Annotated in this window: 51 protein-coding genes (2 of these 51 running past the window's edge); 31 read left to right on the top strand and 20 right to left on the bottom strand. The window is 70.2% G+C overall.

Annotation, left to right across the window (positions count from 1 at the left end; translation table 11 throughout):
- Positions 1–1,339 carry the 5' portion of an HtaA domain-containing protein gene (locus IEZ21_RS07505; RefSeq protein ID WP_189321087.1) on the bottom strand. 92 nt of this gene lie to the left of the window's left edge, so 1,339 of the gene's 1,431 nt are visible here — the first part of the coding sequence; its start codon is at positions 1,337–1,339; the stop codon falls past the left edge of the window.
- A gap of 90 nt (positions 1,340–1,429) precedes the next feature.
- Here IEZ21_RS07505 and IEZ21_RS07500 point away from each other — a divergent pair, with 90 nt between their 5' ends.
- The 7 genes from IEZ21_RS07500 to IEZ21_RS07470 all read left to right on the top strand — a co-directional run bounded on the left by IEZ21_RS07500 (position 1,430) and on the right by IEZ21_RS07470 (position 9,060).
- Complete coding sequence (locus tag IEZ21_RS07500; protein WP_189321086.1) at positions 1,430–2,458, top strand: heme/hemin ABC transporter substrate-binding protein; 1,029 nt, start codon at positions 1,430–1,432, stop codon at positions 2,456–2,458.
- Positions 2,455–3,570 (top strand): FecCD family ABC transporter permease, encoded by a 1,116-nt coding sequence (locus IEZ21_RS07495; protein ID WP_246567380.1) that lies wholly within the window; start codon positions 2,455–2,457, stop codon positions 3,568–3,570. Before IEZ21_RS07500 ends, IEZ21_RS07495 begins: the two co-directional genes overlap by 4 nt.
- Complete coding sequence (locus IEZ21_RS07490; RefSeq protein ID WP_189321085.1) at positions 3,567–4,409, top strand: heme ABC transporter ATP-binding protein; 843 nt, start codon at positions 3,567–3,569, stop codon at positions 4,407–4,409. The genes IEZ21_RS07495 and IEZ21_RS07490 overlap by 4 nt, the downstream gene beginning before the upstream one ends.
- 190 nt (positions 4,410–4,599) lie before the next feature.
- Positions 4,600–5,757 carry an iron uptake system protein EfeO gene (gene efeO / locus IEZ21_RS07485; RefSeq protein ID WP_189321084.1) on the top strand — a complete coding sequence of 386 codons (1,158 nt, stop codon included), beginning with the start codon at positions 4,600–4,602 and terminating at the stop codon, positions 5,755–5,757.
- Positions 5,758–5,772: 15 nt separating this feature from the next.
- Positions 5,773–7,101 (top strand): iron uptake transporter deferrochelatase/peroxidase subunit, encoded by a 1,329-nt coding sequence (gene efeB, locus IEZ21_RS07480; protein WP_189321083.1) that lies wholly within the window; start codon positions 5,773–5,775, stop codon positions 7,099–7,101.
- Between the two features lie 3 nt (positions 7,102–7,104).
- Positions 7,105–7,962 carry an iron uptake transporter permease EfeU gene (gene efeU, locus IEZ21_RS07475; RefSeq protein WP_189321082.1) on the top strand — a complete coding sequence of 286 codons (858 nt, stop codon included), beginning with the start codon at positions 7,105–7,107 and terminating at the stop codon, positions 7,960–7,962.
- Between the two features lie 102 nt (positions 7,963–8,064).
- Positions 8,065–9,060, top strand: a complete 996-nt coding sequence (locus IEZ21_RS07470) for an SCO2278 family lipoprotein (RefSeq protein ID WP_189321081.1) — start codon at positions 8,065–8,067, stop codon at positions 9,058–9,060.
- Positions 9,061–9,177: 117 nt separating this feature from the next.
- Here IEZ21_RS07470 and IEZ21_RS07465 read toward each other — a convergent pair whose 3' ends face one another.
- Positions 9,178–9,912 carry a bifunctional DNA primase/polymerase gene (locus tag IEZ21_RS07465; RefSeq protein ID WP_189321080.1) on the bottom strand — a complete coding sequence of 245 codons (735 nt, stop codon included), beginning with the start codon at positions 9,910–9,912 and terminating at the stop codon, positions 9,178–9,180.
- A gap of 260 nt (positions 9,913–10,172) precedes the next feature.
- Positions 10,173–10,823 (bottom strand): TetR/AcrR family transcriptional regulator, encoded by a 651-nt coding sequence (locus IEZ21_RS07460; RefSeq protein ID WP_189321079.1) that lies wholly within the window; start codon positions 10,821–10,823, stop codon positions 10,173–10,175.
- A 118-nt stretch (positions 10,824–10,941) separates the two neighbouring features.
- On the opposite strand from IEZ21_RS07460, the gene IEZ21_RS07455 reads away from it, so the two are divergent.
- A complete protein-coding gene (locus IEZ21_RS07455) occupies positions 10,942–11,136 on the top strand; it encodes a DUF6243 family protein (protein ID WP_189321414.1) in 195 nt (64 codons plus the stop codon).
- An 88-nt stretch (positions 11,137–11,224) separates the two neighbouring features.
- Here IEZ21_RS07455 and IEZ21_RS07450 read toward each other — a convergent pair whose 3' ends face one another.
- Together IEZ21_RS07450 and IEZ21_RS07445 are read right to left on the bottom strand one after the other, a co-directional pair.
- Complete coding sequence (locus tag IEZ21_RS07450) at positions 11,225–11,716, bottom strand: GNAT family N-acetyltransferase (protein WP_189321078.1); 492 nt, start codon at positions 11,714–11,716, stop codon at positions 11,225–11,227.
- 49 nt (positions 11,717–11,765) lie between these two features.
- Entirely contained in the window at positions 11,766–12,764 is a 999-nt protein-coding gene (locus IEZ21_RS07445; protein ID WP_189321077.1) for a small ribosomal subunit Rsm22 family protein, read from the bottom strand.
- A gap of 61 nt (positions 12,765–12,825) precedes the next feature.
- Between IEZ21_RS07445 and IEZ21_RS07440 the strand changes: the two genes are divergently transcribed.
- Positions 12,826–13,125 carry a zinc-ribbon domain-containing protein gene (locus tag IEZ21_RS07440; protein ID WP_189321076.1) on the top strand — a complete coding sequence of 100 codons (300 nt, stop codon included), beginning with the start codon at positions 12,826–12,828 and terminating at the stop codon, positions 13,123–13,125.
- 45 nt (positions 13,126–13,170) lie between these two features.
- Here the strand turns inward: IEZ21_RS07440 and IEZ21_RS07435 are convergent, their stop codons facing one another.
- The 3 genes from IEZ21_RS07435 to IEZ21_RS07425 all read right to left on the bottom strand — a co-directional run bounded on the left by IEZ21_RS07435 (position 13,171) and on the right by IEZ21_RS07425 (position 16,845).
- Complete coding sequence (locus tag IEZ21_RS07435) at positions 13,171–14,001, bottom strand: hypothetical protein (protein ID WP_063742051.1); 831 nt, start codon at positions 13,999–14,001, stop codon at positions 13,171–13,173.
- A gap of 271 nt (positions 14,002–14,272) precedes the next feature.
- A complete protein-coding gene (locus IEZ21_RS07430; RefSeq protein ID WP_246567456.1) occupies positions 14,273–15,409 on the bottom strand; it encodes a serine hydrolase domain-containing protein in 1,137 nt (378 codons plus the stop codon).
- Positions 15,406–16,845 (bottom strand): Bcr/CflA family multidrug efflux MFS transporter, encoded by a 1,440-nt coding sequence (locus IEZ21_RS07425; protein ID WP_246567377.1) that lies wholly within the window; start codon positions 16,843–16,845, stop codon positions 15,406–15,408. Before IEZ21_RS07425 ends, IEZ21_RS07430 begins: the two co-directional genes overlap by 4 nt.
- Before the next feature lie 89 nt (positions 16,846–16,934).
- On the opposite strand from IEZ21_RS07425, the gene IEZ21_RS07420 reads away from it, so the two are divergent.
- Positions 16,935–17,939 carry a Gfo/Idh/MocA family protein gene (locus IEZ21_RS07420; RefSeq protein WP_189321074.1) on the top strand — a complete coding sequence of 335 codons (1,005 nt, stop codon included), beginning with the start codon at positions 16,935–16,937 and terminating at the stop codon, positions 17,937–17,939.
- A 98-nt stretch (positions 17,940–18,037) separates the two neighbouring features.
- Here the strand turns inward: IEZ21_RS07420 and IEZ21_RS07415 are convergent, their stop codons facing one another.
- A complete protein-coding gene (locus IEZ21_RS07415) occupies positions 18,038–19,699 on the bottom strand; it encodes an alkaline phosphatase D family protein (RefSeq protein WP_189321073.1) in 1,662 nt (553 codons plus the stop codon).
- Positions 19,700–19,832: 133 nt separating this feature from the next.
- Between IEZ21_RS07415 and IEZ21_RS07410 the strand changes: the two genes are divergently transcribed.
- On the top strand, positions 19,833–20,603 hold the full coding sequence (locus IEZ21_RS07410; RefSeq protein WP_189321072.1) for an SDR family oxidoreductase: 771 nt from the start codon (positions 19,833–19,835) through the stop codon (positions 20,601–20,603).
- Positions 20,604–20,688: 85 nt separating this feature from the next.
- On the opposite strand, the gene IEZ21_RS07405 is transcribed toward IEZ21_RS07410, so the two are convergent.
- Both IEZ21_RS07405 and IEZ21_RS07400 read right to left on the bottom strand, forming a co-directional pair.
- Positions 20,689–21,336 carry a response regulator transcription factor gene (locus tag IEZ21_RS07405; RefSeq protein ID WP_189321071.1) on the bottom strand — a complete coding sequence of 216 codons (648 nt, stop codon included), beginning with the start codon at positions 21,334–21,336 and terminating at the stop codon, positions 20,689–20,691.
- Positions 21,327–23,324, bottom strand: a complete 1,998-nt coding sequence (locus tag IEZ21_RS07400; protein WP_189321070.1) for a histidine kinase — start codon at positions 23,322–23,324, stop codon at positions 21,327–21,329. The genes IEZ21_RS07405 and IEZ21_RS07400 overlap by 10 nt, the downstream gene beginning before the upstream one ends.
- 136 nt (positions 23,325–23,460) lie before the next feature.
- Between IEZ21_RS07400 and IEZ21_RS07395 the strand changes: the two genes are divergently transcribed.
- Positions 23,461–24,171 carry a hypothetical protein gene (locus tag IEZ21_RS07395; protein ID WP_189321069.1) on the top strand — a complete coding sequence of 237 codons (711 nt, stop codon included), beginning with the start codon at positions 23,461–23,463 and terminating at the stop codon, positions 24,169–24,171.
- A 484-nt stretch (positions 24,172–24,655) separates the two neighbouring features.
- Here the strand turns inward: IEZ21_RS07395 and IEZ21_RS07390 are convergent, their stop codons facing one another.
- Together IEZ21_RS07390 and IEZ21_RS07385 are read right to left on the bottom strand one after the other, a co-directional pair.
- Complete coding sequence (locus IEZ21_RS07390) at positions 24,656–25,423, bottom strand: maleylpyruvate isomerase family mycothiol-dependent enzyme (protein ID WP_189321068.1); 768 nt, start codon at positions 25,421–25,423, stop codon at positions 24,656–24,658.
- 33 nt (positions 25,424–25,456) lie between these two features.
- Positions 25,457–26,071, bottom strand: a complete 615-nt coding sequence (locus IEZ21_RS07385) for a TetR/AcrR family transcriptional regulator (protein ID WP_189321067.1) — start codon at positions 26,069–26,071, stop codon at positions 25,457–25,459.
- Positions 26,072–26,143: 72 nt separating this feature from the next.
- Between IEZ21_RS07385 and IEZ21_RS07380 the strand changes: the two genes are divergently transcribed.
- Both IEZ21_RS07380 and IEZ21_RS07375 read left to right on the top strand, forming a co-directional pair.
- Entirely contained in the window at positions 26,144–26,932 is a 789-nt protein-coding gene (locus tag IEZ21_RS07380) for an SDR family NAD(P)-dependent oxidoreductase (RefSeq protein ID WP_189321066.1), read from the top strand.
- A 165-nt stretch (positions 26,933–27,097) separates the two neighbouring features.
- The gene (locus tag IEZ21_RS07375) at positions 27,098–27,463 is read left to right on the top strand and encodes a MazG-like family protein (RefSeq protein WP_189321065.1); all 366 of its coding nucleotides are present in this window, start codon (positions 27,098–27,100) and stop codon (positions 27,461–27,463) included.
- 9 nt (positions 27,464–27,472) lie between these two features.
- On the opposite strand, the gene lpdA is transcribed toward IEZ21_RS07375, so the two are convergent.
- From lpdA to IEZ21_RS07355, 4 genes are all read right to left on the bottom strand, one after another.
- Positions 27,473–28,885, bottom strand: a complete 1,413-nt coding sequence (gene lpdA / locus IEZ21_RS07370; RefSeq protein WP_189321064.1) for a dihydrolipoyl dehydrogenase — start codon at positions 28,883–28,885, stop codon at positions 27,473–27,475.
- Positions 28,886–29,034: 149 nt separating this feature from the next.
- Positions 29,035–29,307 carry a hypothetical protein gene (locus tag IEZ21_RS07365; protein ID WP_189321063.1) on the bottom strand — a complete coding sequence of 91 codons (273 nt, stop codon included), beginning with the start codon at positions 29,305–29,307 and terminating at the stop codon, positions 29,035–29,037.
- Complete coding sequence (locus IEZ21_RS07360; protein WP_189321062.1) at positions 29,304–30,005, bottom strand: SigE family RNA polymerase sigma factor; 702 nt, start codon at positions 30,003–30,005, stop codon at positions 29,304–29,306. The genes IEZ21_RS07365 and IEZ21_RS07360 overlap by 4 nt, the downstream gene beginning before the upstream one ends.
- A complete protein-coding gene (locus tag IEZ21_RS07355) occupies positions 30,002–31,564 on the bottom strand; it encodes a sodium:solute symporter family protein (protein WP_189321061.1) in 1,563 nt (520 codons plus the stop codon). Before IEZ21_RS07355 ends, IEZ21_RS07360 begins: the two co-directional genes overlap by 4 nt.
- Before the next feature lie 195 nt (positions 31,565–31,759).
- On the opposite strand from IEZ21_RS07355, the gene IEZ21_RS07350 reads away from it, so the two are divergent.
- The 15 genes from IEZ21_RS07350 to IEZ21_RS07280 all read left to right on the top strand — a co-directional run bounded on the left by IEZ21_RS07350 (position 31,760) and on the right by IEZ21_RS07280 (position 49,056).
- Positions 31,760–31,999, top strand: coding sequence for a DUF3311 domain-containing protein (locus tag IEZ21_RS07350; RefSeq protein WP_189321060.1), 240 nt, complete (start codon positions 31,760–31,762; stop codon positions 31,997–31,999).
- A 119-nt stretch (positions 32,000–32,118) separates the two neighbouring features.
- Positions 32,119–34,296: a carbon starvation CstA family protein gene (locus tag IEZ21_RS07345; RefSeq protein WP_281399394.1), complete on the top strand. Its 2,178-nt coding sequence runs from the start codon at positions 32,119–32,121 to the stop codon at positions 34,294–34,296.
- Positions 34,297–34,307: 11 nt separating this feature from the next.
- Complete coding sequence (locus IEZ21_RS07340) at positions 34,308–34,505, top strand: YbdD/YjiX family protein (protein WP_033327786.1); 198 nt, start codon at positions 34,308–34,310, stop codon at positions 34,503–34,505.
- A 197-nt stretch (positions 34,506–34,702) separates the two neighbouring features.
- The gene (locus tag IEZ21_RS07335) at positions 34,703–35,656 is read left to right on the top strand and encodes a tetratricopeptide repeat protein (protein WP_189321058.1); all 954 of its coding nucleotides are present in this window, start codon (positions 34,703–34,705) and stop codon (positions 35,654–35,656) included.
- A 105-nt stretch (positions 35,657–35,761) separates the two neighbouring features.
- Positions 35,762–37,135 carry an amidohydrolase gene (locus tag IEZ21_RS07330; RefSeq protein WP_189321057.1) on the top strand — a complete coding sequence of 458 codons (1,374 nt, stop codon included), beginning with the start codon at positions 35,762–35,764 and terminating at the stop codon, positions 37,133–37,135.
- Positions 37,125–38,192, top strand: a complete 1,068-nt coding sequence (locus tag IEZ21_RS07325) for a LacI family DNA-binding transcriptional regulator (protein WP_051745354.1) — start codon at positions 37,125–37,127, stop codon at positions 38,190–38,192. The genes IEZ21_RS07330 and IEZ21_RS07325 overlap by 11 nt, the downstream gene beginning before the upstream one ends.
- Before the next feature lie 88 nt (positions 38,193–38,280).
- On the top strand, positions 38,281–39,030 hold the full coding sequence (locus tag IEZ21_RS07320; RefSeq protein ID WP_189321056.1) for a glutamine amidotransferase: 750 nt from the start codon (positions 38,281–38,283) through the stop codon (positions 39,028–39,030).
- A 107-nt stretch (positions 39,031–39,137) separates the two neighbouring features.
- A complete protein-coding gene (deoD, locus tag IEZ21_RS07315; protein WP_246567374.1) occupies positions 39,138–39,962 on the top strand; it encodes a purine-nucleoside phosphorylase in 825 nt (274 codons plus the stop codon).
- Positions 39,963–40,074: 112 nt separating this feature from the next.
- Entirely contained in the window at positions 40,075–41,166 is a 1,092-nt protein-coding gene (locus tag IEZ21_RS07310; RefSeq protein ID WP_246567371.1) for a BMP family lipoprotein, read from the top strand.
- Positions 41,167–41,182: 16 nt separating this feature from the next.
- Entirely contained in the window at positions 41,183–42,784 is a 1,602-nt protein-coding gene (locus tag IEZ21_RS07305; RefSeq protein ID WP_189321054.1) for an ABC transporter ATP-binding protein, read from the top strand.
- Positions 42,781–43,902 carry an ABC transporter permease gene (locus tag IEZ21_RS07300; RefSeq protein ID WP_189321053.1) on the top strand — a complete coding sequence of 374 codons (1,122 nt, stop codon included), beginning with the start codon at positions 42,781–42,783 and terminating at the stop codon, positions 43,900–43,902. Before IEZ21_RS07305 ends, IEZ21_RS07300 begins: the two co-directional genes overlap by 4 nt.
- Positions 43,899–44,834: an ABC transporter permease gene (locus IEZ21_RS07295; RefSeq protein WP_189321052.1), complete on the top strand. Its 936-nt coding sequence runs from the start codon at positions 43,899–43,901 to the stop codon at positions 44,832–44,834. Before IEZ21_RS07300 ends, IEZ21_RS07295 begins: the two co-directional genes overlap by 4 nt.
- A 135-nt stretch (positions 44,835–44,969) precedes the next feature.
- Positions 44,970–46,331: an esterase-like activity of phytase family protein gene (locus tag IEZ21_RS07290; RefSeq protein WP_189321051.1), complete on the top strand. Its 1,362-nt coding sequence runs from the start codon at positions 44,970–44,972 to the stop codon at positions 46,329–46,331.
- Positions 46,332–46,358: 27 nt separating this feature from the next.
- Positions 46,359–48,062: an acyltransferase gene (locus IEZ21_RS07285; RefSeq protein ID WP_189321050.1), complete on the top strand. Its 1,704-nt coding sequence runs from the start codon at positions 46,359–46,361 to the stop codon at positions 48,060–48,062.
- Positions 48,063–48,162: 100 nt separating this feature from the next.
- Positions 48,163–49,056 carry an LLM class F420-dependent oxidoreductase gene (locus IEZ21_RS07280; protein ID WP_189321049.1) on the top strand — a complete coding sequence of 298 codons (894 nt, stop codon included), beginning with the start codon at positions 48,163–48,165 and terminating at the stop codon, positions 49,054–49,056.
- A 115-nt stretch (positions 49,057–49,171) separates the two neighbouring features.
- Here IEZ21_RS07280 and IEZ21_RS07275 read toward each other — a convergent pair whose 3' ends face one another.
- On the bottom strand, positions 49,172–50,584 hold the full coding sequence (locus tag IEZ21_RS07275; RefSeq protein ID WP_246567453.1) for a family 43 glycosylhydrolase: 1,413 nt from the start codon (positions 50,582–50,584) through the stop codon (positions 49,172–49,174).
- A 98-nt stretch (positions 50,585–50,682) separates the two neighbouring features.
- The gene (locus IEZ21_RS07270) at positions 50,683–52,149 is read right to left on the bottom strand and encodes a family 43 glycosylhydrolase (protein WP_246567450.1); all 1,467 of its coding nucleotides are present in this window, start codon (positions 52,147–52,149) and stop codon (positions 50,683–50,685) included.
- Between the two features lie 351 nt (positions 52,150–52,500).
- On the opposite strand from IEZ21_RS07270, the gene IEZ21_RS07265 reads away from it, so the two are divergent.
- Together IEZ21_RS07265 and IEZ21_RS07260 are read left to right on the top strand one after the other, a co-directional pair.
- Positions 52,501–53,955, top strand: coding sequence for an alginate lyase family protein (locus tag IEZ21_RS07265; protein WP_189321387.1), 1,455 nt, complete (start codon positions 52,501–52,503; stop codon positions 53,953–53,955).
- Positions 53,956–54,152: 197 nt separating this feature from the next.
- On the top strand, positions 54,153–55,598 hold the full coding sequence (locus IEZ21_RS07260; RefSeq protein ID WP_189321047.1) for an ATP-binding protein: 1,446 nt from the start codon (positions 54,153–54,155) through the stop codon (positions 55,596–55,598).
- Between the two features lie 44 nt (positions 55,599–55,642).
- On the opposite strand, the gene IEZ21_RS07255 is transcribed toward IEZ21_RS07260, so the two are convergent.
- Positions 55,643–55,884: the 3' portion of a hypothetical protein gene (locus tag IEZ21_RS07255; RefSeq protein WP_246567368.1), read on the bottom strand. Its footprint extends 19 nt past the window's final position; the window shows 242 of its 261 coding nt (coding positions 20–261); its start codon lies off the right edge, out of view; the stop codon is at positions 55,643–55,645.

Here is a 55,884-nt window from a genome sequence, read left to right as displayed (position 1 = left end):
CCACCGAGAGGCCGATCGGCAGCACGGGCACGTCCGAACTGCTCGACGTGGCCTCGGTCTTGGGCTCCGCGGACTCCTGGGCCGCGTCGGCCTTCGGCGAGGCCTCGGGGGTGGCCGACTGCGCGCTGCCCAGGTCGGGCAGTGCGGGGAGTTGGGCGCTGTCGGTGAGGGCGACGGCGAGGGAGACGGGGTCCATTGCCGTGCCCGCCTTGTACATCCCGCCGAAGGCCTTCGCGCCCTCGGCGGTCAGCTTCGCGGGCGCCTCCGTCAGCGCGACCAGGCCGTCCTCGGGCTTGAAGTCCTTGGCCTCGAAGGTGACCAGCGGGACCTTCTTCTCTTCCAGCTCGGGGCCCGTCACATCGGCGTAGAGCGTGCCCTTGCCGTCCGCGACGGCCACCTTGACCGCGCTGAGCCGCAGGTCAAGGCCGTGTTCCCCGGTGAAGCGCACCGCTCCGGTGAACGAGGCGTCGAGGGTCTGCTTCTTCTCGTCGTACGTCCCCGAACCCTCGGGGAAGCGGTAGAGCGCACCACCGTCCTGAGCGCCGCCACTGAGTTCCCATTCGCCCTTCGCGATGTTCCCGGTGACGTACTCGCGGAAGGTCCGGCGTACGCCCCAGTCGACGGCGCCGTCCTTGATGGCGCCCGAAGTGCCCTGCGTCTGTTCGGACTTGGGCTTCGACTTCGTCGGGGAGGGGGTGGCGGACGGCTTCGCGGCGGAGGCCGCCTTGACGTCGGCGGACAGGCTCACCGGGTCGAGAGCCGTGCCCGCTTCGTAGTAGCCGGCAAAGGACTTGGCGCCCTCGGCGGTCAACGTGGCGGGCAGGTTGTTGAGTTGGACCGCGTTGCCGCCGCCCCTCATGTCGATCCCGCCGAGGGAGAGGGACGCGAAGGGCACCTGTGAGGACGTCGTGACCCTGCCGGTGTCCCTGGCCTTGCTGACGATGTCGACGTGGAGCGTGCCGCTGTTGCCGGAGATACGGACCGTGGGGCGGCTGATCGTGAGGTCGAGCTGGTTGGTTCCGTCGTCCTTCTTGTGCCCGACGAAGTGGACTCCGCCGGAGAAGGAGGAGTTGAAGGCGCCCGAGGAACCGTCGTACGTCCCCGTCGCCGAGTGGAAGCGGAACTGGCTGGCGCCGGCCGTGGCCGCGCCGCCCGTGAGGGAGAAACTCCCGTTCGCGATGGGCCCGGTGACGTAGCTCTGGAAGGACGACTTGATGCCCCAGTCGAGCCGGCCGCCCTGTACTGCGCGGCTCTCCGCGTGGGCGGCCTGGGCCGGGAGCAGGGTTCCGAGAACGGCGGCGCACAGCACGGTCATCAGGGCGCGTAGGCGCGCGGGCATGGAAAGTCCTCCGGGTGCGACTGCCGGTAGCGAACAAAGGTAAGGCTAACCTAAGCTTGCGAGTCAGGTGCCGGAAGTGGACCGAGAGGAATGAAGAGGACCGTGCAACGCTTGCGCACAAGACTGGCGGGCGCACTGCTGTCCGCCCTCGCCCTCGCCCTCACCCTCGCCGGGTGCTCAGGCTCCGCAGAAGACTCGGGCACATCAACTGCCGAGAAATCAGGGCAAGTTGAGAAGGCGGCCAACCGGGTCGAGCCGATCGAGGACACCCCGAAGCCCCAACTGCCCGTCACCGTCCGCTCCGCCGACGGCAAGAGCATCACCGTCCGGAAGGCCGAGCGCGTCGTTCCGCTCTCCGGCAGCCTCAGCGAGATCGTCTTCACCCTCGGCCTCGGCAAGAGCGTCGTCGCCCGCGACATCACCGCCACCTTCGAGCAGGCGGAGAAGCTGCCGGTGGTCACCCGCAACCACGACGTCTCCGCCGAGAGCGTCCTGTCCCTCAAGCCCGACCTCGTGCTCGCCGAGTCGACCACCGGCCCCGACGAGGCCATGGACCAGATCCGCGACGCGGGCATCCCCATCCTGGTCGTCGCCCCGGCCAAGGGCCTGGACGACGTGGGCCCGCGGATCGAGGCGGTGGCCGGTGCCCTCGGCGTACCGGCCGCCGGGGAGGAGCTGGCGCAGCGCTCCGAACAGCGAATCGCCGCCGTACGCAAGGAGGTTCCGGACGGCGACAAGCCGCGCGTCGCGTTCCTCTACCTCCGCGGCTCCGCCTCCGTCTATCTGATCGGCGGCAAGGGATCGGGCGCCACCTCACTGCTCGAAGCGGCGGGAGCGGTGGACGCCGGGGCCGAGTCGGGCCTGGAGAAGGACTTCACGGCGATCACCACGGAGGCCCTCGCACAGGCCGCGCCCGACGCGATCCTCGTGATGTCCAAGGGCCTCGAGTCCGTCGGCGGCATCGACGGGCTCGTGAAGATCCCCGGTATCGCGCAGACCCCGGCCGGCATGGAGCGCCGGGTCGTCTCGATCGAGGACGGCGTACTCCTCAACTACGGGCCGCGTACGGACGAGGTACTGAAGTCGCTGGTCGGTCAGTTGTACGGGGACGCCGAGTGACCGTGACGGACAAGGGGGCGGCACCCGGCGCCAAGGCCCCGGCCCACGAGGCACCGCCCGTCGGCGACCTCCCCGCAAGACCCCGCCGCGGCACGCCCTGGCTGCTCACCGCCGCCATGACCGCCCTCCTCGTCCTGCTCACCCTCACCTCCGCGGGGCTCGGCGCGTACGACATCTCCCCCGGCGACGTCCTCACCTCCATCGCCCACCGCGCGGGCCTCGGCGGCAGCGAACTCTCGCGCGTCCCCGAGTCCGTCCTGTGGAACGTCCGCTTCCCGCGCATCGTCCTCGCGCTGCTCATCGGCGCCTCGCTGGGCTGCGCGGGCGCGCTGATGCAGGGCGTGTTCGGCAACCCCCTCGCAGAACCGGGCGTCATCGGCGTCTCCTCGGGCGCGGCGGTCGGCGCGGTCGCCGCGATCTCGTTCGGCCTGAACTTCCTCGGCAACTGGACCATCCCGGCCTTCGCCTTCGTGACGGGCCTCGGCACGGTCCTGCTCGTGTACGCGATGTCGCGCTCGGGCGGCCGTACGGAAGTGGTGACGCTGATCCTCACGGGGATCGCCGTGAACGCCTTCACCGGCGCGCTGATCGGCCTGTTCATCTTCTTCGCGGACACGGCGGCGGTGAACCAGATCACCTTCTGGCAGCTCGGTTCGCTCTCCGCTGCGACCTGGCCGAAGGTGCTCGCGGTGCTGCCGTGCGCGGCCCTCGGACTGGCCGTCGCGCCGCTGTACGCGCGGAAGTTGGATCTCCTCTCCCTCGGTGAACGCCCGGCCCGGCACCTGGGCGTGGACGTCGAACGGCTGCGGATCGTTCTCGTCCTGGTCATCGCGCTGCTGACGGCCGCCGCGGTGTCGGTCTCCGGGATCATCGGCTTCGTGGGCCTGGTCATCCCGCATCTGCTGCGGATGGCGGCCGGTCCCGGCCACCGTTTCCTCCTGCCGGGCAGTGCGCTCGGCGGTGCGGTGGTGCTGCTCGCGGGCGATCTCGCGGCCCGTACGGTTGCCGAGCCCGCCGAGTTGCCGCTCGGGGTGCTGACCGCGCTGTTCGGCAGCCCGTTCTTCTTCTGGCTGCTGCGCAGGACCCGCCGCAGGCAAGGAGGTTGGGCATGAACGGCATGAAGTGGCTCCGGCTGCCCGGCGCGAGGCCCACGCCTCCCGCCGCCGTGCACCCAGGCGACGTACTCGCCGAGGCCGAGGCCCTGCACGTACGGCTCGGCACCCGCGAGGTGCTGTCCGGCGTGGACGTCATGGCCCGCGCGGGCGAAGTACTGGCGCTGGTCGGCCCCAACGGGGCGGGAAAATCAACCCTGTTGAGCGCGCTGGCCGCTGATCTCCCGACCGCGGCAGGGCTCGTACGGGTCCATGGTCGCCCGGCGGCCGACTGGTCGGCGCATGAACTCGCCCTGCGCCGGGCCGTGTTGCCGCAGTCCGCGACGCTCTCCTTCCCGTTCGCGGTCGAGGAGGTCGTACGGATGGGCCGGGCGCCCTGGGCCGGTACGGCACTGGAGGACGAGGACGACCCGGCGGTGGCCACGGCGATGGCGGCGACCGAGACATTGGACTTCGCGGCCCGCCCCTTCTCGGCACTCAGCGGCGGCGAGCGGGCCAGGGTCGCGCTCGCCCGCGTGCTCGCCCAGCGCGCCTCGCTCCTGCTGCTCGACGAGCCGACGGCCGCCCTGGACCTGCGCCACCAGGAACTGGTGCTGCGGATCTGCCGGGAACGGGCCCTCGCCGGGGACGCGGTGGTCGTCGTGCTGCACGATCTGGGGCTCGCGGCGGCGTACGCGCACCGGGTGGTGATCCTCTCCGCCGGACGCGCCGTGGCCGACGGGCCACCGGCCGAGATCTTCACGGACCGGCTGCTCTCGGACGTCTACCGACAGCCGGTGGAGGTCTTCCCGCATCCGCGCAGCGGGGAGGTCCTCATTACTCCGCGACGGGGTTCTTGACCCGGCTTTGACCGTTTCGTGGGGTGCGGATTGAGCCACCGTGATGCGGCCGTGTCGGTACGTCATACATGAGAGCTGAATCACTGGACGGGCAGGGGGCACTGAGGTAAGCCTCAGATAAGTTAGGGCGGCCTCACCTCGGAGTCTTTGGCTCCTCTGTGCACTTCCCTTGAGTTTCCTTGGAGTCCGTATGCGCGCCGTCCGCCTCTCCGTCGTCACCGCCGCCGCCACCGCGGCGGCGCTGACCGCCGTCACGGGCTGCACCGAGAAGAGCGACGCCGCCGCGGGCGACGAGGGCGTCATCGCGGTGACCGCCACCGACACCAAGTGCGAGGTGTCCACAAAGGAGTTCCCGGCCGGGCACGTCGAGATCGCCGTGGAGAACAAGGGCTCCAAGGTCACCGAGGTCTATCTACTCTTCCCGGACGACCGGATCGTCACCGAGCGCGAGAACATCGGTCCCGGCACCAGCCAGAAGGTCACCGCCGAGGTGAAGGCGGGCGACTACCGGATCGCCTGCAAGCCGGGCATGAAGGGCAAGGGCATACGCCAGGACGTCACCGCCACGGGCGGCGGCAAGGTCGCCAAGCGCGACCCGCGCCTGGACAAGGCCGTCGCCGACTACCGGGCGTACGCGCAGCAGCAGGCCGACGAGACGCTGCCCAAGGCGAAGGTCTTCGCCGAGGCGGTCAAGGCGGGCGACATCGAGGCCGCGAAGAAGGCGTACGCCGACTCGCGCATCGGCTGGGAGCGCACCGAGCCGGTCGCCGAGTCCTTCGGTGACATCGACCCGAAGGTCGACCTGCGCGAGGACGGTCTGGAGGAGGGCCAGGACCTGGAGAAGGACTGGACCGGCTGGCACCGTCTGGAGCGCTCGCTGTGGCAGGACAAGAAGCTCACCGACCGCGACTCCGAGCTCGCCGACCAGCTGATCACCGACCTGACGGACTGGCAGAAGCGCGTCGGCAGGGCCGAGATCACCCCGACCTCGATGGGCAACGGCGCCAAGGAACTCCTCGACGAGGTCGCCACCGGCAAGGTCACCGGCGAGGAGGAGCGCTACTCGCACACGGACCTGGTCGACTTCAAGGCGAACGTCGAGGGCGCCGAGAAGTCGTACGAGCTGCTGAAGCCGGTCGCCTCGGAGAACGACGCGGCGCTGACGAAGGAGCTCGACACACAGTTCGCGGCGCTGAACACGCTGCTGGACAAGTACCGCGCGGACAAGAACTCCTACGAGTTCACCTCGTACGACAAGGTCGGCAAGGCCGACCGCAAGGAGCTCTCGGACTCGGTGAACGCGCTCGCCGAGCCGCTGTCCAAGCTCGCCGCCGCCGTCGTGAAGTAAGAGGGGCCCCTCGCCATGACGGACACCACGAACAGCACAGACACAACGAACACAACGGAAGCCACGGGCCAGACCGACGAGAGCAACGGGGCCGCCGAGACGCGGGACTCCAACTCCCGTACTCCGTCCCGGCGTTCACTGATCGGCTGGGGCGGTGCCGGGCTCGCGCTCGGGGCCGCCGCGGCCGGCGGTGCGGTGGCGATGACCCGTACGGGCGACGACGCCGAGCCGACCGCCGCCGAGTCGGGCGCCGCGGTCGCCTTCCACGGCGTGCACCAGGCGGGCATCGCCACACCGGTGCAGGACCGGCTGCACTTCGCCACCTTCGACGTGAAGACCGAGGACCGTGCCGAGTTCGTCCAGCTGCTGAAGGACTGGACGGCCGCCGCTCGCCGGATGACGGCCGGGCAGGCGGTCGGCGAGGGCGCGTACGGCGGTCTGGCCGAGGCGCCGCCGGACGACACCGGTGAGGCGCTGGGCCTCAAGCCGTCGCGGCTGACGCTGACGATCGGCTTCGGGCCGTCCCTGTTCGGGAAGTTCGGGCTGGAGGGTGAGCGGCCCGAAGCCCTCGTGGACCTGCCGAAGTTCGCGGGCGACAACCTCGACAAGAACCGCAGCGGCGGCGATCTGTGCGTCCAGGCCTGCGCGGACGATCCGCAGGTCGCGGTGCACGCGGTCCGCAACCTCGCCCGGATCGGCTTCGGCAAGGTCGTCGTCCGCTGGTCCCAGCTGGGGTTCGGCAAGACCTCGTCGACGACTCCGGAGGAACAGACCCCCCGCAACCTCATGGGGTTCAAGGACGGCACCCGCAATATCGCGGGGACGGAGACGGACCGGCTGAAGAAGTTCGTGTGGGTGGAATCGGAGGGGCCGTCCTGGATGACCGGCGGCTCGTACCTGGTGGCGCGGCGCATCCGCATGAACATCGAGACCTGGGACCGTACCTCGCTCCAGGAGCAGGAGGACATCTTCGGCCGCGACAAGGGCGAAGGCGCTCCGGTGGGCAAGGCGAAGGAGCGGGACGAGCCGTTCCTGAAGGCGATGAAGCCCGACGCGCACGTCCGGCTCGCGCACCCCGACTCCAACAACGGGGCGACGCTCCTGCGCCGCGGCTACTCCTTCACCGACGGCACGGACGGTCTCGGCCGCCTGGACGCGGGGCTGTTCTTCCTCGCGTACCAGCGTGACGTGCGCCAGGGCTTCATCCCGGTGCAGCGCAGCCTGGCGATCGACCCGCTCAACGAGTACATCCAGCATGTGGGTTCGGCGATCTTCGCGATCCCGCCGGGCGTCCGGGACACGGGCGACTGGTGGGGGCGGGCGCTGTTCTCCGAGGAGGCGTAGACCGTGTTTGCCAACTACCTGATCGGGCTGCGCGAAGGGCTGGAAGCCAGCCTCGTCGTCTGCATCCTGATCGCCTATCTGGTGAAGACGGACCGCCGGGATGCTCTGAAGCCCATCTGGATCGGCATCGGCGTCGCCGTCGGCATCTCCCTCGGCTTCGGCTTCGCGCTCGAATTCGGCTCCCAGGAGCTGACGTTCAAGGCGCAGGAGGCGCTCGGCGGCTCACTGTCCATCGTCGCGGTGGTCCTGGTGACGTGGATGGTCTTCTGGATGCGGCGTACGGCCCGTCATCTGAAGGCAGAGCTGCACGGCAAGTTGGATGCGGCGCTGCAGATGGGCACGGGCGCGCTGGTCGCGACCGCGTTCTTGGCGGTGGGCCGCGAAGGCCTGGAGACTGCGCTGTTCGTGTGGGCGTCGGTGCACGCGGCGAACGACGGGACACCACGCCCGCTGATCGGCGTGGCCCTGGGCCTGACGACGGCGGTCGTCCTCGGCTGGCTGTTCTACCGCGGTGCCCTGCGCATCAACCTCGCCAAGTTCTTCACCTGGACGGGCGGCATGCTGGTGATCGTGGCCGCAGGCGTCCTCGCATATGGCTTCCACGACCTCCAGGAGGCCGAGTTCCTGCCCGGCCTGGCGAACAAGGCCTTCGACATCAGCACCACCATCCCGCCGGACAGCTGGTACGGGACGCTCCTGAAGGGCATCTTCAACTTCCAGCCCGACCCGACTGTCCTCCAAGTCATCGCGTGGTCCCTGTACTTGGTGCCGACGCTCGCCCTCTTCCTGTCACCGATGCGGCTCGGCGGCGGGCCGGCGAAGACGCCCGCTCCGGTGCGCGAGAAGGTCGAGGAGGCCTGAGGTCCGCCCTTGTACGTGATCCCGTTACGTGATCCCGTGTGCGGCGCGTTTCCCGGCCCCGATAAGGTTCGCCTCCGGGAAGGGGTAGGTGAGGACGAACCGATGAAGACGCCGCAGACACTTCGCAGGTGGGGCCGGTTGAGCACGTCGGCGGCAGCGGTCACCGTGCTGTCGGTGACAGCGAGCGGGTGCATGGTGGTGCACGGGGAGCGGGAGATCCTCCCGGGGGCCACGAAGACCGAGGCCGCGCGTGCCCTCAAGGACTTCACGGCCGCCTACAACGACGCCAACGCGGCCAACGACCAGGCCCTGGACTCCGACCGGGTCACCGGCCCGCTCGCCGACATCGACGGCGCCAAGCTCAGGGCGGGCGCGAAGAACCAGCCGGGCGGCAATCCCGACTATGCGCCGCTGAAGCTGACGGACACCGAGTACACCATCCCCAAGAAGGCGGGCTGGCCGCGCTGGTTCGTCGCCGACTCGAAGGCCAACAAGGGCGCCGACAACACCCGTTGGCTGATGGTCTTCACCCGGGGTGGCGCAAACGAGGTGTGGGAGGTGTCGTATCTGACGATCCTCGCCGCCGACGACGTACCGGAGTTCAAGAAGGACAAGGACGGCTGGGCCGATCCCGTCACCGCGAACGCCGGGGATCTGGCCGTACCGCCGCAGGACCTGGCCGAGACGTACGCGACGTACCTGCAGGACGGCGGCGCCGCCTTCGCACCGGGCCCGCACACCTCCGCATGGCGGGACGCCCGCCAGAAGAACGCGGAGAAGCCGGGCCTGGTCCGCCAGTACCTCGACGAGCCACTGACCTCCGGCGACTACGCCCCCCTCGGCCTGCGCACCACGGACGGCAGCGCCCTGGTCTTCTTCACCACCCGCCACTACGAGAAGCAGACGGCGGCCCAGGGCGTCCCCCTGAACGTCTCCGACGCGAACGTGAAGGCCCTGATGACGGGCGAGGCCAAGCAGTCGATCACGCTGGAGTCGGTGTCGAACCAGGCAGTACTGGACCCGGGGCCGGGCGCGGCGGACCAGAAGGTGGAGTTCTTGGCGAGGATTCAGGGGTTGACGGGGGCGAAGGGCGAGTAAGGGGCACCCTTCGGAGCGTGGGGTGCGGGGAGCGCCCCTTCAGGGGCGCGGGGAACTGCGCGACCAGCCACAACGAACCCGCAGACGAATCACGCGCCCCCCGCGGAGCGGCTGGCGTCAGCCCCGAAGGGGCCACGCCGCCAACTGCTCAGGCTCAGCGCCGGCGAACCGCGCACACTCGTCCGTGAGGAACTCAAGCAGCGTCAGCGGGTCCGGCAGCGGATGTTCGGGCCCGCGTACCCAGGCGACCGTCAGGTCACCGGGAAGCTGCGCGGGCGGCACGAGGACGTACGACCCACGGCAGTGCCACCGCAGCCCGGGGTGCTCGTCCATCGTCTCGGGGTGGCAGTCCAGCTCGCAGGGCCACCACTCGTCCTCCTCCTCGGGCGTACCGCGGGTCGCCGTGAAGAAGAGCATCCGGTCGCCGCCGGACTCGGCGACGGGTCCGACGTCGATGCCGGAGGCGAGCAACCGCTCCAGGGCCTTGCGGCCGGCGTCCAGGGGTACGTCGAGTACGTCGTGGACCATGCCCGTCGCGGTGATGAAGTTGGCCTGCGGCTGGTGCCGGGCCCAGCGCTCGATCTGTGCGCGGTCGGTCGTGGACTGGGTCTGCCAGGCGAACGACACGGGATGCCGGGCGGGGGTGGGACAGCCGACGCGGTCGCAGGAGCACCGGTAGCCGGAGGGGTGGGCGGCGGGCGCGAGCGGCAGCCCGGCGCGGGCGGCGGCGAGGAGCAGATCCTCACGGCTGGTGTCGTCGGCGGCGTCGGTCATCGAGGGACGTCGGCGCCCGCGCAGCCACTGGGAGATCCTGCCCTGCCCGCCCGAACGGCGGCCGAACTCTGCGCTCATCTATCCCTCGCCTCGCTGTTGTGCGGACAGCGTGTTGCGGACAGCATGCCTCATGCTCCCACCATCGTGCGGCACGGGGTGCCGAAGCACCCGTCCTGGGGTGGGTGGGGCGATGCGTACGCGACCCAGGGATCGGGTGCTATCGCGCACTTTGAAGGCATTTAAATGCCTCATTTACGTGCCTTCAGTGTCACCCTGGTCACAATCGGAGCTCAACGCGCCGCTCAGCGTGCCGATCAGTGCGGCGCGCAGTGCATCGCTCAGCGCCGGGCGAGGCCGTGGAGGGCGTAGTCGACGAGGGTGTCGACGTACTCGTACGAGATCGGACCCGTGTACTGGAGCCAGCGCTGGGCAAGCGGCGAGACGAAGAGCTCCAGGGCGATGCGCGGGTCGATTTCGGGGCGTACGGCGCCCTGGTCCTGGGCGGAGCGCAGGCGCTTCACGTACAGCTGAAGTTGGGGTTCGAGGAGCTTGCCGACGAATTCCCTGCCGAGCTGCTCGTTGACGACCCCTTCGGCTGCCAGCGCGCGCGAGGGGATCTCGAACTTGGGGTCGAGCAGCTCGTCGACGGTGGCCCGCAGGACCTGCTTGAGGTCGGCCTCCAGATCGCCGGTGTCCGGGATCTCGTACTCGGCCGCTTCCCCGATGACCTCGGGCCGGTGCGCAGCCTCCGCCGCCTGGGCGCTCAGGTCGATGAACGCCTCGAGCAGGACGTCGGCCTTCGATGACCACCATCGGTAGATCGTCTGCTTGCCGACGCCGGCGCGGGCGGCGATGCCCTCGATGGTGGTCTTCGGATAGCCGACCTCACTGACGAGGGCGAGGGCGGCGTCGTAGATGGCACGCCGGGATCGCTCGCTGCGGCGGGTGGAATTGGGGGCGGGCTTCTGCTGCGTGGGCTTCTGGACCATGGGCCGAATTTATCAGGTTGACAAGACGGTTCGTCTCGCCTGACAGTGGGGAAGCTTTAGCGAGACGGTTCGACTCGTCTCGACAAGCCTTCCCGCACCCATGACCAAGGAGCCCAAGATGACCCGATCCGGATCCGGAAACATGCTCGGAGTAGGCGGCACCCGCAGCAAGCTGAGCCGCAAGGCACTGCGAGGCGGCGACCGTGGCGCCCGAACCGGCGGACGACTCGACCCACAGGCCCAGAAACGGGAGCTGCTGCGCAAGCTCCAGGAGAAACGACAGGGAGGGCGCACGAGCGGCGAGTCGTTGTGAACCGGAGCGGGGTCGCCCCGCCGTAGCCTGTCGAGGGCTACGGCGGGGCGGCTTCGCATACGGAGCCCGCACCGGGCGGGGCGTGGACTCAGGCCGTCGCCAGAACCCCCACCGTCTCGTCCTCGCTGACCTCGCCGGTCGGACGGAAGCCGAGGCCGAGGTAGAAGGCCTCGGGGCCGTCGGGGCCCGGGTGCCAGGTGACGTAGAGGTGTTTGCCGCCTCGGCGGCGGATCTCGGCGGCCACGGACTGGACGGCGAAGCGGCCGTAGCCCCGGCCCTGTTCGTCGGCCGCGATGTTGAGGCGCCAGAGGCCGGAGCGGATGTCGGCGCCGGTGCCCGCGCCGGTCCAGTCGATGTCGAAGAAAGCCATGAGGAAGCCGACGGCGCGGTCACCGTCGCGGATGAGGCGGGGCCAGGCGACACCGGGGTGGACGTAGGCCTCGGCGAGGGACTTCACGACCGGGGCGACCAGGCGTTCCTGGTCGGGGCGGACGCGAAGACCGACAGCGGTTTCGAAGTTGGCGGGCGTTACCTCCTCCAGGCGCAGCGATGCTGACGATGACGGCGACGACGTTGACATACCTGAGGACTTATCCGTAGGCCGGGTGGGCGCTGCAAGTGGTTTTAGCTCAGGTCTCGTTGTGCGCGGCAGGCGGCCAGGCGTCTCCCCAGTCGGCGTCGCGCGCCGCCTTGTAGAGCAGACCGTGGCGCTTGGTGACCGTGGTCCGGTGCAGTGACCGTTCGGTCTCGCACAGGTCGAGGAGGACTTGGCCCTTGCGGATCTGGGGCCTGCGGATGACGCGGGAGGGGGCCGGGGTGACCGGGAAGCGGGTGGCGGCGACGTAGCTGAACTTCTCGTCCTCGTATGGCAGGGAGCCGCCCTTGACCTGGCGATGCAGGGAGGAGCGGCTGACCCGGGCGGAGAAGTGGCACCAGTCCTGGCCGGGGGCGATGGGGCAGGTCGCGCTGTGGGGGCAGGGGGCCGCGATGTGGAAGCCGGCGTCGATGAGGCGGTCGCGGGCCTCGATGACGCGGGTGTAGCCGTCGGGGGTGCCGGGCTCGACGATCATGACGGCCTGGCCGGAGGTTGTGGCGGCGTCGACGACGGCGGCGCGGTCGGCCTCGGTCAGCTCGCCGAGGACGTACGAGACGGTCACGAGATCAGTGCTCTCGATCGTGAGCGCCGCTCCAATACGAGAGCGCTGCCACTCGGCGGCCTTCAACTCCGGGTTGGCGGCGGCGATTTCGCGCCCGAGTGCCAGTGCCGGCTCGGCCCAGTCGAGCACGGTGACCGCCCGCTCCCCCGCCCAGGTGGCGTTGACGGCCCAGGTCGCCGCCCCGGTCCCGCCGCCGACGTCCACATGACCTGCGGGCACCCACCCGGGCACCGCCTCCGCGAAGGCCTCCAGCGCCGAGCGCACCGCCTCGAACGTCGCCGGCATCCGGTACGCCGCATACGCGACCACATCGGAACGATCCCGCAACACCGGTGCGTCCGTCGGCGTCCGTCCCCGATAGTTCGTGATCAGCCGCTCGACCGCCTGAGCAGCCCTCTTCGGCGGCAATCCGTCGACCAGCCTGGCCAGGGCGGTGCGCAGGGAGTCATCAGGGGACAGTGGGACGTTCACATGGTGATTCTAAGGTTGAGGGCACTACGACGACCGAGAGCAGTCCGGGAAGGACCGACACATGATCATCTTTGGCACCAAGGGATACCTCTACCAGCTCGCGATACTGACGTTCATGTGCGGCAGCTGCGGCAACCCCACGGCACACACGCTCAAGAAGCGCGTCACGAAGTTCACGCTGTTCTTCGTGCCGCTGTTCCCGTTCTCGACGAAGTACATGACGCAGTGCACCTTCTGCGGCGCGGAGATGAAGATCACCAAGGAGCAGGCGGAGCAACTGCAGGCACAGGGCACGAACGGGCCCGGCGGCCAGGCGTACGGACAGGGGCAGCCCCAACAGCAGCAGCCGTACCAGTCCTGAGGAGCCGAAGAAGCCGAAGGAGCCGAGCGGACTCGGACAGACCGCTCAGCCCTCCTCGCCCTTCAGCAGGTCCGCATAACCCCGCGCCCGCTCTGACGCGTTGCGGTGCCAGTCGGACAGGGTGCGGTGTTCTTCCGCGAGGGAGGGTTCAGCGGTGGCGAGTTGGTCGTAGATGGTGGCTATCTCGTCGTGGACCGCGGCGATGGCGAGACGGTTGGTGCGTACCGCTTTCGCGTGGCCGCGGTGGGCGGCGATCACCAGGGGGTCGCCGGTGGGTGAGGCCGCGGGGCCCTGGGCATGCAGGGTGCCGTACTCGTCGTTGAGCTTCGTGGCCCGCGCGTCCAGGTCCATGCGGCGGGTGTGCAGGGCCAGGCCGCGGGTGCGCAGGCTGGCCTCGTAGGCATGGGAGCCGGGGAAGCGGACCGCGTCCAGGCCCGAGGTGACCGCGTGCGGACGGTCCGGGCGCAGGGCGGCGTAGCGGGCGTCCGCTTCCGCTGCCACTTCGAGTGTCTTCAGGTCCGGCGGGAGGGCGCTGCGGCCTGTGGCCGCCCAGGCGTGGACGTCGCGGTACCACTTCTCGTGGGCGGACTGCCGGGTGATGCCGGCGGCCTCGCCGATCTGGTACCAGGTGGTGCCGCGTTCGCGTTCGGCGACCACCGCCTCGCGTACCACGTCCTCCGTACGGCGCTGGAGCCGCAGCGCGGTGCGCAGCAGGTCGCCGGGCTCCGGGTCCGGCTCGACCGGTACGGCATCCAGGACGGCGTCGGCCAGTTGACGGAGGGTCAGAGCCAAGGCGACTCGGGACTCGTCCCGGGGCGACAGTCTGTGGAGCTCGGGTGCGGCCGGAGCGGAGGACGCGTCTGCGGCATCGTTCATGCCGTCAGGCTAACCCTGACATCTCGCTGTCGAGAGGGAGTTGGGGCGGCCCCGGCCTCTCAGCTCAGGAGCACCGCTCACTGGTCAGAGCATGGTTCGCGCACAAGAGCACCGCTCACTGACCAGAGCGCCGCGCACATACGAGAGCACCGCTCACACACGAGAGCGCCGCTTCCCTCGGAGCTCCTCTCCCCCGGGGCTGTTGCGCGAAATTGTGACACTTGCACGTGCAAGTGTCACAATTTCGCGCAACAGCCCTGCCCCCCACCCCTCACATCCCCCGCACCGCCCCCGCCAGCCGCGTCCCCGCCGCCGCCCGCGGCCCGTTGTCGGGGACAAGGCGCCGCCGCGGATGCACCGCGTTCGTCAACAGCACCAGGAACGTGTCCGTTGCCGGGTCCAGCACCAGCGACGTACCCGTGAAGCCCGTATGCCCCGCCGCCCCCCGCCCCGCCAACTCCCCCATGAACCAAGGCTGGTCGAGCGCGAAGCCCAGGCCCGGTGGGATGAACAGCAGCTCGACGTAGTCGGGGCCGAGGATGCGGGCCGTACCGTACGAGCCGCCCGCGAGCAGTGTGCGGCAGAAGACCGCCAGGTCGCGGGCCGTCGAGAAGAGGCCGGCGTGGCCGGCGACGCCGCCGACGGCCCAGGCGTTCTCGTCGTGGACCACGCCGCGCAGCATGCCGCGGTCCGCCTTGGCCCAGGGTCTTCGCTGGTCCTCGGTGGCCGCCGCGCCCGGGCACGGCCCGAAACCGGTCGCCCTCATCCCGAGTGGCCGGGTGATCCCCTCCCGCACGAGGACGTCGAGCGGGCGCCCGGTGATCCGCTCCAGGACGTGCTGGAGGAGGAGCATGTTGAGGTCGGAGTACACGTACGCCTCGCCGGGCTCCGACACCGGCTCCTCCGCCCGCAGCAGCTCGAGCCGTGCCGCGTCGCTGCGGCAGTCGTACAGCGGGAGTTCTGGGCGTAACCCGGAGGTGTGGGTGAGTAACTGCCGTACGGTGACGCCGTGTTCGGCCGCGGCCGTGAAGTCCGGGAGATACGCCGCCACGCGCGCGTCGATGCCGAGCGTGCCGCGTTCCAGTTGCTGGACGGCGGCGACGCTGGTGAAGAGTTTGGTGAGGGACGCGAGGTCGAAGGGCGTGTGCACACTCGCCGGCACCCATGCGCTGTGCGGCAGTTCGAGGCCGCGGCCGGTGTCCTCGTCGTAGGCGGAGTAGCGCACCGCCCAGCCCGCCGCCTCCTCTACGGCGATCACGGGGCCACGTCCGGCGATCACCACGGCACCGGCGGCCCAGGGCGGATCCCCGCTGGTGAGTTCGCGGACCTCCCGTACGAGTTGAGCCAGTTCATCGGGATCGAGCCCGGCACGTTCCGGTGTGCCGGGGCGCAGTCTCGGTGCGCTCAGCTGTCTGCTCCCTTTTTCTCGGCTGCGCTCGAAAAGGGGGAACCCCCACCCTTCGCGTCCGCGTGTCGCTGCCAGGGACGGCACAGTCCCATGAAGCAGCCCACGGCCACCAGTGCGCAGGCCAGTTGGACGACGGCCATCGGGACGGCCGTGTGTTCCCCGGCGATGCCCACGAGGGGTGTGGCGATCGCGCCGACGAGGAAGGAGGAGGTGCCGAGCAGGGCGGACGCGGAGCCCGCGGCGTGCGGGGTGCGCATCAGGGCGAGCGCGTTGGTGTTGGGCAGGCACAGGCTCATCGCGGACATCAGCACGAACAGGCCTACGGAGATCGGTACGAGGCCCACCTCGCCGAAGACTCCCGCCGCCATCAGCAGCAGCGCGGCCGACGCGGCGGTGATGATCACGAGTCCGGCCATGAGCACCTTGTCGAGGCTGACCCGGCCGACGAGGACCTTGCCGTTGATCTGGCCGACGAGCACGAGGCCGACCGAGTTGACGCCGAAGAGGATGCTGAACGTCTGCGGAGAGGCGCCGTAGATCTCCTGGATCACGAACGGCGAGGCCGAGACGTACGCGAAGAGTGCGGCGAAGGCGAAGCCGCCGGTGAGCATGTAGCCGGTGAAGACGCGGTCCGCGAGCAGTCCGCGCATGGTGCGCAGGGCCTCCGCGACGCCGCCGCTGTGGCGTTGTCCGGGCGCGAGCGTCTCGGGCAGGAAACGCCAGACGACGACGGTCAGTACGACGCCGACGGCCGCCAGGATGTAGAAGACGCCCCGCCAGTCGGTGATCCGCAGTACCTGCCCGCCTATGAGCGGTGCGACGATCGGCGCGACTCCGGAGATCAGCATGAGCGTGGAGAAGAACCGCGCCATGTCCACGCCGTCGTACAGATCGCGTACGACGGCCCGCGCGATCACGATCCCGGCCGCGCCCGCGAGCCCCTGGAGCAGCCGGAAGGCGACGAGGAGTTCGATGGTGGGCGCGAACGCGCAGACGGCGGTGGCGACGATGTAGATCAGCAGCCCCACCATCAACGGCCGCCTGCGCCCCCACCTGTCGCTCATCGGCCCGACGACCAGTTGCCCGAGCGCCATCCCCGCGAGGCACGCCGTGAGCGTCAACTGCACGGTGGCCGCGGGCGCGTGCAGCGAGTCGGTGACCTCCGGGAGCGCCGGGAGGTACATGTCCATGGACAGCGGCGGTACGGCGGTGAGGCCACCGAGGATGAGCGTGACGAGCAGGCCTACGGAGCGACGGGCGCCCGGCGGGCGCACGCCTGGCTTCCCACTCGATGGGGGTACAGGGGGCGCGTCCGCGGCGGTCACTCCCGTGACCGAAGCGATCGCCGCGCCCGGCATGTGACCATTTCCGCCCCCCTGACTGCTCTGCCCGGCCCGTCCTTCTTCGTACCGTCTTGTGCCGCCCTGCTCGGGCATGCGCCCCTCCCTGTCGGTTGAACCTTCCACCTATGCTCTCAGCTCGGACAAGCTGGCGAATCACAGATTCATGGAGCGAGGGTTCGGGGATGGCGGAAGTGGCGGCAGAACGGGTGCGTTGGGGTGTGCTGGCGACCGGAGGGATCGCGGCGGCGTTCACGGCGGATCTGGTGGATCTGCCGGACGCGGAGGTCGTGGCGGTGGCCTCGCGGACCGAGGAGTCGGCGAAGGCGTTCGCGGACCGGTTCGGGATCCCCAGGGCGTACGGCGACTGGGGCGCCCTCGCGGCGGACGAGGACGTGGATGTGGTGTACGTCGCCACGCCGCACTCCGCGCACCGGGCCGCGGCCGGGCTGTGCCTGGAGGCGGGGCGCAACGTGCTGTGCGAGAAGGCGTTCACGCTCAACACGCGTGAGGCCGAGGAGCTGGTCGCCCTCGCGAAGGAGCGCGGCAGCTTCCTGATGGAGGCCATGTGGATGTACTGCAATCCGCTGATCCGGCGCCTCAAGGAACTCGTCGACGACGGTGCCATCGGTGAAGTCCGCACGGTGCAGGCCGACTTCGGGCTTTCCGGCCCCTTCCCGCCCACTCACCGGCTGCGTGACCCGGCGCAGGGTGGTGGCGCGCTGCTCGATCTGGGCGTGTATCCGGTGTCGTTCGCGCAGTTGTTGCTCGGGGAGCCCTCGGAGGTGATGGCGAGAGCGGTGCTCTCCGACGAGAGCGTTGATCTCCAGACGGGAATGCTGCTCTCTTGGGAGAGCGGTGCTCTCGCTTCGTTGCACTGCTCTCTCGTCGGCGGCACGTCCACCTCCGCCTCGGTCACCGGGTCCGAGGGCCGTATCGACATCCCGTACGGCTTCTTCCACGCCGACCGCTTCGTACTGCACCGCGACGGCCGCGACCCGGAGGAGTTCACCGCGGCCGACGCGACCCGGGCCGGCCTCAAACACGAGGCCGTCGAGGTCATGCGCTGCCTGCGCGCGGGCGAGACCGAGTCGCCGCTCGTCCCGTTGGACGGCACCCTCGCGGTGATGCGAACGCTCGACGCGGTACGGAACCGCATCGGCGTGACCTATCCAGGAGAGACCAGCTGAAGGGGCGCCCCATAGGGGCGCGGGGAACTGCGCGACCAGCCACATACGGCCCGCAGCCAACGAACGACCGCAGTTCCCCGCCTCTCCCAGCGGAGCGCCTACGCCGGCTTGAGACCCTGATCCCCCACCTCGGTAACAAAAGACGCGGCGGTCGTGATCGCCGCCCCCGGCGTCGTCACTGCGGACACCGTCTTGAAGTCCACGTTCGCCGCGCCCTGGCCAAGGGCAACGGTCACATACCCCCGCTGCCCGTTGTAGTGCTTCATGTGCGGATTGGCGGCCAAGTAGCCCGCCCAGTTCGGCGGCTGCGCGGCCCCGTTCTGCCCGCTGGAGATCGACGTGGTGACGATCTCCGTACCCATCGTGCGGGAGCCCTGGTTGTCGAAATCGCGCTTGATGTCGAAGCCGTACGACACATGGACGTCGCCGGTGAGCACCATCAGGTTCTCCACACCGGCCGCCTCGGCACCCTTGAGGAGACGCTCGCGGGAGGCCGGGTAACCGTCCCAGGAGTCCATGCTGCGGGTGGTGTTGCCGGGGGTGGCGTGGTTGCGGCGGGCGAAGACGACCTGCTGCGGGAGGACGTTCCACAGCGCGTTCGACTGCTGCCAGCCGTCGGTCAGCCAGCGCTCCTGCTCAAGGCCGGGCAGGGTCTGCGACTCGGCCTCGGACTCGGGTGTCGGCGTCTTCCAGCCGTCGCCGTTGGCCTGGTTGGTGCGGTACTGCCGGGTGTCGAGGATGTCGAACTGCGCGAGCCGGCCCCAGCGCAGCCGCCGGTAGAGCCGCATGTCGGGACCCTGCGGCTGCTGCGGACGGCGCAGCGGCTGGTTCTCCCAGTACGCGCGGTAGGCGGCGGCGCGGCGCAGCAGGAACTCCTCCGGCGGTACGTCGTTCTCGGGGTTGTCGTCCGCGTAGTTGTTCTCGGTCTCGTGGTCGTCCCAGGTGACCACGAAGGGGTGCGCGGCATGCGCGGCCCGCAGGTCCGGGTCGGACTTGTAGAGGGCGTAACGCAGCCGGTAGTCCTCCAGCGTGACCGTCTCGCGGTTGAAGATGTCGGGCAGCGTGCGGTCCGTGTAATTGCGGGCGCCGCCGACGGAGTTGACGGCATACTCGTAGAGGTAGTCGCCGAGGTGGAAAACGATGTCGACGTCGTCCTCGGCCAGGTGCTGGTACGCGGTCCAGTAGCCGTCGTGGTACGCCTGGCAGGAGACGGCGGCCAGCGTCAGTTCGGCGACGCGTGCGCCGGTCGCGGGCGCGGTGCGCGTACGGCCGGTCTCGCTGACCCAACGGCCCGTACGGAAGCGGTAGTAGAAGGTGCGGTCGGGGTCGAGGCCGGTCACCTCGACATGCACGGCGTGGTGGAACTCGGGGTGCGCGGCGGTGGTGCCGCGTCTGGCGATCCGGCGGAACTTGGCGTCGTGGGCCAACTCCCACTGCACGGGGACGCGTTGCCGGGGCAGTCCGGAGTCGGCCTCGAACGGGGTCGGCGCGAGGCGTGTCCACAGCAGTACGGAGCCGGGCTGCGGGTCGCCGGAGCCGACGCCGAGGGTGAAGGGGTCGTCGGTGATCTTCGCCGCGTCGAGTTCGGCGGCGCCGGCCACGCCCGCGGTCGGCAGGTTGGTGGCGAAGGCGAGCGCGGCGGCGGCGCCGGTGACGGTGAGAAAGCGGCGCCGGCCGAGGTGACGGGCTGCGGCGCGAAGCTCGGGGGCGTGCCGTGAAACGCTTTTCTGCGGCGGTAGTTGACGGGCTGCGGGTGTCATCTGGCCCTCCCCTGACGGTTGTTGTACGACGCATTGGAGTGGCCGGGGTCGACGGCAACCCGTCGTGTACACAACAGATGGGTGTCGGGAGGATGAGTTCCGGATGCCGGGCCCTCCCGTACGCTGCGGGCCCATGAACGACAAGGAAACGAAGATCGCGCTGGTCACCGGGGCGGGCTCCGGCATCGGCCGCGCCGTGACCGTGGAACTCCTGCGCACCGGCTGGTCCGTGGCCCTCGCGGGCCGCCGCGCACAGACCCTGGAGGAGACGGCAGCCCTGGCGGATGCCCGGGCAGCGAAGGGCGCCTCCCTCTGTGTACGCGCCGACGTCTCACGGCCCGACGATGTGGCCGGACTCTTCACCGCCGTACGGGAGCGCTTCGGACGGCTCGACCTGCTCTTCAACAACGCGGGTACGTTCGGTCCTGGCGGCGTCCCGTTCGAGGAACTCCCCTACGACGCCTGGCGCCACGTGGTCGGCACGAACCTCGACGGCGCGTTCCTGTGTGCGCAGGCGGCGTACCGGCAGATGAAGGAGCAGGACCCGCAGGGCGGCCGGATCATCAACAACGGTTCGATCTCGGCGCACACGCCGCGCCCGCACTCGGCGGCGTACACGGCGACCAAGCACGCACTGACGGGTCTCACCAAGTCACTGTCCCTGGACGGCCGTCCGTACCGGATCGCCTGCGGTCAGATCGACATCGGCAACGCGGCGACCGACATGACCGAGCGCATGCAGACGGGGGCCCTGCAGGCGAACGGCGAGGTGGTTCCGGAACCCGTGATGGACGTCGCGGACGTGGCCCGGACGGTGCGGCACATGGCGGAGCTGCCGCTGGAGGCGAACGTGCAGTTCGCGACGGTGCTCGCGACGACGATGCCGTTCATCGGTCGTGGTTGAGTGTGACTGAGCACGCCAGTTGGCCACTTTGAGCATCACAGTTGGCCGCGATGGCGGGTGCGTCACCGGCCAAGCGGGAAGGGGCTCACTGCCAGCGCAGGAACCGCAGCACCGCCTGCACCCGCCGGTGCTCGCGCTCGCCCGGCTCCAGGCCGAGCTTGGTGAAGACACTGCGCACGTAGCCCTCGATCGTCTTGGGGCTCAGGACCAGTTCCTCGGACAATGCGGCGTTGGTCAGCCCCTGGGCCATCAGCGACAGCACCTCCCGTTCGCGGTGGGTGAGTTCGGCGAGCGGGTCACGTTCCCGTCGTCGGCCGACCAGCCTGGACACGAGTTCGGCGTCGATCACGACCTCGCCACCGGCGACGCGTCGTACGTCGACCGCGAAAGCACCGAGGTCGGACACTCGGTCCTTGAGCAGGTAGCCGACCGCACCGTCGAACTCTTCCATGAGCCGCAGTACGTGATGCACCTCGACATACTGCGACAACAGCATCAGGCCGACCTGCGGCGCGAACGAGCGGATCTCGGCCGCGGCCTCGATGCCCTCGTCCGCGAAGCCCGGCGGCATCCGCAGGTCGGTGATCACCACGTCCGGTGTGTCGCGGCGGACGAGGCCGACCAGCTCGGCACTGTTCCGCGCCTGGGCCACCACGTCGAAGCCCTCCTCGGCGAGGATGCGAGCCATCCCCTCACGGAAGAGGACCGCGTCGTCGGCGACGATCACTCGCACGGCAGCACCGCCCTGACCCGCGTCCCGCCGCCGGAGGGGCTGTCGACCTGGAGGTCACCGCCAAGGGCGGCGAGGCGATCCGCCAGCCCCTGCAACCCCGTTCCCGGTCCTGGGCGTGCGCCGCCGCGGCCGTCGTCGGTGACCTCGACGCACAGCCCGTCTTCGACCGGGGCCACGTCGACGACGACTACACCTGCGCCCGAATACCGTGCGGCATTGGTGAGCGCCTCGCTCACCACGTAGTACGCCGTCGCCTCGACGTCGCGCGGCAGGCGACCGGCGCCGGCCACGTGCAGTCGCACCGGGATCGCCGACCGGTCCCCGAGGGCCGCGAGCGCGGGCTCGAGACCCGACTGGGCCAGCACCATCGGGTGCAGACCACGGGCCAGCTCACGCAGTTCGGCCGTGGCCTCCAGCAGTTGCGCCCGCGCCTGTTTGACCCGATCCGCCATCGCCGCGCCGTCGGCCTCCGCCTGTTTGGCCAGGGCGCCGAGTTCCAGCCCCAGGGTGACCAGTCGCTGCTGGGCACCGTCGTGGAGGTCACGCTCGATGCGCCGGCGTGCTGCGTCCTCGGCGGTGACGATCCGGCGGGCTGCCGCCTGGATCTCCCGCGCCTGTTGCTGCTGCACGATGACCAGGCCGGTCTGGGCGACCAGGTCCGACAGCAGACGGCCCTCCGTGGCGCTGAGCGACTCGCCCGCCGGCTTGCGGACCGTGACCGCGCCGCGCACGGTGCCGCGGTGGACGACCGGCCTGACCAGCCGGCGGGGCTCGTCCAGCGCGGCGAGCGCTGCCGGGCCCACCTCGACGGTCGCAGTCGGCCACTGGCCCCGCGGCATCAGATGATGCTCGTCGCCCACCCACACGACCACCTCGGTGGCGCCGACCGCGCCTGCGGCCGTGGCCGCGATGGCATCAAGCAGGTCCTGTGGCGGGTCCTCCAGGTGGGCCGACAACCGGGACAGCGCTTCGTACGGCGTCGCACGATGTCCGTACACGAGACGATCCGCCAGGCGCTGGGCCCGCCGTCGCAGCGGTTCGAACGCGACCGCGACGACGGCCGTTGTGACGAGCGCCAGTGTTCGTTCGTCAGCTGGAACCACAGCTCCCGCACCGACCACGATCGCCACGTACGCGGCCGTGATCAGCAGCAGCATGGCCCCGACGACGAGGGTCTTGTTGATGACCGGGTCGATGTCGTAGAGCCGGAACTTGAGAATCGCGAACCCTGCGGCAACCGGGATCAGCGGGAGCGCGAGCAGGCCCGGCACCGGGCTGCCGAACGCCAGCAAGCCGACCACCAGCAACACGATCGCCGTGACCACCGCGAACGCGAGCCAGCGCATCTGGCGCACCTCGTCGCCGCGGGCGCGGCGGATCCGCACCACGATCGCGACAGTCCACAGCACCTGGAAGAGCAGGTAGCTGTACTGGGCGTACTCCCAGACACGGTCCGCCGCCTCCCCGCCCGGCACAGCCAGCGGGTGGGGAGCAGCCAGCCCCATCCGGTCGTACTCCACCGGCCACAGCGCCGACACCACCGCGAGAACGGCTGCGACCGTCATCATCGCGACCACGGCGAACCGCCACCAGGGTGACGGGAGCCGCCCGTCGGGGAACGCCATGAGCGTCCACCCGGCCAGCGCGATCGCCAGCGGCAGCGGCCACACCCCGGCCCAGCCGAGCCAGGAGGCCCCGGCCAAGGCGCCGTCGTACAGGCCGTACTGGCGGCCGAAGAACATCACCGCGTGCAGCACGCCGGTCGCGACGAACAGCCAGCCCTCCGGGTGCCGCGGCCGCACGCGTAGGACGTACAGGCCCACGGTGGTGAAGGAGGCGCCGATCAGGCCGTTGTGCACGTTGTCCAGGTGGAAGCCGAGGTACCAGCCGTAGCCGACGAGGGTCGCGACCAGCAGCGCCACAAGTGCGGCTCCGGCTTCGCGGACCGTCGGCGGGGCCTGGTCGTTCGCCTCCGCGGCTGCTGCCATCCGGCCATGGTGGCACAGCGGCGACGCTCGCGGATGAGGGTTTTCCCTGGTCGAAGTGCAGGGTGCGCACCGTGTCCCAGGACCCCGGGGAGGGACACCGTGGGGCCACCGACTCGTCCCGACCGAAGGAGTCACCATGAGCACGTCGACTCGGGTCCGAACCCAACTGTCCCGTGCCGGACGTCCCGAACGGGTCGCCGGGCCCCTCCTGATGCTGGGCGGCATTGCCTTCTTCGCGGGCGGCGCCGTCCACCCCGGTGACAGTGGTGAGGGATCGAAGGTCTCCCAACTCCACGAGATGCTGGTCGACTCGATGTGGTATCCCTCGCACGCGCTGCTGCTGGCCGCGATGGCGTGCTTCGCGGCCGCGGTCCTCGCCTTCCGGCGCCACGGCGGTCTCGGCTCCGGCATGGCCCGGGTGACCGACGTCGTCTCCGTCATCGCTGTCATCGCCACGATCGGGATGACGGTGCACTTGTTCGCCGCCCTCGGTGCGGACGGTATCGCCGATGGCGAGAAGACGTTCCTCTACCACGTGCAGACGTGGAACGAGACGATCGTCGATTCGCTGTGGGGCCTGGGCATCGCCGCCCTCGCCGCCGCCGGCGGCCTCACGCGCACCTTCGGCAACCGGATCACGCTCGCGCTCGGCCTCGTCGGAGGGCTGGCCTTCGCGTTGGCGTCCGCGACGATCGCATTCACCGACCGCTTCGACGCGCTGTTTCCGCTGGCCTCGCTCATCGGGATCTGGGCCGTCGTGGTCGGCCTCATGATGTCGCTACGGAAGGCCCGGTCCGGGCTCGCCGCATCTACCCCGGATTCCGACCGGGCCGGGACCTCCAACTGACCTGCGAGAGACCACCGTGCTCCGCCTTCACAGCACAACGCTGAGCACCCAAGTGGCCGACCAGAGTCGCTCAATGGCCAACTGAAGCGCTCAGTCACATTGAGCGCGCCGGAATCTGCACAAACGGAAGCTGCACAAACGGAAGTCTTACGTCCGGTGCATTTCTGCCGGTGGAGGGATTATGCTCAACTCACCTCCACCAGAGCTTCACATCTGGAGCACAAGACTTCCTTGGCCACACTCAAGGGGGAGGCGGCAGCCGTTCCGGGATACGGGTGGGGTGGGAGGGGACCCCGCGTGGGATCGCGGGATGACCCGGGCCGCGGAACGGCTGCCGCACAACGAACGCCGATGACCCCGTCACGAGACGGGTCGGACTCAGCGGGCCAGGATTTCGTCGATCTCGGTCAACTGCTCTGTGGTGAACGGACCTTGGGAGAGTGCCCCGGCATTCTCCCTGGGAGGCGGGCTTCCCGCGCCCCGGTCAGATGACGTTGACGGCGTCGAGGAAGCGGGCGGCGAGCTCGGTGTCGCCGGTGACCGTCACGTCGCGGTCGCGCCAGGAAGACCGCCGCGTGCCCCAGTCGGGGAAGGTCAGTGCGGGGGCGGTGACGTGCGCGGCGACCGCGCCGTCGGACGGAGCCAGGCCGCCTGCCTCGTCGAACCACCAGGTCCCGCCGCCGGGGCCGGTGAGAGTCAGTGCGACGCGGGCGTCGAGCCCGGCGACCGGCGCCTTGGCGACCTGATTGCTCAGTACGGCGATCATCCAGGTCAGGACCGCGCGCATCCTGTCCGCATCGGTGGGCGGTGCGGGTCGGCCGAGCGCTGGGGCCATGTCGTGGCGCAGGTGGGTGTGGTGGTCGAAGACGAGTGCGCCGCTGATCATCAGGGCCAGGGGGTGGCGGCCGAGATCGGCCAGCGGTACTCGCAGTCGGGCGGCGGGTGTGCGTCTGACGACGTCGAGGAGCGTGGTGGCTCGCCGGCCGGCGCGCTGGTACTCGGCCATCACCTTGGCACGGCTCCAGTCCCGCCGTCGGTCGACGGGGTCTTCGTTCGCTTGTTCCAGGCTGGCGGCGAAGGTCGTGCGCAGCCCGGCGGGTACGTAGAAGCTCCGCGCCGTCGCACCGATGTGGGCGACGACGTCGGCGATGCGCCATCCGGCCGCGGCACTGGGCGCGGTCCACTCGTCGTCGGTGAGGCTGCTGGTGAAGTCCAGCATCTCGGCGCGTTCGGCGCGCAGCGCGGCGGCCATGTTCGGCAGGTCGGCGGGGGGGCAGGCGCTTGCTCACGTCGTTGTCTTCTCTGGTGGTGAGGCGGGGCGGCGGATGGCCTGCACGGCCGCGTCGTACAGGTCGAACTGGTCGGCCTGTCCGCCCAGGCGCATCCACTCTTCTGTTGCCGCCTGAAGGCAGGTGATCGCCGCGGCCGCGATCGCGCGCGCCTGCAGGGCGCGGCGGTCGGAGTCGGGCAGTCGCGGCTCGATCAGCGGTGCGAACAGGTCCTGCCAGCGGGCCTGCTTCTCGGCGTGGCCGGCGCGCAGGGATTCGTTGCCGAACAGCAGCGTGGTCATCTCGAGCCGGCGCTCGGCCGTGAGGTCGATCTCCTCGAGCACCTGGAACGCCGCACGCAGCGACGTCCACGGGTCCTCGTCGGCCGGGCGCTCGGCGAGCCGCGCGGCGATCAATTCCCCTTGCTCGGACAGGCCGTTGAGCGCGAGGTCCTCCTTGTTGCGGAAGTAGTTGAACAGGGTCCGTTTGGAGACGCCCGCTGCGGCGGCGATCTCCTCGAGTGTCGTGCCGTCGTACCCCTTGGCGGCGAACAGTTCGAGGGCGGTTTTGGTGAGGAGCGCGCGAACCACCGAGCGGGTCTGTTCCCGGAGGGGTGCCGGTTTCTGGGCCATGCACCGATGGTACATCTCTTCGCTGGATGCAATCACTTGCACTCAGTGCAAGAGCGTGCATAGAGTGCAGCCATGAGCAAAATCGACTATCGCCGCCAGACCGTCATCGTCACCGGAGCCAGCTCCGGGCTCGGCGCGGAATTCGCCCGCCAACTGGCCCGTCGCGGCGCGGATCTCGTACTCGTCGCCCGCCGGGCGGACCGGCTCAAGGACCTGGCCGACGAACTCACCCGCGCCCACGGCGTCACGGTGACCGTCGTCGCCCGCGACCTCGGCCAGCCCGACGCCGGCCGCACGCTGCGCGCCGAACTCGAATCCCGAGGCATCCACGCCACCGGACTCGTCAACAACGCCGGCTTCGGCACCCACAACGCCCTCACCGACGAGGACCCGGACCGCCTGCAGAGCATGATCGCGCTGAACGTCAGCGCCCTGGTCGACCTCAGCCACGCCTACATCGACCCGCTGACCTCCGCCGACACCGGAATCCTGATCAACGTCGCGAGTCTGCTGGGCTTCCAGCCGACCCCGTACCTGAGCGTCTACGGCGCCACCAAGGCCTTCGTCCTCAGCTTCACCGAATCACTGTGGGAGGAGACCCACGACACCGGCCTACGCGTCCTCGCCGTGTGCCCCGGCGCCACGAACACCGAGTTCTACGACGCCGCCGGCAGCCAGTCGGCCGACTACGGCACGAAGCGAGCCACCCCCGCCCACGTCGTCAGGATCGCCCTCGACACGCTCGACCGCCGCTCCGCGCCCCCGTCGGTGATCACCAACGGCCGCCCGCTCGCCCTCGCCAGCAAGATCCTGCCGCGCCGCCTGACCGTCCGGCTCATGGGCCGCATGGCCCACCGCTAACCGGCGCCGCCCGCCTCCTCCATGCCCCCTTCAGCAAGCGCACCGACGCTCTGCTCAACTTCTTCCTTCGATGACCGGCGGGTTACTTGTTCCCCGGTGTCCGAGCCAGGACTACGGGGCCGGGCCGACGGGGGTGCGCCCCGGGCCCATGGCACGCTGGCCGCCATGAGCGATCACGACACAGCAGCAGCCTCGGCCACGTACGACGACATGTGGGACACGGTGGGCCGCCTCCAGGAATGGCTCGTACGTGCGCAACCCTCGCGTCCCCCTCAAGAGGCCCTGCTCCTGCGGATGTTGAAGCTCTCCGAGGAGGTCGGCGAGGTCGCCGAGGCGGTCATCGGCGCCACCGGTCAGAATCCGCGGAAGGGTACGAGCCACTCCTGGGACGACGTCCAGGCGGAGCTGTGTGACGTGATCATCACGGCGGCCGTCGCGCTGCGCACGCTGACACCCGACGCTCGTGAGGTCTTCACGAGCCACTTGGAGCAGGTGCGGAAGCGTTCGCTCGGGTCGGGGCAGCTGCCCTGACGTCCGCCCTCAAAAGTTGATCATGTGTCCGGCGAGGCCGTGGACGGCCTCCTTGACCGCCTCGCCGAGCGTCGGGTGGGCGTGGACGTTGCGGGCCACCTCGTGGACGGTCAGGTCCCACTGCTGGGCCAGGGTCAGTTCGGGGAGGAGTTCGGTGACGTCGGGGCCGATGAGGTGGCCGCCGAGGAGCTCGCCGTACTTCGCGTCGCTGATCAGCTTCACGAAGCCGCTCGCGTCGCCCAGTCCGTGGGCCTTGGCGTTCGCGGTGAACGGGAACTTGGCCACCTGGACGTCATAGCCCTTCTCCCTCGCCTGTGCCTCGGTGTAGCCGAAGCTGGCGATCTGCGGCTGGCAGAAGGTGGCGCGCGGGATCATCACGTACTCCAGCTCCATGGTCTCCGCGTCCGCGATGGTCTCGGCGGCGACGATGCCCATCGCCTCGGCGGCGTGCGCGAGCATCAGCTTGGCGGTGACGTCGCCGATGGCGTAGATGTGCGGGACGGAGGTGCGGCAGCGGCCGTCGACGTCGATGGCGCCGCGGTCCGTGACCCGTACGCCCGTCTTGTCCAGGCCGTAGCCCTCGATGTTCGGGGCGAAGCCGATCGCCTGGAGCACCTTGTCGGCCTCCAGCACCTGCTGGGAGCCGTCCTTGGCGGTCACCGTGACGCGGACCTGAGGGCCGGACTCGTCGATCGACTCGACGCGGGTGGAGGTGAGCACGTCGATGCCCAACTTGCGGTACTGCTTGGCGAGTTCGGTGGACACCTCGGTGTCCTCCAGCGGGGCGATCCGGTCCAGGAACTCGACGACGGTGACCTTCACGCCGTAGTTGTGCAGCACGTAGGCGAACTCGACGCCGATCGCGCCGGCGCCCGCGATCACGATGGAGGCCGGCAGGTCCTCGGCGAGGATCTGCTCCTCGTACGTCACCACGCGGGAGGTGCGGCGGGTGCCGGGCAGGAGCTTGGGGGTGGCGCCGGTGGCGATGATGCAGTGGTCGAAGGCGATGGTGCGGGTGTTGCCGTCGTAGTCGGCCACCTGGAGGGTGTGCGCGTCGAGGAAGGTGCCGCGGCCGCTGAGCTCCGTGATCTTGTTCTTCTTCATCAGGTAGTGGACGCCCTTGACGCGGCCGTCCGCCACCTTGCGGCTGCGCCGGTAGGCCTCGCCGTAGTCGAAGGAGACCTCACCCTCGACCTTGATGCCGAAGGTCTTGGCCTCGCGGGTGAAGATGTGCGCGAGTTCGGCGTTGCGCAGCAGGGCCTTGGTGGGGATACAGCCCACGTTCAGGCAGACACCGCCCCAGTACTTCTCCTCGACCACCGCGACGCGCTTGCCCAGTTGGGCGGCGCGGATGGCGGCGACATAGCCGCCGGGGCCCGCTCCGAGTACGACGACGTCGAAGCGCTCACCCTGCTCGTCCATGGGGTGTCCTTTCCGATGAGGGGTGGCGACCGGGCACCTCGCCGCGACCGCCCTCGGCCTCAAACAGCATGCGCCATGGGTGGCGATGGCCCGTCACCCTGGTCACCCGTACGGCGCAAACGCCCGGTAGGGCCCCCGGCCACGGTCACCTACAACCCGCCCCCGGCCGGAGGCGCAGCCACCCCGTAAGAAAAGATCACGCCCGGGTCCGACGGTGCCTGGTTGAGGACCCAGAGGCCGATCAGGGTGGCGAGGGTGAAGACCACCGCTATCAGGACGGCCAGGACCAGGCGGCGGCGGCGTTCGCGGCGGAGCCAGTCGCCGCGGGCCGTGCGGTAGGCGTCGGGGGCGGCCTGGACACCGCCGGCCAGCGTTCCGAGCGCTTCGCGCAGCGCCTGCTCCGTACGATCGACTTCGTTCATCGCCGGGCCTCCATCGCCTGGGTCAGGGCGGCGATACCGCGCGAGGTATGGGTCTTGACCGATCCGGGGGAGATTCCCATCGCGGCGGCTATCTCGCTCTCCTTCAGACCGAGCCAGTGCCGCAGCACCAGCGCTTCCCGCTGCCGGGCGGGCAGTTGCTGCAGGGCGTCGATCAGTACACGCTGGTCGTCGCGGAGCAGCGCCGTGCTCTCGGCGGAGGCGACGACGTCGCTCGGCGGCTGCTGGACGTGCTTGCGGGCGACCTGGAGGTGGCGGATGCGCATACGGGTCAGATTGCACACCGTGGAGCGCAGATACGCCTCCGCCGCCTCGGCGTCCCTGAGGCGCCGCCACTTCCGGTAGATCTGGTAGTACGCCTCGGCCACCACGTTCTCCGGGTCGTCCGCGCCGAGCAGTACGGCCAGGCGCAGCATCGAGGCGTAGTGCAGCTCGAAGAGGCGGGCCAGGGCGGCTTCCCGCTCGAGGTCGGCCGGATCGCTCACGGGTGGGGACAGCACCTCGTCGGCAGTCGGGTCGCCGGTCGGCGGGGATGCCGCCGGCTCGCCGGTGGCGGCGGGCCGCGGGATGTGATCGGTCGCGGCGAGCCGCGGGATACGGGGATCCGGGATACGGGGATCGGTGACCGCGGCCGGAGCGGCCTGCGGCGCCGGCAGTCGCGTGTGCTGTCTGCGTCTCACGGGTTGCTCGCTCCCGTCTCTGGGCGCCGCCTGACGGTCAGGCGGGACGGTAGGTCGGTGAGGTCGGCGCCACGCGGGACGCCGAGGCGTTCGAGGGCCGCGGTGCCGGCCACGGCGACGGTCAGGTTGAGCAGCAGGGCGACGAGCCCGGCGTAGATCTCCAGCGGCTGGTCGCCGCCGCCGAACGGCACGATGGACGAGAAGCCCTCGCGGACCACCAGGAAGGTGCCGGCCGCCATGCCCACGGCCCACCCGGCCAGCAGCGCCCGCGGATGCAGCCGACCCGTGAAGAGCCCTATGGCCACCGCCGGGAAGATCTGCAGGATCCATACACCGCCGAGGAGTTGGAGGTTGATGGCGTCCTGGTCGCGCAGCCCGAACACGAACGCGACCGCCCCCACCTTCGCGGTGACCGAGACCGCCTTGGCGATGCGCACCTGTCGTTTGGGCGTGGCGGTGGGGTGGACGTACTCGACGTACACATTGCGTACGAAGCAGGTGGCGGCGGCGATCGACATCACGGCCGCCGGGACCAGCGCCCCCACGGTGATCGCCCCGAAGACCAGTCCGGCGAGCGGGCCCGGCATCAGCCGGTCGACCAGCATCGGTACGGCGGTCTCGGCGCCGCCCTCGGGTGCCCGTACTCCCGCCGCGAGTGCCGCGATGCCGAGGAGGCCGAAGAGGGCGAGCAGTCCCGTCCAGGCGGGCAGCGCCACGGAGACCTTGCGCAGGGTGCGCGGGCCGTCGGCGGCGAACCCGGCGGTGAGGACGTGCGGATACATCAGCAGGGCCAGCGCCGAACCGAAGGCGAGCGTGGCGTAGGCGGGTTGCTGCTCGGGGGAAAGGAGCAGGGCGGAGTCCGCCACGCCGGTGCCGCCGAGCCGTCGCGCCGCGCCCTCGAAGACCGCGCCGGGTCCGCCGAGCCGGGCGAGGACCAGCCAGCACACGGCGGTGAGCGAGACGAAGACGGCCACCGCCTTGAACGCGGAGATGACGGTCGGCGCCCGCAGCCCGTGCCGGTACGTCGCCACCGCGAGCCCCGCGAAGAGCGCGATCAGCACGAGATCGCCGCCCGCGCCCCGCGGATAGACACCGCCGGCGGTGAGCACGGCGCGGATGCCCAGCAGTTGCAGCGCGAGGTAGGGCATCGTCGCGAGGATCCCGGTCAGCGCCACCACCAGGGCGAGCGGCGGCGAACCGTACCGGCCGCGTACGAAGTCGGCGACGGTGATGTAGCCGTGCCGGCGGGCCACCGTCCACAGCCGGGTCAGCAGGACGAAGGCGAGCGGGCAGACGATCACCGTGTAGGGCACGGCGAAGAAGGCGGGCGCCCCGTTCCCGTACGCCAGTCCCGGTACGGCGGTGAAGGTGTACGCGGTGAAGATCGTGCCGCCGAGCAGCATCCAGGTCCAGACGGGCCCCAGGCTCCGGTCGGCCAGTGCCCAGCCCTCCAGGGACGGCAGCCGGTCGGTGGGACGCAGCCGGCGCGCGGTGACGGCGAGAAGCGACGCTCCGCCGATCACGGCGAGGAACGTCGCGGTCATGGCGCCGTCCGCCATGGGTCACCGTCCTTGGTGTGCCTGAGGCCCCGCATAGCCCGAGCCCTTGCCGGAGAGTTGCGCGGGCAGCCCGTCCGGTTGACACGGGTGACGGAAAACCGCCGGGAAATCTTCTGGAAATTCCTTGTCAACCAGTTCCGGCCGGCGGGCAACTCTTGCACAGACCGACAGCGAGCGGGAGAGGAGCGCCGACCAATGGCACCCACTGGTCATCACCGGCTGCGGCGACTCGCGATCGCCGTACTGCTTCTCGCGCCCGCCGCAGGGCTGTTGTGGGTGCCCTGGTACGCCGGGGCGGACCCGCGGCTGGCGGGGACGCCGTTCTTCTACTGGTACCAGCTCGCCTGGGTGCCGGGGTGCGGTCTGTGCCTGCTCGCGGCGTACGCGCTGACCAGGCACGATCGCGACGACCGGCACGACCGGCCCGATCCCTGAGCCGGTTTTCCGCCACTTCCCCACCGCGTACCGCCCGGCACCACCACCCAGTAGCGCCGCACACGACCACCTCGTAGCACGCCGCACACCATCACCCAGCACCACGGCCAGGAGCCGCCATGCCTACGTCAGCCATGCCCGAATCCGCTCCCCCGGCACCGGAAAGCCCACCCCCCTCCGGGTCCGCCCGGCCCCGTATGACCCCACGCTCCATCCTCCTGTGGAGCACCGTCGCCCTGGTCGGCGCCGTCTGCTGGGGTGTCCTCGCCCTCTCCCGGGGCGAGGAGATCTCCGCCGTCTGGCTGGTGCTGGCCGCCCTCGGCTCGTACGCCATCGCCTACCGCTTCTACGCCCGCTTCGTCGCCCGGCGCGTACTGAAGCCGGACGACCGCCGGGCCACGCCCGCCGAACGCCTCGAGGACGGCGTCGACTTCCAGCCCACCGACCGCCGGGTGCTGCTGGGCCACCACTTCGCGGCGATCGCCGGGGCCGGACCGCTGGTGGGGCCCGTACTCGCGGCGCAGATGGGCTATCTGCCCGGCACGATCTGGATCGTGGCCGGGGTGATCTTCGCCGGGGCGGTGCAGGACATGGTGGTGCTGTTCCTGTCGATGCGGCGGGACGGGAAGTCGCTCGGGCAGATGGCCCGTGACGAGATCGGCCGGGCGGGCGGGGCGGCGGCACTGATCGCGGTCTTCGCCATCATGATCATCCTGCTCGGTGTGCTGGCCCTGGTCGTCGTCAACGCCCTCGCGCACTCCCCCTGGGGCACGTTCTCGGTCGCCATGACCATCCCCATCGCCCTGTTCATGGGCTTCTGGATGCACGTCATCCGTCCTGGCCGGGTCGTCGAGACCAGCCTGATCGGTGTGGCACTGCTGCTGCTCGCGATCATCGGCGGCAGCTGGATCCAGGAGTCCTCGCTGGCCGACACCTTCACCCTGAGCCCGACGACCCTGGTGTTCTGCCTGGTCGGGTACGGCTTCGTCGCCTCCGTACTCCCCGTGTGGATGCTGCTCGCGCCGCGCGACTACCTGTCCACCTTCATGAAGATCGGCACCATCGCGCTGCTCGCGGTCGGAGTCGTCGTGGCCGCACCCGTCATGCGTGCGGAGGCGGTCAGTGACTTCGCGTCCTCGGGCGCGGGCCCGGTCTTCGCGGGCTCCCTCTTCCCCTTCCTCTTCATCACCATCGCCTGCGGCGCGCTGTCCGGCTTCCATGCGCTGGTCGCCTCCGGGACGACGCCGAAGCTGATCCAGAAGGAGTCGCAGGTCCGGATGATCGGCTACGGCGCCATGCTGATGGAGTCGTTCGTCGCGATCATGGCGCTGATCGCCGCCGCCACCCTCGAACCGGGCCTGTACTACGCGATGAACGCGCCCGCCGGACTCCTCGGTACGACGGCCGAGTCCGCCTCGCAGGCGGTGGCGAACCTCGGCTTCACCATCAGCCCCGACCAGTTGACGCAGGCGGCGAAGGACGTCGAGGAGTCGACGCTCATCGCCCGTACCGGCGGTGCGCCGACCCTCGCGGTCGGTATGTCGGAGATCTTCTCCGGGGTGTTCGGCGGGGCCGGGATGAAGGCCTTCTGGTACCACTTCGCGATCATGTTCGAGGCGCTGTTCATCCTGACGACGGTCGACGCGGGGACCCGGGTCGGACGCTTCATGCTCCAGGACATGCTCGGCAACGTCTGGAAGCCGATCGGCCGGGTCAACTGGAAGCCGGGCATCTGGCTGTGCAGCGGACTCGTCGTGGCCGCCTGGGGCTACTTCCTCTACACCGGCGCCACCGACCCGCTCGGCGGAATCAACCAGCTCTTCCCGCTCTTCGGCATCGCCAACCAGCTGCTCGCCGCCATCGCCCTCACCGTCTGCACCACCGTGCTGATCAAGTCCGGGCGGCTGCGCTGGGCCTGGGTCACCGCGATCCCGCTGGCCTGGGTGGTCGCGGTCACCTTCGTCGCCGGCTGGCAGAAGATCTTCTCCGACGACCCGCGGATCGGCTTCTTCGCCCAGCGCGAGCGGTACGCCGACGGCATCGACGCCGGCGAGGTCATCGCCCCCGCCAAGACCCTCGACGACATGCACACCGTGGTCACCAACTCCACGGTCGACGGCGTCCTGATCGCCGTGTTCCTGCTGCTGGTCACCGTGGTGATCGTCAACGCGGCGGTGGTCTGCGTACGAGCCATCCGCTCTCCGGGGTCGTTGGCGACGACGGAGGCGCCGTACGTCGAGTCCCGTATCGACATCCCCGAGCAGGCCGGCGAACCACTGGTGGGAGCCCGTTCATGAACGCCCCGTCCATGAACGCCCGGCCCTGGGCGCGGACCGCGCGTTGGGTCCGCTGGTATCTGCGCGAGCTGACCGGCGAGTCGGAGTACGACCGCTACTGCGAGCGCCACCGCCGCCGGCACCCACACGCTCCGCCGCCCAGCCGACGGGAGTACGAGGTCCTGCGGACGCACCACCGGGAGAACCATCCGCAGAGCCGCTGCTGCTGAATGCGCGGACCGCACCCCGCGTGCGGTCCGCGGACTGCGGGACGACAACCGGACCGCGGAACGGGCAACCGGACCGCGGGACCGGCAGCCGGACCGCGGGGCGGGCGCGCCTCCCAGCCCTGACGCCGCCCGCCCCGCACCGCAACCACTTCCTGCCCCCGACTCCGCCTGCCCACCGAGCCCTCCGCGAGACCGAGATGCTGAGACGCCGCCCCTCCCTGCTGATCCGGCCCGAACTCGACGACCACCCACTGCACGCCATCCTGGCCGAACTGCGCCCCGCCCAGCAGCTCCACGGCCTCGGCGCGGGCCGTATCCGCCCACTCTGGGAGCCGGTCGCCGACCTGCTGCGCGCCACCGGGCGCGACTGGGACCGTCGGGTGCACCGGATCTCCGTACTGGCGGGGAGCCTGCCCGCGGCGGTCTCGCAGCGGTGGGTCACCGACCGGCCCGGTGACGGGGACGCCCTGGTCCTGCGGGCGTTCGCCCTGTCGGAGCGTGCCCCGGACGAAGGGCCGGCCGCCGCCCGGCGGGCCGAGCAGGCCTGCCTTCGGGCCGCGCAGGCCTGTCCCGAGGACCCCACGCCCTGGCTGGCGCTGCTGTCCCTGCTGCAGTCCTTCGCGGCTCCCCCCAAGGACGCCGTGCCCGTGTGGACCGAGGCCGTCAACCGCGCCCCATGGAACAGGACCGCCTATCACCGGTTGCTGCGCTATCTGTCCCCGCGCGGACACGGGACGGTTCCCGACATGATGGACTTCGCCCAGCAGGGCGCCGCCCGCGCACCGTATGGGTCACCCCTGGTCCTGCTGCCCGTGGCGGCCCGCGTGGAACTCGTCGCCCACCGTCAGCGGCAGGATCCCCTCGTCGCGTTCGGGGCGAGCGGCCACTGGAACGACCCACGGGCGGCCGAGGAGGTCGACACGGCCTTGACCGGCTGGTTCCACACCGCCGCCGCACCGCACGCGGAAGCCGTCACCGACCTCAACGTCCTCGCCTTCGCCCTGACCCGCACCCACCGGCCGGCCGAGGCCACCGCCGTCTTCCACCGCATCGGCCGCCATATGACGCACCACCCGTGGGACCTGCTGCCGGACCCGGAGCGCACGTTCCTCTACTGGCGGGATCGAGAGGCCGGCCGCCACCGGACGTGAAGGGCCGTGAACCGGCGGGCCAGGGTGGGACGGGAGACTCCCGCCAGAGCGGCCTGTTGTGCAAAACGTTTTGGATATCTAGCTTGTGCGCCATGAGTGAGCGCCATGAGTGAGAGAGCGCCCGCGTCGGCGGGCGGCCTGCTGGTGTCCGGCTGCGATGTGCTGCGCGTTCCGCCGGAGGGCGAGTGCGAGATCCTGCGGGCGCAGGACATCGTCGTGGCGGACGGCCTCATCGAGGACGTACGGCCGACCGGTACCGCCGGCGCGAAGGGCGGAGCGGGTACGCGGGAGGTGATCGACGGGCGTGGTCTGCTGGCCGTCCCCGGCCTGGTCAACGCGCACACGCACAGCGCCATGGTGCTGATGCGCGGCGCGGCCGAGGACGTGACGGTCGAGGGCTGGTTCAACGACCGCGTCTGGCCGATGGAGAGCAACCTCACCCCCGCCGACGTACGGACCGGCGCCCGGCTGGCCTGCGCCGAGATGATCCGCTCGGGTGTCACCACCTTCGCCGACCACTACTTCTTCCCCGACCAGATCGCCGAGGCGGTCGCCGAGACCGGTCTGCGGGCCGACATCGCGCCCACCTACTTCAGCAGCCGGGGCCGGGAAGCCCTGGAAGCGACCGTGGAATTCGCGGAGCGGTGGCACGGCGGAGCCGAGGGCCGGGTGACCGTGTCACTGGGGCCGCACGCCCCGTACACCGTGGACGACGAGGACCTGCGGACCCTGAGCGAGCACGCCCGGCGCCTTGGCCTGCGCATGCACATTCACGCCGCCGAACACCTGGAGCAGACCCGGTCCAGCCTGGAGCGGCGCGGCCTGACACCCGTGCGAGTGCTGTACGAGACGGGGGTGCTGGAGGCCGGAGCACTGATCGCGCACGGCTGCGGAATCGTCGAGCAGGATCTTCCACTGCTGGCCGAGTACGCCGGCACGACCGCGGTGGCCTGCTGCCCCAAGGTGTACCTGAAGCACGCGCTGTCCCCGCTCACCCCGGTCCGCGAACTGCTCGGTGCCGGCGTCACGGTGGCGGTCGGTACGGACGGCGCCGCCGGTCACAACACGCTCGACGTGTGGGAGGCGCTGCGGCTGGTCGCCCTCACCCAGAAGCAGGCCGTGCGGGACGCGACCTGGATGACCGTCTCCGACACCCTGCGCCTGGCCCTGCGCGGCGGGGCCCGCGCGCTCGGGCTGCAGGACCGCATCGGAGCGCTGGAGCCGGGCATGCGCGCCGACATCGTCCTCACCGACCTGACCGGGCTCCACTGCCGCCCGCTGCACGACCCGCGTGCCGCGCTGGTCTACAGCGCCCGTGCCAGTGACGTGCGGACGGTGGTCGTCGACGGCCGGGTGCTGATGCGGGACGGCAGGCTGCTCACCGTGGACGAGCCCGCGCTGCTCGCCGAGGCCGACGCCCGGGTGGCCCGGATCCTGGACACGTCCCACGGACGGGCGGTGCAGCACTATGACCCATGAGTCCTACGGGGCCTACGAGTCCCACGGGCCCGGCCGCCGGTCGGCCGTCCGCAGACCCGCGTCCATCAAGGACGTCGCCGCGGCGGCCGGGGTCAGCGCCACCACCGTCTCCCATGTCCTCAGCGGCAACCGGCCCGTGAACGAACAGACCGCCGCCCGGGTCCGCAGCGTCGTCAACCGGCTCGGGTACGTCCCGGCCTCGCTCGCCCGCAGCCTCCAGGCCGGCTCCACCTCGGTGATCGGTCTGCTCATCCCCGACATCAGCAACACCTTCTTCGCCGAACTCGCCAAGGGCGCCGAGGACGCCGCCCACGACCTGGGCTACGGACTGATCCTGTGCAACACCGAGTTCGACGCCGACCGCGAGGACCGCTATCTCGGCATGATCCGCAGCCGGTTCATCGACGGCATGGTGTACGCCTCGGGATCCCCGCCGTCCCGGCGGCGGCTGGAAGCCCTGATGGGCAAGTTCCCGATCGCGCTGGCCGACGAGGAGGTCGAGGGGCTCGAGCGCGCCCTCATCGCGACCGCCGACCATGAGGCGGGCGGGCGGCTCGTCGGCGAGCACCTGCGGGCGCTTGGCCACCGCCGGGCCCTGATGCTGACCGGCCCACGCGCCCTGAAGAGCGGCGTCGCCCGGGCGAACGGCTTCGTGCGGGCCTTCCGCGGCGAAGTCGTCGAACGCGCCGGCGACTTCAAGGAAGGCTCCGGCTACCGCCTCGTCGCCGAACTCGTCCAGGAGGGCGGTCTCCACGGTGACTGCACGGCCGTCTTCGCGGCCAACGACCTCATGGCGTTCGGCGCCCTCACCGCGCTCAGGGAGGCGGGGCTGTCGGTTCCGGGGGACATCTCCGTGGTCGGCTTCGACGACATCCGGGCGGCCTCGCTGGCCCATCCGCCCCTGACCACCGTCCACCAGCCGGCCTACGACGTGGGCCGCACCGCCACCGCGCAACTGCTCCAGTACGTCACCCGGGGCGAGGTCCCGCCCGCCTCCCGCCACACCCTTCCCGTCGAGCTCAAGGTACGGGGCAGCACGGCGCCCATCGCCCGCTGACCTCAGGCCTTTTACCTCGAATTGCCTCGAGTTGCTCCGAGTTGCCCCGAGACCTTTTGCCCCGCACTCCCCGAAAAGGCGGTTCGCCATGCCCAGAGTCCTCGTCGTCGGCGAGTCCTGGTTCACGTACACGGTCCATCAGAAGGGCTTCGACGCCTTCCACACCTCCGAATACACCGAAGGGGGAGGCGTCTTCCTCGACGCGCTCCGTTCCCGGGGCCACGAGGTGACGTACGTCCCCTCGCACGAGATCCCCAGCCGGGTGCCGGCTTCCACCGACGGATTCGACGCGTACGACGTCGTGGTCATCAGCGATGTGGGCGCCAACAGCTTCCAGCTTCCGCCCGAGACCTTCAGCTGCTCCGTGCCCTCCCCCGACCGCTCGGAGCTGGTGCGCGCCTTCGTGGAGCGGGGCGGCGGGGTGCTGATGATCGGCGGCTATCTCACCTTCAGCGGCATCGACGCCCGCGCGCGCTGGGGGCGCTCTCCGCTCGCTGCCGCCCTGCCGGTGCTGATTGCGGACCGCGACGACCGCGTGGAGCTCCCGTCCGGTGCCGTGCCCGAGGTGGTCGGCAAGCATGGGATCGTACGAGGACTTGAGCGTTCCTGGCCCGCGCTGCTGGGCCTCAACGAGGTCACGGCCCGGCCGGAAGCATCGCTGCTGGCCGAGTGCGCCGGGCACCCGCTGCTCGTGGTCGGTGACCACGGGGCGGGCAGATCGGCGGCGTTCACCTCCGACGTGGCACCGCACTGGGCACCACCACCGTTTCTGGCCTGGGACGGCTACACCGAACTCTGGGACCGCCTGGTGCACTGGCTCGCCGGAGCGGAACTGTGACGCCGGCCCCGGCCTCCGGGCCCCTGCCCGACTCCGGCTCCGGGCCAGTACCGCACCAGTCCGGCCCCGGCTCCCCACCTGCGCCACACCAGCCCAGCTCCGGGCCTGTGCCCGGGCACGCGCCTGGATCCGCGTCCGGGCTCGCGTCCTCGCATCCGCCCGGTCCCGCGCCCGGGCAGAGGCAGGAGCGCAGACCGGGCGCCGGCGCCAGAACCCCGCACATCGCCGCCGCCCCGGGCGACTTCGCTCCGCTGGTGCTGATGCCGGGCGACCCGCGCCGGGCCCGGCGGATCGCCGAGACGTTCCTTCAGGACGCCCGGCTGGTCACCGACGTGCGCGGCATTCTCGGCTACACCGGCACCCACCAGGGCGAGCCGATGTCGGTCCTCGCCTCCGGCATGGGCATTCCCTCCGTCTCCATCTACGCGACCGAACTGTTCCGCCACTACGGCGTCCGCCGGATCGTCCGGGTCGGTACGGCCGGTGCGATCACGGAGTCGGTCGCGGTACGGGACGTGGTGATCGCCTCCGCCGCTCACACCGACTCCAGCCTCAGCCGCATCCTGGTGGACGGCGTGACCCTGTCGCTGGCTCCGTCCTACCGGCTGCTCCACGCGGCGGCGGAGGCCGCCCGGCAGCGGGAGCGGTCCGGTGGGGAAGCGGTCCACATCGGCCCGGTGTTCACCAGCGACCACTTCTACCTCGACCGTCCTGCCGTCTTCGACGCCCTGGAACGCAGGGGCACGCTCGCGGTCGAGATGGAGGCGGCGGGACTGTACGCCGTGGCGTCCGCGGAGGGCGGCGAGGCCCTCGCCGTGCTGACCGTCTCCGACCACCTCCGCACCGGTGACGTCCTCACCGCCGAGGAACGTGAGACGGACTTCGACCGGGCGCTGCGCATCGCCGCCACCGCGCTGCTCGCCGATGCCTGAAATTCCCACACCGGAAATCAAACAGAAACCGGGCAACGTAGCCAAAACGTTTTGCACTTCCTACTGTCAACGCAGCTACTCACTCAGCAAGAAAATGATCAGGAGGTCCATGATGCGATACGGAAGAAGCGCCGCCCTCGCGGTGACGGGCATGCTCGCATTGACCGCGTGCGGAGGATCGGACGGGGACGATTCCGGAGCGGCCGCCTCCGACAAGCCGCGCATCAAATTGGTGATCAATGGCGGGCTGGGTGACAAGTCGTTCTTCGACTCCGCCTACGAGGGGCTGAAGCAGGCCGAGAAGGACCTGGGCTACGAGCTCAAGGTGGTCGAGCTGGGTTCCGACCGCACCAAGTGGGAGCCCGGATTCGAGGACGCCGCCTCGGCCGACGACTACGACATCCTGGCGGCCGGCACCTTCGACGTCACCGAATACATCGGCGAACTCGCCCCGGAATTCCCGGACAAGAAGTTCTGGGTGTTCGACGCCCCCGTCGACTACAGCGGCAAGAACGGCACCTGTTCCAACAAGTGCGAGAACGTCTACTCCGTCACCTTCAAGCAGAACGAGGGGGGTTATCTCGCCGGGTTCCTCGCCGAGAGGCTGGTGGCCGAGAAAGCCCTGAAGGGAACCGAATCCCAGAACAAGGTCGGCGTCATCGGCGGCGTGAAGATACCGGTCATCGAGGACTTCGTCGTCGGCTTCAAGGCGGGCTTCAAGGACGCCGGCGGAAAGAACTCCGACGTCCTCGTCCAATACGTGGGCGGCGACAAGCCGTTCGGCGACCCCGCCAAGGGCAAGGAGATCAGCACCTCCATGTACGGCCAGGGCGCCGCACTCGTGTGGCCGGTCGCCGGACTCTCCGGGCTCGGCACCTTCGAGTCGGCGGTCACCACCAAGCGGTACACCTTCGGCGTGGACTCCAACCAGTACCAGACGCTCACCGACCAGGCGCAGAAGGACACCGTCGTCACCTCCATCCTCAAGAACGTCGGCAACGCCCTGGTCAAGGCCGCGGAGGCGGACCAGAAGGGCTCCCTGAAGTACGGCGCCGTCGACACCGTCGGTCTCGCCGAGGACGCCGTCGGCTATGTGAACGACGAACACTTCCGGGAGTTGGTGCCCGAGAAGATCCGTACCGAGGTCCAGGAAGCCGCCGACAAGGTCAAGTCGGGCTCCGTCACGGTCCCCAGCGCCTTCTAGCCGAACGGCCTTGACGATGAACGAGCCATGGGGCAAGGACGGTCCGGCCCTCGCGGCCCGTGCGGTCACCAAGACGTACGCCAACGGGGTGCGCGCGGTGCGCGGCGTGGACCTGGAGGTCCCGCCGGGCGAGATCCGGGCGGTCGTGGGTGAGAACGGCGCGGGCAAGTCGACGCTGATGAAGCTGTTCTACGGTCTCGAGCAGCCCTCCTCGGGCACGATCCTGATCGGCGGACGGCCCCGGACCTTGCGCGGCCCGGCCTCGGCGATCGCCCTGGGCGTGGGCATGGTGCACCAGAACCTCATGCTGGTGCCCTCCTTCACCGTCGCCCAGAACGTCGTCCTCGGCGTCGAACCGGGCCGTCGCGGTCTGGTCGACCCGAAGGCGGCCGTGGAGACGACCGCCCGGCTCGCGGCGGAGGCGGGGCTCTCCGTCGACCCCAGAGCGCGCGTCGACGAGGTGTCGGTCGGGATGCGGCAGCGCGCCGAGATCCTCAAGGCGCTCCACCGGCAGGCGAAGGTGCTGATCCTGGACGAGCCGACCGCCGTGCTCACCCCGCAGGAGACCGAGGACCTGTTCGCGGCGGTGCGCCGGCTGCGCGACGGCGGGATGACCGTGCTGTTCATCTCGCACAAGCTGCGCGAGGTACGGGAGATCAGCGACCAGGTCAGCGTGATGCGCGCCGGTTCCCTGGTGGGGACGGTCGCCACCGCCGACGCCACCGAGCGGTCCCTCGCCTCCATGATGGTCGGCCGCGACCTGTCCCTGGACGTGGACCGCTCTCCCGCCCGTACGGCGCAAGTCACCCTCCGGGTACGGAATCTCGGGTACGAGGCACCGGTCGGCCAGTCCCTGCACGGCCTGGACTTCGACGTGGCCGCCGGGGAGATCGTCGGTGTGGCCGGTATCGAGGGCAACGGCCAGAGCGAACTCGCCGAGATCCTCGCCGGGTTGCGCCGCCCCACCGAGGGCACGGTCCACGTCGGCGGCACCGACACGGCCGGGCTCGACGTCGCGGGCCACCGCAGGGCCGGCATCGGCTACGTACCGGAGGACCGGCTGCACAACGGAGCCGCCCTCGACGAGTCGATCGCCGACAACCTCGTCGTCGACCGGCACGACCGCCCGCCCCTCGCCCGCCGCGGCATCCTGCACCCGAACGCCGTACGCGCTCACGCGGAACGGCTGATCGAGGAGTACGCGATCCGCACCCCCGACCCGTCGGTCCCGGTGCGCGCCCTGTCCGGCGGCAATATGCAGAAGGTGATCGTCGCCCGCGAACTCTCCGCGGGGCCACGGCTGTTGATCGCCTCTCAGGTCACCCGCGGGGTGGACGTCGGCGCGATGCGGTTCATGTACGAGCAGTTGATCGCCGCGCGCGACGCGGGCGCCGCCGTCCTGCTGTTCTCCGCCGACCTCACCGAACTGCTCGCCCTCTCCGACTGGTTGCTCGTCCTCAGGGAAGGCCGCCTGGTCGGCCGGTTCGACGACACCACCGGCCTCACGGAGAAGCGCGTCGGCCTCTACATGCTCGGCGTCGAGGAACACGACCGCGCCCACCTCACGACGGGCCTCGGCCTGACCGGGACCGGGACCGGGGAGGCGTCCACCGCATGACCACCACCCCCATGACCGCGATCGAGGCCGAGGACCGACGCCAGTACCGCACGACCCGGCGCCGTGACCTCGCGGTCGACCTCAGCATGGCCCTCGCCACGATCCTGGCCGCCCTGGCCATCGGCTTCCTCGTCATGCTCGCCACCGGCAACGACCCGGTACGGGCGTACGAAGTGATGCTCACCGGCCCGCTGGACCGCTCCTTCCGTGTCGGCCGCTGGCTGGAGGACGCCACCACGCTCACCCTGCTCGGACTGTCGGTGGCCATCCCCTTCCGCGCCCGGCAGATCAGCCTCGGCGCCGAGAGCCAGCTCTACGCGGGGGCGCTGGCGGCCGCCGCCGTCGCGATCTTCCTGCCGCTGCCCGCGGTCGCCGCCGTGATCGTCCCCATGGTGGCGGCGGCCATGGCGGGCGCCGGAATGGGCCTGGTGCCGGGCTCGATGAAGGCGCGGCTCGGCGCCAACGAGATCGTGGCCACGCTGATGCTCAACGCCATCGCCGTACGTGTCTACGACTACCTGGTCAACGGCCCGCTGAAGGAGCCGGGCAGCAGCGCCGTGCACTCGAAGTCCATCCAGGAGGACTCCGCGCTCACACCGCTGAGCGAATGGTTCGGCATCCCGATGGGCCGAGCCAACGTCGGTCTGGGGCTGATGCTGGTCACCGCCGTCGCGCTGTGGCTGCTCATCACCCGTACCCCGCTCGGCTACCGCATCCGGATGACGGGCTCCAACCCCGACTTCGCGGCGTACGGAGGCATCAAGGTGCCCCGGGTCATCGAATGGAGCTTCGTCATCGGCGGCGCGGTCGCCGGCCTCGCCGGAGCGCACCTCGTCCAGGGCGTGTACGGGCGGCTGGAACCGGGCCTGGCCGGAAGCCTCGCCTTCGAAGGCATCGTGGTGGCCCTGCTGGCCCGCAACAACCCGCTGGTCGTCGTGGTCGCCGGCCTCTTCTACTCCTACTTGCGCGCCGGGGGCGACATCATGGAACAGCAGACGGACGTCGGTACGGAGATCGTGGTCGTGATCCAGGCGGTCATCGTGCTGCTGGTGACCGCCCAGGCGCTGCCGGACCTCCTCAAGCGCCGGATCGCGCGGAGGCAGGTGGGCGTCCGATGAGTTCCGTACTCGACGTCGTCCTCAGCAGCGCCTTTCTGGCGGCGGTGCTGAGGGTCGCCACCCCGTATCTGCTCGCCGCCTTCGGCGGACTCGTCGCCGAACGCGCCGGCGTCAGCAACATCGCCCTGGAGGGCCAGATGCTGAGCGCCGCCTGCACGGGCGCCCTGGTCGCCGGTTACAGCGGGTCGGTCGCGGCCGGGGCGGTGTGCGGGGTCGCGGTGGCGACACTGCTGGGGGTTCTCCTGGCCGCGCTCCGGCTGGAGCTGGGCGCCGACGCGATCATCGCGGGCATCGGCATCAACCTGCTCGCCTCGGGCGCCACCGCCTACGCCGTCTACACCCTCCTCGACGACAAGGGCGGCACCTCCGGCCTGAAGAGCGGCACCCTGCCGACGGTCACGCTGCCGGGCATCGAGAGCATCCCCGTGGTGGGCGATGTGCTGAGCGGCCAGAACCTGATCACCTGGCTGGCCTTCCTCGTCGCACCGTTCGTCGCCTGGCTGTTCTACCGCACCCGCTTCGGCTTCCATCTGCGGGCGGTCGGCGAGATGCCGGACGCGGCGGCGTCGGTCGGGATTCCGGTCCGCCGCGTCCAGTACGCGGGGCTGGCTCTCAGCGGTGCCCTCGCCGGACTCGCGGGCGTCTTCCTGAGCATGGGCTACGTCTCCTTCTTCGTACGGGACATGACGGCCGGCCGCGGCTTCATCGCCCTCGCCGCCGTCTTCCTCGGCGGCCTGCGGCCCTGGGGCGTCTTCCTCGCCGCGCTCGGCTTCGGCGCGGCGGAGGCCTTGGCCGTACAGCTCGGCACGCTCGACGTGCCACCGCAGCTGGTGTCGACGATCCCCTACGCGATGACGCTGGTGGCGCTCGCGGTGTACGCGTGGCGACGAAAGCGGCGCGGCACGACCACGGAGGTCGCCGCCTCACTCTGACGACTGCCGCGGCCTTTCCACTGCCTTCCCTCAACTCGGCGGCTTCGCCTACCCGTTGGGCCCCTGAAGGGGCTTGCCACCCATGCCCGCACCCACCCACTCCCCCGCTCCCTCACTCCCTCCGGAAGGACACCCATGCGACACAGATCCCGAGCGCGCCGCGGACGCGCGCTCCTCGGCGCCCTCACCGTGGCCGGACTTCTCGGCAGCCTGTCCCTCGCGAACGGGTTCGCGGCGGAGACCGGCGCGGACACCGCCGAGAAACCGCAGGCCGTGCGACTGCTCGACACCCTCACCGTGCCCGCCGGGACGACGGAGTTCGACATGCCGTTCGGCGGGCTGTCGGGGATCGACTACGACAAGGGATCCGGCGAGTACGTCGCCCTCAGCGACGACCGTTCGGAGAACGGCAAGGCCCGCTTCTACACCCTCCGACTGCCGCTGGACGGGGCCGCCTTCGCCGACGCCAAGCCCGCCCTCGACGGCCTGACCGTACTCGACGACACCACCGGCGCCCCCTTCGCCCCCAAGGCGGTCGATCCGGAAGCGATCCGCTGGACACCGGGCGGCAAGAGCCTGCTGTGGACCAGTGAGGGCGCCTCCTCGTCCGGACAGCCCGCCTTCGTCCGGGAGGCGACCACCTCCGGCGGGTACGTACGGGAACTGCCGCTGCCCAAGGCGTACGCACCGGTCAGGTCGGCCTCGGGCACGCTCACCGCAGGCGTCCGCAACAACCAGGCCCTGGAAGGGCTGGCCCTCTCACCGGACGGCAGCAAGGCCGTCACCATCACGGAGAACGCCCTCGTCCAGGACGGCCCCGCGGCCGGACTCACGGCCAAGAGCCCGTCCCGGCTGCTGGTGACAGACCGCAGGACCGGAGCCGCGCAGGCCGAGCACGTCTACGAGGTCGACCCGGTCTCGGACGCGCCCACCGCCCCGCTGCCCGCCCCCGTCGGTACGTACTCCGCGGACCGGGGAGTCTCCGAGATCCTCGCCGTCAACGAGACCGACTACCTCACCGTCGAGCGGTCCTTCGCCTCCGGTGTCGGCTTCGCCATCCGCCTCTACTGGACCAGCACGATCGGCGCCACCGACGTCAGCGGCAAGGAGGCGCTGTCCGGCACCGAGAAGCCGATGCCGAAGAAGCTGCTGTACGACTTCACCACCTCCGGCACCGAGGCCGACAACGTCGAGGGCATCACCTGGGGGCCGGCCCTGCCCGACGGTTCCCGCTCCCTCGTCCTCGTCGCCGACGACAACTTCGGCTTCAACGGCAGCGTCACCAAGTTCCACCTGTTGTCCGTCCGCCCGGGACTGCTGGCGACCCGTACCCCCGACATCAACGGCGACGGCACCGTCAACCGCAAGGACCTGGCAGCCCTCACCACCGCGGGTGCCGCCGGTGACCTCGACGGCAACGGCCGTACGGACGGCAGGGACGTCAAGCTCTGGACCGCGTACACCCGGGCCTTTCCCACCGCTTCCCGGCTGCTCTGACAGCGGCTCCTCCGTAATGTTCCGGCCATGGATTCCGAACAGCAGCCGTCCGCACGGCACTTCGACCACTGCCCCTGGCTGTTCGCCGACGAGGCGACCGAGGAGCAGCTCACCGCGCAGCTCAAGCGGCAGGAGATGATCGGCGGAGACCGCGGGATCGGCGAGCGATGCTATGTCGCCGATTCCGCGGCGGTGTTCACGGACCGGCTGTGGCTGGGGGACGACTCGTACATCGCCGCGCATGCCTATGTCACCGGGGAGTTGACGACCGGGGCGGACTGCACGCTGAACCCGTTCAGCGTGGTGCGCGGCACCGTGACGCTGGGGAGCGGGGTGCGGATCGGCGCGCACACCTCGCTGCTCGGCTTCAACCACGGCATGGCCCCCGATCGGCCGGTGTTCCAACAGCCGCACACCAGCCGGGGGATCACCGTCGGCGACGATGTGTGGATCGGTTCGCATGTGGTCGTGGTGGACGGGGTGACCATCGGCGATCACTGTGTGATCGGCGCGGGGGCGGTGGTCACCAGGGATCTGGCGCCCTGGACGGTGGCCGCCGGGAATCCGGCACGGCCGCTGCGCGACCGGCGGGACAGCGCTGCGCGGCCGTCCCGCACGGACCATGCCCATGCCGGTGACCCCCTGGCCCGGTTCGCCGACACCGCCCGCGCTCAGGTGGCCGACATCCTCGGCCGGTGCTGGGACGGTGAGAGGTACGTGGATCGCCCCGGGGCGGCGCCCACCGTACGGGCGCACTGCGACGCCGTCGAGATCGCCGACCTTCTGCTGGGCGCCGCCCCCGGCCAGTTGACCGCCGAGGAGCATGCCGAGCGTCTGAGGGGCGCCCAGGATCCGTACACCGGACTGGTACCGGAGTTCGACGAGCCGCTGCCGGCGGCGGACGAGGACGGCTTCATCGGCGAAGGACCCGCCCTGTACCACGTACTGTCCGTCGGCTACGCCCTCGATCTGCTCGGCGCCTCCTTCCCGCATCCGGTGCGCGGCGTACGGGAGATGTCAGCACGCCAACTGGTCGCGCGCCTGGAGGAGTTGCCCTGGCGGGACGGTGCGTGGGGTGCCGGTGCCTGGATCGACTCCTGGGCGACGGCGGCCCATTGGAACCTGCGGCACGCAGACGTCGGCGGTGACCGTCCCGGCGTCGAACCGGGCGCGTTGGAGGCGCTGTTCGGCTGGCTGCTGACGAGGGCCGACCCGTGGACCGGGATGTGGGGCAGCCCTTCGCCCGAGGCCGGCCGGCTCCAGGTGGTCAACGGCTACTACCGGCTGACGCGCGGTTCGTTCGCCCAGTTCGGGCTGCCGGTGCCGCATCCGGAGCGGGTCGTGGACGCGGTCCTGGACCACGCCCGCGACGCCCGCTACTTCGGAGCGAGGCAGGAGAACGCCTGCAATGTGCTGGACGTCGCCCACCCGTTGTGGCTGTGCACCCGGCAACTCGGCGGGGGTGCGGGGGCGGGCGGTTACCGATCGGCCGAGATACGCACCTGGGCCGAGGGGCAGTTGGCCGCCGCCCTGCCGCGTTGGCAGGACGGCAGGGGCTTCGGCTTCGGTCCCGGTTCCGCCGGTCCCGGACCGGAACCGGGGCTCCAGGGCACCGAGATGTGGCTGGCCATCATCTGGCTCCTCGCCGATCTGCTGGGCCGTTCCGACACCCTCGGCTACCGCCCACGCGGCGTCCACCGCCCGGAGCCGGCCCGCGCCCGGACACCGTAGCGACGTACCCGATCAAGGAATATCCCGAACGAGCCGCTGGTTGGGGCTGCTGCGACAGGTTCGTACGACAGTGCACAGCGTTCGGAAGGAGTCGGAGCCGATGACGGACGACGTCACGACTGGGGTTCGCGACAGTTCACCCAAGGAGGCAGTCGGACGGTACGGCATCTGGAGTGCCGGGCTGCGTTCGGAGGACCCGGCGCAGCGGGGCGAGCTCGCCGAGGCCGCCGCCGAGCTCGAAGAACTCGGCTTCGGCGCCGCCTGGTTGGGCGGCAGCAGCGGCGTACAGCACGCCGTGCCACTCATCGAGGCGACCTCACGGCTCACCGTGGCGACCGGTATCCAGAGCATCTGGCAGTACGAGGCCGCCGACACCGCCACGCGTTTCGCCGAGCTGGACGCGGCCCACCCCGGCCGGTTCCTGCTGGGCCTCGGGGTGAGTCACGCCAAGCTGGCGGACCAGTACCGGCGCCCCTACTCGTCCATGGTCGAGTATCTGGACGCCTTGGACGCGACCGGAGTCCCCGCCGGGCGCCGGATTCTGGCCGCCCTCGGCCCGAAGATGCTGAAGCTGTCCCGCGACCGCGCCGCCGGCTCGCACCCGTACCTGGTCACTCCCGAGCACACCGCGGACGCTCGCGAGATCCTCGGCGAAGTCCCGCTGCTCGCACCGGAGTTGAAGGTCGTCCTGGAGACGGACCCGGACCGCGCACGCTCGCTCGCCCGCGACAGCCTCGCCATGTATCTCACCCTGCCGAACTACACCAACAGCTTCCTGCGGTTCGGCTTCACCGAGGACGACTTCGCGGACGGCGGCAGCGACCGCCTCATCGACACGCTCTTCGCCTGGGGCGACGACGACCGCATCCGCGAACGGATCGACGCCTTTTACACCGCCGGCGCGGACCACGTGGCCTTCCAACTGGTCACCGACCAGGACCGCTCGGCCCTCCCCCGCCCCGAATGGCGCCGCCTGGCCGAGCTGTTGGCCTGACGGCGACGGCTCCCGCGCCCCTAGAAGGAGGCCGCAGGCCTTCCTTCTAGGGGCGCGGGGAACTGCGCGACCAGCCACAACGAACCCGCAGCTTCAAACTGCCCAACCAGCGGAGCTACTCCGCGTAGTACGTAGCGTCCTGCCGGTCAAGAGCCGTACTGATCGGCTGGATGTGAAGCAGATTCTCGTAGTGCCGGATGTAGCGCCCCGGGAAGTTGTACGACTCGAAGGAGACGCCGCTCGCGGTGTCGGCGAGGCCCGCGCGCTGCGAGAAGGTGGCGTCGTTCTTGAAGGTGGTCGAGCCGTCGTTCTTCTCCACCCACAGCTCGTAGTTCTTGTGGCGGAGGTAGTAGCCGGGGAAGTTCGCCGACTCCAGGGAGACGGTGCCGCTGCCGGCGAGGCCGGCGACGACGCGGAACTGGGAGTCGGCGAGGTTGGTGACGTTCGGTTCGAGCTTCGCCCGGTACTCCCAGTGGCGGATGTAGCGGTCGGGGAAGTTGTACGAGGAGAAGCGGACCGGGGTCAGGCCGTCCGCGACCGGGATGCCGAAGTTGGGCGTGCCGTCCGCGTTCCAGTACAGCTTCTGGTAGCGGGTGCGCCGGTTGGGGTCGTTGAGCGGGTCGCCGCTGATGTCCTTGTAGTTGCGGTCGTGGTAGACGATCACGTCCGACTTGCCGTCCTCGGAGACGGTGAAGCAGTTGTGGCCCGGCCCGTACTGACCGGTGGCGTCGTTGCTCCTGAAGACCGGCTGTGAACTCTTCGTCCAGGACGCCGGGTTGAGCAGATCGGCCGAGGCGGAGGCGGTCAGCAGGCCGAGGCAGTAGTTGGCGTCGGTGGCGGCGGCGGAGAAGGCCATGAAGACCTTGCCGTTCCGCTGGATGACGGCCGGGCCCTCGTTGACGCGGTGGCCCACGGTCTCCCAGGCGTGCGTCGGCGTGGAGATGCGTACCGGAGTGCCGGAGATGGTCCACGGGTTGGACAGTTTCGCGAGATAGAGGTTGGTTCCGCTTCCCACGGCCGGATCGTTCTGTGCCCAGCTCAGATAGCGGCTGCCGCCGACGACGAAGGTCGTCGCGTCGAGCGAGAAGGTGTCCAGCGGCAGGGCGATCCGCCCCTTTTCCGTCCACGTCCCGGTCATCGGGTTGGCGGAGCTGCTCTCCAGGACGTACGGCCGGATCTTCCAGATGTCGCTGGTGGAGCCGGCGGCGAAGTAGATGTACCACTTGCCGTCGATGAAGTGGATCTCCGGGGCCCAGATGTGGGCGCCCATCTCACCGCTCGAGTGCTTGGTCCAGATGGTGGTCTCCGAGGCGGTCGAAAGGCCCTGGAGGGTGGTGGCCCGGCGCATCACGATCTTGTCGTACGCGGGCACGGTGGCGGTGAAGTAGTAGTAGCCGTCGGTGTGTTTGTGGATGTGGGGGTCGGCGCGCTGCAGGGCGATCGGGTTGGTGAAGGTCACGGAGGGCGAGGCGGGGGCGGCGGCGTGGGCGGGGCCGGCGGTGGCCAGTACGGCCGACCCGGCGGCCATCGCCGTGGCCGCCGCCCCGGCGAGGAAGGTTCTGCGTCTCATGGGGGTCTCCTGATCAGGCAAGGTCAGACGGTGGTCAGGCGGGGGTCAAGCGGTGGTCAGGCGGTGGTGGGCTGGATGCGCCACTGCTGGCAGTTGTTGTTGAGCCAGGTCCACTGGCGTACGTCGGAGCCGTTGGCCGTACCGCAGTTCGCCACGTCGGCGACCTTGCCGCTGTTGGCGTTCACGATCCGTACGTGGTCGCCCGTGGCGGTGTGGACGAGGCGGAACTTCTGGCAGGCGTTGTTCAGCCAGGACCACTGCTGGATGTTGGCGCCGTCGGCGGTGGAGCATTCGGCGGTGTCCATGACCTTGCCGGTGGCCACGTTCACCAGGCGGCTGGTGTCGTCGCCGAGGTCCTCGATCCGCCACTTCTGGTTGGCGCCACCGGTGCAGGTCCACTGGAAGATGTCGGTGCCGTTCGCGGTGTTGCCGCCCGCGACGTCCAGGCACTTGCCGCTGTTGCGGTTCACCAGCGTGTACGCGGTCGGAGTGGCCGCCGTTTCCCCGGCCGGACCTGGCCGGGTGGTGCCGAGCGCGAGCGGGGTGCCGAAGTTCGGCGTGCCGTCGGCGTTCCACGTGAACTTCTGCGCCCGCGTCGTACGGCCGTTGCCGCAGCCGCCGTCGGCGGAGTTGTTGCCGTGGTAGACGATCCAGTTCTCGGTGCCGTCCGGCGAGGTGAAGAACCCGTTGTGGCCGGGCCCGTAGACCCCGGCGGCGTCATCGCGCTGGAAGACCGGCGTCTGCTTCTTCGTCCAGGAGGCGGGGTCGAGCGGGTCGCTGCCGGTCAGTTCGAGCTGGCCGAGCTTGTAGTCGGGGGTCGTGCAGGCGCTGGCGGAGAAGCTCACGAAGGTCCGGCCGTTCCGGTAGAGCGGCTCGGGCCCCTCGTTGACCGGATTGCCCTGGGTCTCCCAGCTCAGCGTGGGGCTGGAGATGATGCGGAAGGTGGAGCTGCTGAGCGTGTACGGGTTGCTCATCGGCGCGATGACCAGGCTCTGCGTACTGCCGTTGATGAAGCCGCTGCCCATCAGGTACAGCCGGTTGTCGTGCTTGAGCACACTGGCGTCGATGAGCCAGCCGCCGGGGCTGAGGTTGGACCCGGTGAGCGTGTTCTTGTACGTGTACGGGCCCATGGGATCGGAGCCGGCGCTCTCAAGCACATGCGTGCGCTGCGAGTCACAGCAGGCGGCTCCGCGCTCCCCGGCCGAGTAGTACAGGTACCACTTGCCGTCGAGGAAGTGGATCTCCGGCGCCCATATGTTCCAGTTGCGCCCGGCCGTGGTGTCCAACCACACCTGGATGCTGGGAGCCGTGGAAAGCCCCGCCAGCGTGGGCGACTTACGCATCGTCAGCTCGTTCGTGAACGAGGTCGTCACCAGGTAGTAGTTGCCGTTGTAGTACTCCAGCCAGGGGTCGGCGCCCTTCTGTGTCTTGACGGGGTTGGTGTACGGGCGGCCTTCGGCGGCGGCACCTGGCTGGGCGGTGACGAGCGAGCCCAACAGGGCCAGCAGGGCCGCCCCGAGCATGAACCAGTGGCGTGTGCGGAACACGGTGAGTCCCTTCCGGGGCGGCAGGTTGGACATGTAGAGCGGGCTCGGCGGACGTGACTGCGGATGCGACTGCGGCAGCTCGTTCGAGATCGCGAACACTGTGCGTAACTTCGACCAGAAGGTAAAGGTGGGGCGTATGGAGCGTCAATGGATGCGACGGGTTTGATTTCGATCAGTTTTCCGGAGCGTGACGCCGATTTTTTGTTATCGCCCGCGAGACCACGCGTCTCCTGTTCGAACTCGTACGCAACTTCGTACTCGTACGCATCGGCACGCACCCCACCCCTGAGGACCGAAGCCGTGAAAGCAGAGATCAACCGCCGGAGCATGCTGAAGATCGCCGGTACGGCCGCGGGCGCGGCAGCCATCGGCGCCGCCGTCCCCACAGTCCCCGCGTCAGCGGCAGGCACGGCGTTCGCGCACCCCGGGCTGCTGCACACCCGAGCCGACCTCGACCGCATGGCGGCCAAGGTGAAGGCGGGCGCGACCCCGTACACGGCGGGCTTCGCCAAGCTCACCGCAAACCGCCACGCGCAGACCGGCTGGAAGCCCAACCCGCAGGCCACGGTCTACCGGGGCGTGGGCTCGCCGCAGAACTACGCGATCCTCTACAACGACATCCACGCGGCGTACCAGAACGCGCTGCGCGGCCATGTCACCGGCGAGGACGCGCACTTGGACACCGCCGTCGCCACCCTCAACGCCTGGTCAGCGAAACTGACCGGCGTCGAGGGCTCCGCGGACCGCTTCCTCGCGGCGGGCCTGTACGGCTACCAGTTCGCCAACGCCGCCGAACTCGTCCGCGACCACGCCGACTTCGACCTGCCCCGCTTCCAGAAGATGATGCTGGACGTCTTCGCCCCGCTCAGCGAGGACTTCCTCAAGAACCACAACGGCGCCGTCGTCTCCAACTACTGGACCAACTGGGACCTGACGGCCATGTGCAGCGTCCTCGCCATCGGCATCCTCTGCGACGACCAGGCCAAGGTCGACACCGCGGTCGAGTACTTCAAGCACGGCGACGGCCTGGGCGCCATCAAGAACGCCATCCCCGTCGTACACCCCGACGACGGCCTTGCCGAGTGGGTGGAGGCGGGCCGCGACCAGGGCCACGCCCTGCTGGGCATCGGCCTGATGGGCACCTTCTGCGAGATGGCCTGGAACCAGGGCATCGACCTGTACGGCTACGACGACAACCGCTTCTTCAAGGCCGCCCAGTACGTGGCGAAGTGGAACCTGGGCGGGGACGTGCCGTTCACGCCCAACACCCGCGACAAGGGCGCGATCAACGGCTGGTCGGGCACGGAGACCGTGAGCGAGGAGGCCCCGGTGGACCCGGCCATGACCCGCCCGGTCTGGGCCATGATCGCCAACCACTACACCAAGCGCCGGGGCCTGTCGGCCTCCTACCTCACCCGTATCGCGGCGAAGTCGGCCCCGGAGGGCGGCGGCGGCGACTACGGCCCCAACAGCGGCGGCTACGACCAACTCGGCTTCGGCACCCTGGCCTTCACCCGAGACCGCTCCACCAAGCCGGAGTCCCCGACCTCCCCGCCGGCGTCGCCCTCCCCCGCGTCCGGCTCCGGCTCAGGCCCCGACTCCGGTGCCGCGCCCGCCACCCCCTCCCCCTCGTCCAGCCCCCAGGGCAGCAGGAACGGCGACCTGGCCGCCACCGGCTCCTCGGACCTCCCGGCCTGGACCGCCGCCACCGGCCTCACCGCCGTCGCGGGCGGCCTGCTCCTCCTACGACGCCGGGCTCGCGCGAACCGCGACGCCCAGTGACCGGGCACCCGGGCCCCTGAAGACCGGACCGCACGCACCACGAACGAGGGCTCTGCCGAAGCCGTACGACCTGGGCAGAGCCCCGCTGGCACAGAAGGCGCATGCTGTCACCCAACGAAGTCATCTTGTTACTCAAATTCTCCATACTATGGTTCACTTGAGTATGTTCAACATGAGCAAACTCGAAAGGTGACCTGATGCCCGGTTTTGTAGGCCGCAAATCCGAGCTGGCCGCCCTGAACCGTCACCTCGCCTGGGTGCGCGAGGGCCGAGGCGACCAGCGCGGTCGGGCCCTGCTGCTCCGTGGCCGGCGTCGCGTCGGCAAGTCACGGCTCGTGGACCTCTTCTGTGAGCGCGCCCAAGTGCCGTACGTCGTGCACCAGGCCACCCGAGGCGAAGACGCGCACCGCGAACGCGCCCGCTTCCTCACCGAGGTCCGGAACTCCTCACTGCCCGACACCACCCTCCTCACCGGCGTCACCACCGTCGCCGAATGGGACACCGCCCTGCGTCAGCTCGCGGCGGTGCTCCCGGACGACACCCCCAGCATCGTCGTACTCGACGAGCTGCCCTGGATGCTCAAAGGCGACCCGGTCCTGGAGGGAACCCTGCAGACCGTGTGGGACCGGGTGTTGAGCCGGAAACCCGTACTCCTCATCCTCATCGGCAGCGACCTGGCGATGATGGAGCAGCTCTCCACCTACGGTCGTCCCTTCCACCAGCGAGGGGTCGAGATGGTCCTGGCGCCCCTCTCCCCCGCCGAGGTCATGGCGATGACCGGGCTCCCGGCCGCGGAGGCCTTCGACGCCCATCTGATCACCGGCGGCCTGCCGCTCATCTGCCAGGAGTGGCAGGAAGGCGAGAACCGCAGCGACTTCCTCGCCCGCGCCCTCGACGATCCCACCTCCCCCCTCCTCGTCTCCGGTGAGCGGATACTGGCCGCCGAGTTCCCCACCGCCCTCCAGGTCAGGCACGTGCTCTCCGTGATCGGAAGCGGAGAGCGGACCTTCGCAACTATTGCCGCGAAAGCCGGGACAGTCGACCGACCGCTCCCGCCCGGCTCACTCACCCCGGCCCTGCGCACCCTCGCCGACAAGCGACTCGTCGCCGTCGACACCCCTCTTGCCACTCAGCCAGGAGACCGCGAACGCCGTTACCGCATCGCCGATCCCTACCTCCGCTTCTGGCTCACCTTCCTGGAACAGGGAATCCCGGAGATCGAGCGAGGGCGCAGCCGGGTCGTGGCCGAGGCGGTCGAACGCGGATGGACCTCGTGGCGCGGGCGGGCGATCGAGCCCGTCGTGAGGGAGTCCCTGGCCCGGCTGCTCCCCGACGACACATGGCCGCAGGTGCGGGAGGTAGGCGGCTGGTGGCCTCGTACGAACAATCCAGAGGTGGACTTGGTGGGGGCGGACCGGGTGCCCGCGCGCGAGATCGGGTTCGTCGGCTCCATCAAGTGGCACGAGCGCGGCTCCTTCGACCGTCGCGCCCTGGCATCGCTCGCTCGGGACGCCCTGGCCGTCCCCGGTGCCGACGAGGACACCCCATTGGTCGCGGTGTCCCGCTCCGGATTCACGGTGGACGGGCTGGCGGCGACGTACGGGCCTGAGCAGCTGATGGAGGCCTGGGGTTCGGCTGCGTGAGCGGCCTCGGGGAACATCGATACAGCCGTTGACGCTGAGAACGATCATGGTCCGATCGGTGCGAGGGTGCTGCCGCGGTTCTCGCACTCGCGGCGGGTCCTGCGCTGGGCCGGGACTGCCGGGGCGCCTTGGCTGCCGTCGAGCGGCTGGCAGCGGGCGAGGAGCCTGCGGTGCACGGAAGGGACGGCGCTGACGCGCAGGGTGTAGCCCTGGCCGCGGCGCACGGTCACGCCGTGGTCGAGCGCGGCGCGTTCGGCGGGCTCCAGGTCGGCGGCGCCCCGGCGTC

Origin of the sequence: Streptomyces flaveus (assembly GCF_014647675.1) — a bacterium.
In the GTDB taxonomy this organism is placed as follows: Bacteria; Actinomycetota; Actinomycetes; order Streptomycetales; family Streptomycetaceae; genus Streptomyces; species Streptomyces flaveus.
This window is presented reverse-complemented; position numbering and strand designations above follow the sequence as displayed.

Coding starts and splice junctions, on each gene's coding strand:
- IEZ21_RS07500 (WP_189321086.1), top strand. CDS start 1,430: ATGAAGAGGACCGTGCAACGCTTGCGCACAAGACTGGCGGGCGCACTG.
- IEZ21_RS07490 (WP_189321085.1), top strand. CDS start 3,567: ATGAACGGCATGAAGTGGCTCCGGCTGCCCGGCGCGAGGCCCACGCCT.
- efeO (WP_189321084.1), top strand. CDS start 4,600: ATGCGCGCCGTCCGCCTCTCCGTCGTCACCGCCGCCGCCACCGCGGCG.
- efeB (WP_189321083.1), top strand. CDS start 5,773: ATGACGGACACCACGAACAGCACAGACACAACGAACACAACGGAAGCC.
- IEZ21_RS07470 (WP_189321081.1), top strand. CDS start 8,065: ATGAAGACGCCGCAGACACTTCGCAGGTGGGGCCGGTTGAGCACGTCG.
- IEZ21_RS07465 (WP_189321080.1), bottom strand. CDS start 9,912: ATGAGCGCAGAGTTCGGCCGCCGTTCGGGCGGGCAGGGCAGGATCTCC.
- IEZ21_RS07460 (WP_189321079.1), bottom strand. CDS start 10,823: ATGGTCCAGAAGCCCACGCAGCAGAAGCCCGCCCCCAATTCCACCCGC.
- IEZ21_RS07455 (WP_189321414.1), top strand. CDS start 10,942: ATGACCCGATCCGGATCCGGAAACATGCTCGGAGTAGGCGGCACCCGC.
- IEZ21_RS07450 (WP_189321078.1), bottom strand. CDS start 11,716: ATGTCAACGTCGTCGCCGTCATCGTCAGCATCGCTGCGCCTGGAGGAG.
- IEZ21_RS07440 (WP_189321076.1), top strand. CDS start 12,826: ATGATCATCTTTGGCACCAAGGGATACCTCTACCAGCTCGCGATACTG.
- IEZ21_RS07435 (WP_063742051.1), bottom strand. CDS start 14,001: ATGAACGATGCCGCAGACGCGTCCTCCGCTCCGGCCGCACCCGAGCTC.
- IEZ21_RS07425 (WP_246567377.1), bottom strand. CDS start 16,845: ATGCCCGAGCAGGGCGGCACAAGACGGTACGAAGAAGGACGGGCCGGG.
- IEZ21_RS07420 (WP_189321074.1), top strand. CDS start 16,935: ATGGCGGAAGTGGCGGCAGAACGGGTGCGTTGGGGTGTGCTGGCGACC.
- IEZ21_RS07415 (WP_189321073.1), bottom strand. CDS start 19,699: ATGACACCCGCAGCCCGTCAACTACCGCCGCAGAAAAGCGTTTCACGG.
- IEZ21_RS07410 (WP_189321072.1), top strand. CDS start 19,833: ATGAACGACAAGGAAACGAAGATCGCGCTGGTCACCGGGGCGGGCTCC.
- IEZ21_RS07400 (WP_189321070.1), bottom strand. CDS start 23,324: ATGGCAGCAGCCGCGGAGGCGAACGACCAGGCCCCGCCGACGGTCCGC.
- IEZ21_RS07395 (WP_189321069.1), top strand. CDS start 23,461: ATGAGCACGTCGACTCGGGTCCGAACCCAACTGTCCCGTGCCGGACGT.
- IEZ21_RS07390 (WP_189321068.1), bottom strand. CDS start 25,423: ATGGCCGCCGCGCTGCGCGCCGAACGCGCCGAGATGCTGGACTTCACC.
- IEZ21_RS07385 (WP_189321067.1), bottom strand. CDS start 26,071: ATGGCCCAGAAACCGGCACCCCTCCGGGAACAGACCCGCTCGGTGGTT.
- IEZ21_RS07380 (WP_189321066.1), top strand. CDS start 26,144: ATGAGCAAAATCGACTATCGCCGCCAGACCGTCATCGTCACCGGAGCC.
- IEZ21_RS07375 (WP_189321065.1), top strand. CDS start 27,098: ATGAGCGATCACGACACAGCAGCAGCCTCGGCCACGTACGACGACATG.
- lpdA (WP_189321064.1), bottom strand. CDS start 28,885: ATGGACGAGCAGGGTGAGCGCTTCGACGTCGTCGTACTCGGAGCGGGC.
- IEZ21_RS07365 (WP_189321063.1), bottom strand. CDS start 29,307: ATGAACGAAGTCGATCGTACGGAGCAGGCGCTGCGCGAAGCGCTCGGA.
- IEZ21_RS07355 (WP_189321061.1), bottom strand. CDS start 31,564: ATGGCGGACGGCGCCATGACCGCGACGTTCCTCGCCGTGATCGGCGGA.
- IEZ21_RS07350 (WP_189321060.1), top strand. CDS start 31,760: ATGGCACCCACTGGTCATCACCGGCTGCGGCGACTCGCGATCGCCGTA.
- IEZ21_RS07345 (WP_281399394.1), top strand. CDS start 32,119: ATGCCTACGTCAGCCATGCCCGAATCCGCTCCCCCGGCACCGGAAAGC.
- IEZ21_RS07340 (WP_033327786.1), top strand. CDS start 34,308: ATGAACGCCCGGCCCTGGGCGCGGACCGCGCGTTGGGTCCGCTGGTAT.
- IEZ21_RS07335 (WP_189321058.1), top strand. CDS start 34,703: ATGCTGAGACGCCGCCCCTCCCTGCTGATCCGGCCCGAACTCGACGAC.
- IEZ21_RS07330 (WP_189321057.1), top strand. CDS start 35,762: ATGAGTGAGAGAGCGCCCGCGTCGGCGGGCGGCCTGCTGGTGTCCGGC.
- IEZ21_RS07325 (WP_051745354.1), top strand. CDS start 37,125: ATGACCCATGAGTCCTACGGGGCCTACGAGTCCCACGGGCCCGGCCGC.
- IEZ21_RS07320 (WP_189321056.1), top strand. CDS start 38,281: ATGCCCAGAGTCCTCGTCGTCGGCGAGTCCTGGTTCACGTACACGGTC.
- IEZ21_RS07310 (WP_246567371.1), top strand. CDS start 40,075: ATGCGATACGGAAGAAGCGCCGCCCTCGCGGTGACGGGCATGCTCGCA.
- IEZ21_RS07305 (WP_189321054.1), top strand. CDS start 41,183: ATGAACGAGCCATGGGGCAAGGACGGTCCGGCCCTCGCGGCCCGTGCG.
- IEZ21_RS07300 (WP_189321053.1), top strand. CDS start 42,781: ATGACCACCACCCCCATGACCGCGATCGAGGCCGAGGACCGACGCCAG.
- IEZ21_RS07295 (WP_189321052.1), top strand. CDS start 43,899: ATGAGTTCCGTACTCGACGTCGTCCTCAGCAGCGCCTTTCTGGCGGCG.
- IEZ21_RS07290 (WP_189321051.1), top strand. CDS start 44,970: ATGCGACACAGATCCCGAGCGCGCCGCGGACGCGCGCTCCTCGGCGCC.
- IEZ21_RS07285 (WP_189321050.1), top strand. CDS start 46,359: ATGGATTCCGAACAGCAGCCGTCCGCACGGCACTTCGACCACTGCCCC.
- IEZ21_RS07280 (WP_189321049.1), top strand. CDS start 48,163: ATGACGGACGACGTCACGACTGGGGTTCGCGACAGTTCACCCAAGGAG.
- IEZ21_RS07275 (WP_246567453.1), bottom strand. CDS start 50,584: ATGGCCGCCGGGTCGGCCGTACTGGCCACCGCCGGCCCCGCCCACGCC.
- IEZ21_RS07270 (WP_246567450.1), bottom strand. CDS start 52,149: ATGCTCGGGGCGGCCCTGCTGGCCCTGTTGGGCTCGCTCGTCACCGCC.
- IEZ21_RS07265 (WP_189321387.1), top strand. CDS start 52,501: ATGCTGAAGATCGCCGGTACGGCCGCGGGCGCGGCAGCCATCGGCGCC.
- IEZ21_RS07260 (WP_189321047.1), top strand. CDS start 54,153: ATGCCCGGTTTTGTAGGCCGCAAATCCGAGCTGGCCGCCCTGAACCGT.